The sequence below is a fragment of the Litoreibacter sp. genome, assembly GCF_058136045.1.
The window spans coordinates 56137-111172 of record NZ_JBYVDD010000008.1; the positions used below are offsets into that span (position 1 = coordinate 56137).

Sequence of the window (55036 nt, forward strand, 5' to 3'; positions counted from 1 at the left end):
CGGTTGATTGCTCGGTTGTGATCGAAAATGCCGGGCATATGATCCCGCTGACCCACGGCAAGCTACTGGGGCAGCACCTTGCCGCGTTCACATCTTAGCCGCGTAGCAGCGCGACTAGCTGGTCGATCTCGGCCTCGGATTTGGACCAATCACAGACCATGCGACAGCGGATCAACTCCTCGTCAGGACCGTCGAGCGAGGCGTTGAAGGGGAATAGGTAATACTGCGCGCCGGCGTTTATGGCGCGTTTATGCGCGGCGCGGGGCAGGTTGGCGAAGACCATGTTGGCCTGTGGGCGGTCGGGGATATCGGCCCCCTCGATACTGTCCAATCCTGCGACCAGACGGGCGCAATTGGCGTTGGCTTTGGCCCCGAGCTCTAGCCATAGACCCCCCCCCAGATAGGCCTCCATCTGAGCGGATAAGTAGCGGTGCTTGGAGAAAAGATGCGCGCCACGTTTGCGGCGCAACTCGAACTCCCACGCCTTTTCAGGGTCGAAAAAGATGACTGCCTCGACGCCTGCACAGCCGTTTTTGGTGCCGCCAAAGGACACCACGTCGATGCCTGCTTTCCATGACATCTGCGCCGCCGTGCAGCCAAGCGCGGCGCAGGCATTGGCAAACCGTGCGCCGTCCAGATGGGTTTTCAGGTCGAATTCTTTTGCAATCGCAGTAAGTTGCGCAATCTCGTCTAACGTGTAAAGCGTGCCGACTTCGGTGGCTTGTGTGATTGTCACGGGGCCGCGTTGCACACCATGCACACCTTTGTCGCCAGTGTGAATGATCGCATGGCGTAACGCGTCAGGGTCCATTTTCGCGCCATGCCCCTCGACCAAAGTTGTCTTGGCCCCGTTGGCGTAGAATTCCGGCGCGCCGCATTCGTCTTCTTCAACGTGAGAGACGCGGTGCGCGAACATGGTGTCCCAACTCTGGGTGTAGGTGGATAGGGCCAGCGCGTTGGCAGCGGTGCCTGTGGCAACTAAGTAAACTGCCGCCTCGGGGGCCTCAAATGTGGTGCGAATGGCGTCGCGGACGCGGGGCATGATGGTGTCGTAGCCATAGGGCATCTCGTAGCCGGTGTTGGCTTTGACGATGGCGTCCAGCACTGATGGGTGCATTGGGCCCGCGTTATCAGAGGCGAAATTCATGGCGCTAATCCTCGATTATGTAGTTTTCCCACTCGTCCTCGGATACCTCAAATTCTGGCACTGTCCATCCCTGTACCGACACCCCTGCGTCGTGAACGGTCTGCGCTGTGCCAGAAATGAGCGGGTGCCAATCGTATAAGGCTTTGCCTTCATTGAGTAATCTGTAGGCGCAGGTGGGCGGCATCCAATAGCCGATGTCGTCGATGTTTTTTGGGGTTAGCTGCACGCAATCGGGGACGAATTGCTTGCGGATATCATATTGGGCGCAGCGGCAGGTGTCGCCATCCAGCAGGCGGCAGGCGACGCGGGTGAAGGCGATCTCGAAGGTGTCTTCGTCTTCCAGTTTATTCAAACAGCAGCGCCCACAGCCGTCGCACAGGGCCTCCCACTCTTTGGGGGCCATGTTTTTGAGCGGTACATTTTCCCAGAATTTTTCGCGTAAGCCATCGCGTTGGATCGGGTCGCTCATGGGGGCGTTCACAGGGCGGCCAGAATGGTGCGCGCGCGGTCGCAATCGGCGTTCATCTGGGTGATCAGGGCGTCGAGGCTGTCGAATTTTTCCTCGCCGCGCAGGTATTCAATGAGGGCAACAGACAGGGTCTCGCCGTATAAATCCCCTTTGAAATCAAACAGAAAGCTTTCGCAGTTGGGCGTGTTCACGCCAAACATCGGGCGCACCCCGATAGAGGCGGCGCCGTGGTATTCGCCTTTATGCGGGCCGGTCAAGACATCAACCAGAATGGCATAGACGCCAAATTTTGGCGGGTGCAGCCCGTCGATGGACATGTTGGCCGTGGGGAAGCCCAATTCGCGGCCGCGTTGGTCACCTTGGATGACGGCCCCCTCGATGCGGTGCCAGTGTTTGAGCATTTCTGCGGCGTCGCGTGGGCGGCCATCGGTTAAAGCCGCGCGGATGCTGGTGGAGGACACTTGGGCGGTGTCTTGGGTTACGAGGTCGGCGATTGTGACGCCGAAACCGTAGTGTGCGCCGAATTCTTTAAGCATGTCGGCGTTGCCCGCGCGGCCTTTGCCAAAGCAGAAATCAGCGCCAACGACCACATGGGTCAGACCAAGGCCTTTGGCGATCACGTCACGGGCGAACTCTTCGGCAGAAAGGCCGGAGAGGGTTGGATTGAAATTCAACTGATACAGACGCTCCACGCCCAGCTTTTCAAGGCGGTTGGCCTTGGCTTCGGCGTTCATCAAACGGAATGCGGGGGCGCCTTTGGCGAAGAATTCGCGCGGGTGCGGCTCAAAGGTGACGATGCCAAGTGGTGCGTCGGGGGCGGCCTTGCGGGCCAACTCGATCACCGCGCGATGGCCTACATGCACGCCATCAAAGTTGCCGATGGCGGCGGTGGCACCTCGGTCTTGCGGACGGGTGAATTGATAGTCTCGAATGATCCTCATGAGCGTTTGGGTAAACGGCCTATGAGGTGGGTGCAAGTGGTCGCTCTCGGTAAGTTTCTTTGAAACTGACCTGCCGCGCTGCGCGGGGATTTTGGATAGGTACTGCGCTAGTCGAATTTACGTGACGGCGCTAGGACGATGGCCTCGCCTTTTAGCACGTTTTTGCCGTCCACTTCGCAACGGGTGTGCATGGTGACGCGGCGCTTGGCGTAGTCGATTTCCATAACCTCTACCTCGGCCATGACCATATCGCCGGGGCGCACAGGGGCGAGGAATTTCAAGGTTTGTCCAAGGTAAACAGTACCATGGCCGGGAAGTTGTTCACCAATAACCGCAGAGATCAGGCCAGCAGTGAGCATGCCATGGGCGATGCGGCCCTCGAATATTGTGTCTTGGGCGTAATCGTCATCGAGGTGCACCGGATTATGGTCAGTGGAGATTTCGGCGAACATTTCAATGTCTTTATCGGTGACCTGCTTGCGCAAATGCCGCTTCATGCCAATCTCGATATCCTCGATGCAAATGGTGCCGCGGGGAAGGTTGTCTGTGCGATGGGCTGTCATCATGGTAAGTAACTTTCAAACAAGTAATGCGCCGTGTTTGAAATATAATTACTTTGCACTTGCAGCAAAGTCCAGTGCTTTCTGCGCTAGCGAAGGAAGCCAATTGTATAGGTCGGATTTGACATTTCTTTTTCTAAATAGGCGTTTAGAAGGTTTTCATCCGGCTGGTGCGTCGTTTTTGTCTCGGCGGCGGCAAGGCCCCCGGAGATGAACAGAGAATCAATATCCTCGCCCATCGCACCTTTGATATCGGTCAGAATGCCATCGCCGATGCATAAGATCCGGTCGTCAGAGATCGAGGTGCCAAGGGCTGCGAGCCTGCGGCGGGCGAGGTCATAGATTGGCGGATGGGGCTTGCCAAAATACAGGCTCTCGCCGCCCATTTCGGTATAGAGCTTGGCTAAGGCCCCGGCGCACCATTCGCGCTTTTCGCCGCGGTCGACATTGATGTCAGGGTTGGCGCACAGCAGCTTCAGGCCCTTTTGTTTGGCATAGAGAAAATCAGCGCGGTTCACCTCTGGGTCGGCAAAAGGATCGAGGGGGCCGCAGCAAATGATGCCTTCGGCTTCGCTTAAAGGGACTGTCTTAATGGGGGCGGGATTTTCAACGATATCAAGGGGATCGAAGAAGGTTGTGTCGTGAGGTTGGCCAATGAAATAGACCTTTGAGCCAACGGCCCCGTTAAACATGGCAAAGCGCGCGGAATCGCCGGAGGTGGCAATGACGTCCCAGCTATCATCCGCAACGCCGATTTTTTCAAGCTGTAGTGCGACCGAGGCGCGGTGGCGCGGGGCGTTGGTGACAAAAATCACTTTGCCGCCTTTGGCGCGGTATTCCTGCATGGCCGCGACGGCCTCGGAAAAGGGGGTCAGGCCGTTGTGGATGCAGCCCCAGAGATCGACAAAAAGCGCGTCATAGCGGTCGGAAATTTCAGAGAGTTGGGTGATGATTTGGGTCATGGGGGCCTCTGAAATATCAAGAAAAACACATGCGGGAGCATCGCTACCCCCGCATGTAGTGGTGTCGTTTTAAACTTTGAGAACGGGGATGATCTGCTTTTTGCGGCTCATCACGCCGGGTAGGACAACGGTGTCGCCGGAAACGTTCGCGCCGAAGCTGGCCTCGGCCACGCGCTTGGATAGGTCGTTGGGGATCATCATGGTGGCTTCCTCGTTGAGGATGTCCACGACGAACAGCAGAACTTCGTTCACTTTGTCTTCGCCTGCGACGGCGGGCATGGCGGCCATGATCTCGTCCTTGCGGTCCAGCACGGAGGCGGGCGAGGTGGTTTCCAGCACCGAGACGCGGAACTTCATGCCGCCGACCTCATATTCTTTGCTGTCCATGCGCAGCAACTCTGCGGCGGAGAAGGCAGAGACATCGGATTTCGCGGCGAACATCTCGGCGGCGTAATCGGCAATATTGATGCCTAGCTCACCCGCCAGTTTTTCGGCCAGGGCGCGGTCGGTGTCCGTCGTGGTCGGCGAGCGGAATTCCAGCGTATCGGACAAGATGCACGACAGCATCGCGCCTTTGATATTCTCCGGCATGTGGTCGACGTGCGCGCCCATCAGATCGTGCATGATGGTGGCGGTGCAAGCCAGCGGGCGGATAGTGATGTCGATGGGGCCAGCCGTTTCCAGCCCGCCGACCAGCTTGTGGTGGTCGATGATGGCTTGCACGTCTGCGCCGTTTATATTGGCGGGCAACTCGGCCGGGTTGTTGGTGTCGACGATAACGCAAGGCTGGCCGTCGGCTACATTGTCGATGATTTCTGGCTTGGTGAGGTTCCAGCGTTCCAGCACGAAGGCGGCTTCGGTGTTCGGCTCGCCCAGCAGTTTGGCGGCGGCGTCCGCGCCAGTGTGGTTCATGAACCATTCCCAGATCAGCGGCGAGCCGGTGCTGTCGGTGTCGGGGGATTTGTGGCCAAAGATAAATGTGGTCATAGCTATGCGTCCTTGAGGATGGGTGTGGTCTTTGCGCGCCTTATAAGAGCCGTTGTGCGTGATGTCACGCGGCGCTGGATGCGGCAGGATAGCGCTGGCGTTTTAGGTCTGGTGTGAAGGGGATGTGGCTAAGTTCAGGCGCGAGATGCGCCAGCAACGCGTCATTGTAGATGTTGGCTTGGCGCTCGGCCACGGGCAAGCACATGCAGGCGCGTATAAGTGCGCGATCGCAAAACGGATTCACGAGGAAATTGCGGGTGTAGCCGTAGAATTTAGGCTGCCAGCCGGGGAGCAGGTTCTCGATAAAGGCAAAGTCATACGAGAGCTTTTGGGCGGCTTCGGGCAGGCTTCCCTTCCATGCGAGGTAGTCGGGTTTGAACGTGTTGACGGTTTGGGCACCACCAGCGGGCAGAATGGCGAGGCGGTCGGTCGCGTAATCCGCGTCATGGCCGTCGGGGGTGGCCGCGTCATGGGTTAGGCCGCGTTTCCAGTGATTGGCCTTGAGGATTTCCATAACATTGCCGCGCAACACAACCCCGTGCGGTAGCTTGCGGCTTAGCCCGTCGAGCACGTCGTTGTTGGCGTCACCGACAAAGCCCCCCGCCAGCCGGAATGCCATCTTTTGGCGCATACGGGCGGGGCGGCTGAGGGTGTCCCGGTCGCGGGCCGTGTTGGTGTAGGAGGCGTAGATCGTGTGCTCCAAACCCAAGGCGGCGGCCACGTCTGTGCTGATCTCGGCGTCAAGTTGGCCTTGCCAGTTCATCACATAGGTAAAGCTGTGGTCGATATGGTCCAGATGCGGTTTGGCGGCGGCGGCAAGGTTTCGGCTGTCGCGCCCCCCTGTGAGGGGCAATAGCGTTGGGTGGCTTTGCGCGATGGCCCCGATCGTGGCGCTTAGGCGTTTGGCCATGGCGGCGATGGTTCTGTCCGGCGTGTCGGTTGGGAATTGCGCATCAACCGCGGGCCAGAAGCGCGCGAGTTGGAAGCTGGTAAGGTCAAGCCGGTGGTTGGGCATCACCCCACGCACATGCACATCGCGAGTAAAGCCAAGCGCGTAAGCCCCCCGACCGGCCTGAATTTCCTGTGGATCAAAGCGGGGCGTATCAATAAGCGGGCGGTTAATGCACATGAGTGGGGTTGAGGCCACGGTTCGGGTGCTGGCATCATAAACCACCCCCATGGAGCCCGTCGGATCAGCGTAAACCGCAGTGGGCGATAGGGCGACATAGCGACCGGCGGCATCGGTGACAAATTGCTCGAAACTTTGGTGTTCTGGCAGGGCGTAGCCGTCACTGACCAACTTGCCAGCGCCGTCGACGGCAAGCCCAAGCAGCAGCCCCACGGCCTCGCCGCGGTGGTCATATAGGCGCGATACTGGGAGGGCGCGGCAGTGATGTAGGTGCCAACCTTGGCCAAGCTCGGTCGTTCGGTAGTCTTCAACGTCTAGCGAGGTGGATTGGCTGAGGGTGAACTGGCCGCGAAAGGTGCGCACGAAGTTAAGGCCTGCGTCAGCGCAAGCGGTCTGGGCCGCGAGGGGGGCGGTTAGCATTGGGGCGGCTCCTTACTGTGGGGCTCTGACTGTCTGCTCTTGTTACTGCGATGATACACCATTGCGCGCATAGGCCAAAGCCAAAATGCGCGCGCTTGTCGGCAGGGTGTCACGGGCGTTAGCGTGGTGGCTATGGTGAAAGAGACAGAGCTATATGCGCCCGTTAAAGGCTTCCTTGAAGGGCAGGGATATGAGGTGAAGGGCGAGATCGGGGCCTGTGATGTGGTTGGCGCGCGCGCGGGCGATGATCCGGTAATTATAGAGCTGAAGACCGCGTTTTCGCTGAGCCTGTTTCATCAAGGTGTGGCGCGGCAATCTATCTGTGACGACGTTTATGTGGCGGTGCCGCGCAAGCCGGGGAAGCTGTTTCTTAAGGCGTTGAAAGAGAACGCCGCGCTGTGCCGTCGGTTGGGGTTGGGACTAATTACAGTACGGCTGTCGGATGGGCTGATTGAGGTCCACACTGACCCAGCGCCCTACGCACCACGCAAATCCAAGACCCGCAAGGGCCGCCTGTTGCGCGAGTTTGCGCGGCGGGTGGGTGACCCGAATACCGGCGGGCAAACCCGTGTGGGCCTGATTACGGCGTATCGCCAAGATGCGCTGAAATGTGCGCGCCACTTGGCGGTAGCGGGGGCTTGCAAAGGCTCGGTCGTGGCCGCAGCGGCGGAGGTGCCGACAGCAACGCGCATCATGGCGGCGGATCATTATGGCTGGTTCGAGCGGGTTGCCGTAGGCCATTACGCGCTGACGCCCAAGGGAATTACGGCGCTTGAGGCGTTTTCAGGGGCGCTGGACGGCTAAGGTTTCATAAACATTTAACAGGGCATCTGGTTGACTCATTGATGGAGGCTCCTTAGCTACGCTTTGTTGGCACTCGCATTAGGTGAGTGCTAACGGTCCCGAAGATTGAGGGGCCATGGGAGTAATTTGGAGCTGAGGAGCACCATCAGATGGCATTAAAACCGCTACACGACCGCGTTCTGGTTGAACGCGTTGAAGGCGACGAAAAAACCGCAGGCGGTTTGATCATCCCTGAAAGCGCAAAAGAAAAACCAGCAGAAGGCATGATTATTGCCGCTGGCGAAGGCGCACGCAAAGAGTCGGGTGATTTGATCCCGATGGCTGTCAAAGAAGGCGACAAAATCTTGTTCGGCAAATGGTCCGGCACAGAAGTCACCGTTGACGGCAAAGAGCTGCTGATCATGAAAGAGAGCGACATTTTGGGCATCATTTCCTAAGGGAAATGCCGGGGCTTTATGCTCCACCTAAATATTCGCAACATATAAAGATACTCAAAGGAGCACATGAAAATGGCTGCTAAAGACGTCAAATTCGGCACAGACGCCCGGAACAAGATGCTGAACGGCATCAACATTCTGGCTGACGCTGTGAAAGTTACCCTCGGTCCTAAAGGCCGTAACGTTGTCTTGGACAAATCTTTCGGCGCACCACGCATCACCAAAGACGGTGTGACTGTTGCCAAAGATATCGAACTTGAAGACAAGTTCGAGAACATGGGCGCACAAATGGTTAAGGAAGTTGCTTCCCGGACCAATGATGAGGCCGGTGACGGCACCACGACTGCAACAGTTCTGGCTCAAGCCATCGTAAAAGAAGGCCTGAAATCGGTTGCCGCTGGCATGAACCCGATGGACCTGAAACGCGGCATCGACATGGCAACTATCAAAGTTGTTGAAGCGATCAAAGCTGCAGCACGCCCTGTCAATGACAGCGACGAAGTTGCACAAGTCGGCACCATCTCCGCCAATGGCGAAGCTGAAATCGGTCAGCAAATTGCTGGTGCGATGCAAAAAGTCGGCAATGAGGGTGTTATCACCGTCGAAGAAAACAAAGGCCTGGAAACAGAGACCGATGTTGTTGAAGGCATGCAGTTTGACCGCGGCTACCTGTCACCTTACTTCGTGACTAACCCTGAAAAAATGACTGCTGAGCTGGAAGATTGCCTGATCTTGCTGCACGAGAAAAAACTCTCGTCGTTGCAGCCAATGGTTCCTTTGTTGGAAACTGTTATCCAGTCCGGCAAACCGCTGATGATCATTGCAGAAGATGTTGAGGGCGAAGCCCTTGCAACGCTTGTTGTGAACAAACTGCGTGGCGGCCTGAAAATCTCGGCTGTTAAGGCTCCTGGTTTTGGCGATCGTCGTAAAGCAATGTTGCAAGACATCGCGATTTTGACTGGTGGTCAAGTGATCTCGGAAGATTTGGGCATGAAGCTTGAGTCGGTGACTATCGACATGCTTGGCACTGCCAAGAAAGTTCAGATCACCAAAGACGAGACCACTATCGTTGACGGCGCTGGCGAGAAAGCTGAGATCGAGGCACGTGTTGCTCAGATCCGTCAGCAGATCGAAGAAACCACGTCTGATTACGACCGTGAGAAGCTGCAAGAACGTGTTGCCAAATTGGCAGGCGGCGTTGCTGTTATCCGTGTTGGCGGCATGACTGAAGTTGAAGTTAAAGAGCGCAAAGACCGCGTTGACGATGCTTTGAACGCGACCCGTGCGGCCGTGCAAGAAGGTATTGTTGTAGGCGGCGGTGTTGCTTTGGTTCAAGCTGCGAAGACCCTTGAAGGTCTTAAAGGCGCGAATGGCGACCAAGATGTCGGCATCAAAATCGTGCGCAAAGCCATCGAAGCGCCACTGCGTCAGATTGCTGAAAATGCTGGTGTTGACGGCGCTGTTGTGGCTGGCAAAATCCGCGAGTCCGACGACGTAACTTTCGGCTTCAACGCTCAGACCGAAGAATATGGCGACATGTTCAAATTCGGCGTGATCGACCCTGCCAAAGTAGTTCGCACTGCATTGCAAGACGCAGCTTCGGTGGCATCCTTGCTGATCACCACAGAAGCTATGGTCGGCGATAAGCCATCGAAAGATGGCGGCGGCGGCATGCCTGACATGGGCGGAATGGGCGGCATGGGCGGCATGATGTAGCACGCATTTGCCGCAAGGCGAATACGTGTGATCATGGCGAAGTATTACGCTGTAATACCCAAACGCTTACTGTACTAAATTTAGGGTCGCCCTTCGGGGCGGCCCTTTTTGTTGACCGGATTGTGAGTGTAGAAACACGCGCAATTTACAACTTCGCAATGTTCATTGCTGAAAAATGGTCGTAAGCCACGCTCCATGCGTTTGATATTTTTGACCTTTATTACCATGGTGGCGTTTGCCGCGAATTCCGTTCTTAACAAAATCGGGATAACCGATGGTGGGATGGATCCATTGGGGTTCGCCACGGTTCGGCTGTGGTCTGGTGCAACAGTTCTGGCGGTGCTTGTGGCCTTGCGCGGAGCCCCAAAGGAAGAGGTGGGCAGCGTTATCGGAACGGTGTCTTTGCTCGTTTATATGCTGGGGTTCTCTGTCGCCTATGTCACGCTAGATGCGGGCGTTGGGGCGCTGATTTTGTTCGGGGTCGTGCAGATTACGATGTTTGGCGTCGCGGTTTGGGCTGGGGAGGCCGTGCCCGCGGGGCGCTATGCGGGCTGCGCGGTTGCCTTTGGCGGATTGGTCGCGCTGCTTTGGCCGTCGGGGTCGGTTGCACCGGATTTGGGCGGCGCGGTGTTGATGTCCGTGGCGGGTGTCGGCTGGGCCAGCTACACGCTGGTCGGGCGCTCGGCGAAATTCCCGCTTGCAAGGACGAGCCGGAATTTCATTTATGCCGCGTTGATTATGTTGGCGGCTACCGTCGTCGTTGGGGTGCCTGCCGCAAACTTCACGGGAGTGTTGTGTTCCATTTTTGCGGGGGCGGTGACTTCGGCGCTGGGCTATACCTTATGGTACAAAATATTACCGCAGCTCCCGACCTCGATTGCTGCGACCGTGCAACTTAGCGTTCCGGTGATTGCCTTGGCTGGCGGCATGGTGTTTTTGGGCGAAGAGTTGACAGTAAGGTTCGCGGTTGCTTGCGTCTTGGTGTTGAGCGGGATTGCACTGGCGTTACGCAAAGCGGCTTAGTTCAAGCGGGTGAGCATTCCGCCGGGCTGGCGCGCGATCCGGCCTTCAAGCTCTAGAATGGTGAGTTGGGGTGCAAGTGCCCCGGCTTCGACATTGAGGTCCCTGAGCAGTTGATCCTCTGCCACTGGCGAGGGGCCAAGCAGCCCCAGAATTTGCGCATGGGCGGGTCCGTGCGGATGCACGGGGCCTTTGGCTGGCGGTTCGAATGCCAGTTCTGCTTGGGCTTGGGGCTGTGTTTTGAGAGTGCCGACGTTTGCCAAAATGTCCTGCGCAGAGCGCACCAAGGCAGCGCCATCGCGGATCAACATGTTACAGCCAGCGGCGCGCGCATCAAGCGGGTGACCAGGAACCGCCATAACGTCACGGCCTTGGTCTAATGCGTTGCGTGCAGTTATCAGACTGCCGGATTTTGCGGCGGCCTCGACGATCACAACGGCCTGCGACAGGCCAGATATGATGCGATTCCTGCGGGGAAAATCGCGCGCTTGGGGTTGCAGGCCAAGGGGGCGCTCAGACAAGATCAAGCCTTGCTTGGCGATGTCGTCGTGCAATTTGGTGTTCTCGCGCGGATAGATCACATCCAACCCGCCTGCGACGACGGCGATGGTGCCGTGCGGCAGGGCGGCGATATGGGCGGCGGTATCGACCCCGCGTGCCAAGCCAGAGGCGATGGCATACCCCGCGTTGCCCAAATCATTGGCGAGACCATTGGCCATGCGGGTTCCAAGCGAGGAGGCATTGCGCGCGCCGACCATGGCGATGGAGGCGCGATTGGCGAGGGATATGTCCCCCAAAGCCCAAAGCAACGGCGGGGCATCGGGAATATCCATGAGAGCTTGGGGGTAGTCTGGCGTGCCATGTCGCAGAAGGCGGGCGCCAAGACGAGCACCGCGTTCCAATTCTTGATGAACGCTGGCCATAGAGCAAGGGGTGTAGCGTGCAACACCTGCCGCGGAGGCGATACCGGGCAAAGCCTCCAGCGCGGCGGAGGCTGATCCGTGCTCATTTAGAAGCCGGAAAAATGTGGAAACACCAACACGGTAAGACCTGATTAGACGGAGCCAAGAGGCATTATCGCCCTGTAGTCTTGGGGGTGCGAGGGGGGGTGGGGTAGACAGCAGGTCGCTGGCCATTCTTCGCTCCATCTAATCAGTGACCCTACTTTGGAGCGAGGGAGTTAAGGGAAGGTGAATGTTTAGAATGGAATGGATTTTTTCTTGCAAGGCATTGAAATTATTTAATTTAAGTTTGAATATTTTTTGATTCTGTTTTGGCAAGGTGGCGGCAACCTACGTTGAAATAGCGAGGTTTGCGCCGCCAACTGCATTTTTAGATGCACCCTGAGTCGCGAGGATTAAGTCGCGGAACCGCCAACGGTTAGCCCGCCAATTCTTAGCGTCGGCTGACCGACACCCACCGGCACCCATTGTCCAGCCTTGCCGCAGTTCCCCATGCCGGGGTCCAGCGCCATATCGTTGCCGATGGCTTGTATTTGCTTCAACGCGGTGGCCCCGTCGCCAATCAGCGTGGCTCCACTTACGGGCGTGCCGATTTTGCCGTTCTTTACGCGGTAGGCTTCGGTGCAGGAAAACACGAATTTGCCGTTGGTGATATCCACCTGACCGCCACCAAATCCCACGGCGTAAAGCCCGTCTTTCAGATCGGATACGATAGCCTCGGGTTTTGCGTCGCCCCCCAACATATAGGTGTTGGTCATGCGCGGCATCGGGGCGTGCTCATAGCTTTCGCGGCGCCCGTTGCCAGTGGGCTCCACCCCCATAAGGCGGGCGTTTTGGCGGTCTTGCATGTAGCCGACCAACACACCGTCCTCGATCAGGGTGTTCTTGCCCGATGGCGTGCCCTCGTCGTCCACGGTGATAGAGCCACGGCGATCTGGGATTGTGCCGTCGTCCAGCACGGTGACGCCTTTGGCGGCGATTTGCTGCCCCATAAGCCCGGCAAAGGCAGAGGTTTTCTTGCGGTTGAAGTCGCCCTCTAGCCCGTGGCCGATGGCCTCGTGCAGCAAAATGCCGGGCCAGCCGGGGCCAAGAACGACATCCATGACGCCCGCAGGGGCAGGTTCCGCGTCAAGGTTAACCAAGGCGATGCGCAAGGCTTCGCGGATCAAGCCTTGCCAGTGAGATGGCTCCAGCAGCCCATCGAGCATATAGCGCCCGCCGCCGCCAGCGGTGCCATTTTCGCGGCGGCCGTCTTTTTGCGCAATAACCGAGACGTTGATGCGGGTCATTGGGCGAATGTCGGTGACCAAGGTGCCATCGGGGCGCAGAATCACCACCTCTTGGTGCGAGGCAGCGAGACTGGCGGAGACCTGCACCACGCGCGGGTCCAGCGCGCGGGCGAAATCGTCGATTTGGCGCAGGGTATCGACCTTGGTGGTGAAGGCGATGCCCTCCATCGGGTCCATATCGGAGTAGAGTTTGCGGTTGGTGTGTTGCGGGGCAGGGGCAAGCGTGCCGCCGCCTGCGCCCACGGCAAGGCGGGCGGTCTCACTGGCGCGGATCAGGGCGTGCTCGGATATCTCGGTGGCATGGGCATAGCCTGTGGTCTCTCCACGCACGGCGCGCAGGCCGAAGCCTTCCGAGGCATCATAGCTGGCAGTCTTGAGGCGACCATCATCGAAGGAGAAAACCTCGCCGCGTTTGCGTTCAAGATACAGCTCCCCGTCGCACGCTCCATCGGTGGCTGCGCGTAGAATCTCTAGGGCGCGGGTTTGGTCCAGCATGGTCTCAAACGGGCGGAAGGGGGCGACATTAGCGGAGGTCATTGGTGATTCCCTTGATTTAGCGCAAAATAGTGTGCGGCATGGTGGCGCTTTCTTGGCGTCTATGCTTGCTCCTTGCAATGTAATATGGTTTCTCACAAGCCAGACGCAAGCAGGGGCTCGCGTGCCAAAGAGCACGGCCCTGATAAAGACGGGAACAACAGATGAGAATTGCTACACTCCTTGCCGGTATCGGCGCCCTTGTGGCCGCCACTGGCGCGCATGCGCAAGCCACGCCGGACAATCTTGAAATTATCGGCAAGCCGACCGATGGTGGTCTTGGTTTTCAGGCTGCGGCCACAGAATTGGCTCGCGATATGCAATGGCTGGACGGGTTCGTGTTGATTATCATCACGATCATCTGCATTTGCGTTACCGCCTTGATGATGTGGTGTGCCTACCGCTTCAACGCCAAGCGCAACCCGAAGCCTGCAACATTTACCCACCATTCCACTCTTGAGGTGGCTTGGACCCTGCTGCCCGTGATCATTTTGGTCGTGATCGGTGCGTTCTCGGTTCCTGTGCTGTTCAAGCAGCAACGTATTCCCGAGGGCGACATCGTTATCAAGGCAACCGGCTACCAATGGTACTGGGGCTACGAGTACGTGGATCATGATTTTGGCTTTGACAGCTTTATGATCGGGGCCGGTGAAGATCGCATGACGCCTGATGTAGAAGCCGAATTGGTCGAGGCTGGTTACACCAAGAGTGAGTTCCTGCTGGCCACTGACACTGCTGTGGTTGTGCCGGTTAACAAAACCATTGTTATTCAGGTGACGGGTGCTGACGTGATCCACTCTTGGACCATTCCGGCCTTCGGGGTGAAGCAAGATGCGGTTCCGGGTCGTTTGGCAGCTTTGTGGTTCAAAGCCGAGAAAGAGGGCGTTTACTTTGGTCAATGCTCCGAGCTGTGCGGTAAGTCTCACTCCTACATGCCGATCACCGTCAAAGTGGTCAGCCAAGAGGCCTATGAGGCTTGGCTGGAAGGCGCGATTGAAGAATATGCGGGCACTCCGCTGCGCGTTCAAGTCGCTGCTGCTGACTAAATCGGTAGGGCGGGGTTAACCCCGCCTTACATCCCTTTAGAGATGTTCTTTTGGAGATCGAGTGTAACGCCATGAGCGACGCGACACAAAACATTGGCACGGTGACTGGCGAGGGTCAGTTCGGTGACTATTGGGCGCTGCTAAAGCCGCGCGTGATGTCTTTGGTGGTGTTTACTGCGGCCGTTGGTGTGTTTGTGGCTCCGGTTTCTGTGCATCCGTTTGTTGCCATGGTGTCGATTTTGTTTATCGCATTGGGCGGCGGGGCCTCCGGCGCGCTGAACATGTGGTATGATCACGACATCGACACCGTGATGAAGCGTACCGCCAACCGCCCTGTTCCCGCAGGTAGGGTTGCACCGGGCGAGGCTTTGACGCTGGGCTTATGGTTGTCGTTTCTGTCGGTCACTATGCTGGGGCTGGCCTCCAACTGGGTCGCTGCGGGTATCTTGGCCTTCACCATCTTTTTCTACGTTGCTGTTTACACTATGTGGCTAAAGCGCTGGACGCCCCAAAATATCGTCATTGGTGGCGCGGCTGGGGCCTTCCCGCCGATGATAGGCTGGGCCGTGGCTACTGGTAGCATATCGGTCGAGAGCGTGTTGTTGTTCAGCCTCGTGTTCATGTGGACCCCGCCGCACTTCTGGGCGCTGGCGCTGTTTATGAACGATGACTACACCAACGCGGGTGTGCCGATGCTGACTGTGACCCACGGCAAGCGCGAGACCCGTAAGCAAATCCTGATTTATGCCGTGTTGCTGGCCCCGCTGGCGATTGGTGCAGCGTTTACCTCTATCGGGGGGTGGATATACCTGACCGCAGCCCTGTACCTGAACGCCAAATTCGTCTTTGGCGCATGGAAGTTATGGCAACGCGATGATGCGGATGCCGACGCCGATATTTACACGGCCGAGAAGAAATACTTCCGGTTCTCACTCGTATATCTATTTTCCAGCTTCTGCGCACTGTTGGCGCAGGCGATCTGGGTTAAAGCCGGAATGGGAGCTTGGTGATGACGTTCAAAGTTGAACATGAGCTGCACAAACGCCGTTTCGGCCGCAACTTGGGCGTAGGTCTGTTGTTGCTGGGTTTTGTGGCTATCGTCTTCGGGCTGACAGTTGTGAAGGTGAAGCGCACCAATTTTGTCGAGGGCTATGGCCAAACCGCGCCCGTGTCTGCGGGTGATGGGGATGGTAGCTGATGTTTAAGGGGCTTGACCCTCAGCGCCGGACCGTAGCCATTTTGGTGAGTGTCGTCTTCACGATGGGCGCCTTGGCGTTCGCGTCGGTGCCGCTTTATGATCTGTTTTGCCGCGTTACCGGATATGGTGGAACGACCCTTGAGGCCGATGCTGGCTCCGACGTTATCTTGGAGCGTACGATCAACATTCGCTTTGATGGTTCACTGTCGTCGAATATGGATTGGGAGTTCAAGCCGGAGCAACGCCAGATGACCTTGCGCATCGGCGAGACCGGGCTGGCCTTCTATGAGGCCTACAACCCCACCAATCGCCCGATTGCCGGGGCTGCCAGCTATAATGTGTTTCCGTTTACCGCCGGTGGCTTTTTCACCAAAATAGACTGTTTTTGCTTTACCGAGCAGGTTTTGCAGCCGGGAGAACGCCTGATGATGCCGGTGACATTCTTTGTCGATCCGGAAATTGTGAATGACCCTGACGCAAAGTTTGTCGAAGAGATCACATTAAGCTACACTTTTTACGAGATCGACCTGCCAGAGGTGGACGCGCAAGCGGCCTTAACCTCGGAGCAACCCGCCCAGACTACTGAGTATAATTAAAAACAACTATAAGCCCACACGAGGGAGTCCAACCACCATGGCACATGCCAAGAACCACGATTACCACATTCTGCCACCGTCAATTAACCCGTTGCTGGGGGCGTTGTCGGCATTTATAATGCTCGCAGGGGCCGTTGCTTGGATGGCTGGCCCAATCCCTATGCTGCGTGGCTCGTTTGAGCTGGGTGGCCCTTGGCTGTTTGCCATTGGGTTTGCCGCCGTACTCTACACGATGTTCAGTTGGTGGGCCGAAGTTGTGGAAGAAGCCCAGCAAGGCGACCACACCCCTGTGGTGCGCATCGGCTTGCGGTATGGCTTTATCTTCTTCATCACCTCTGAGGTTATGTTCTTTGTCGCATGGTTTTGGTCTTTCTTTAAGCACGCCATGTATCCGATGGGGCCCCTTAGCCCTGCCGTTGACGGCCAATGGCCGCCTGCTGGTATCGAGACCTTTGACCCTTGGCACTTGCCGCTGATCAATACGTTGATCTTGCTATGCTCGGGGGCGGCGGCCACTTGGGCGCACCACGCGTTGGCCCATGAGAATAACCGCAAAGATCTCAAAACGGGCCTGATTGTTGCCATCTTGTTGGGGGCCGTGTTCACTGTGTTCCAAGCCTATGAGTATAGCCATGCAGCGTTTGGTTTTTCCGGCAATATTTACGGCGCGAATTTCTTTATGGCGACAGGGTTCCACGGCTTTCACGTTTTGGTCGGGACCATCTTCCTACTGGTTTGCCTGATCCGTGCGTATAAAGGTCACTTCACTCCAGAGCGTCATGTCGGGTTTGAAGCAGCTGCTTGGTACTGGCACTTTGTGGATGTGGTTTGGCTGTTCTTATTTGCAGCGGTCTACGTTTGGGGCGGCTAATTTCCTGTCCCAGGAAATTTCAAAAAGTTTGAGGCAAACTTTTGGCGCGAGGGGAAATCCTCGCGCTTCTTGCGTGAGGTGACATGACCAAGCGAATGATTTTACCCTTGCTGTTTGGTCTCATTGGATGTGCTATTCTGATGAGCCTTGGGGCATGGCAGGTAAAGCGACTTAGTTGGAAAGAAGCGATGCTATCGCAAATTGATGCTCGCATTGCGGCAGCACCTGTTGTTTTACCTCTCACGTCTGATCCTATTACGGATCGATTTATGCCAGTTCAGGCACAGGGCACATTTGGTGAAGATCGCATTCGAATTTTAGTCAGCCAAAAGCGTATTGGTGCTGGTTACCGTATCATTAGCCCATTCACGACGGGCGGGCGTACAATCATGGTTGACCGCGGCGTGCTGCCAATTGCCGATAAGCTACCCGAGAGTCTGGCGGGCGAGGTTACCCTGACTGGTAATTTGCATTGGCCAGAAGAAATTGACAGCTACACTCCTGAACCTGATGAGGCACGCGGCATTTGGTTTGCCCGCGATGTTGAGCGCATGGCGATCAAGCTTGGTGCCGAGCCAGTGCTCTTGGTTTTGCGTGAAGCCACCCCTCCCACTCGCCAGATCACCCCGTTGCCCGTTAGCCGCACTGGCATCCCTAATGACCACCTTTCTTACGCCATTACATGGTTTTTGCTCGCGATCATCTGGTTTGGGATGACAGCATTTTTGCTTTGGCGTATCAGGCAGCGGAAGATTTAAAGGAATACCCCATGCGCTACATCTCTACTCGCGGTAAAGCACCTGAGCTAACATTCGAGCAAGCCATGCTTACGGGCCTTGCGCGTGACGGCGGGTTGTACCTGCCCGAGACCATTCCGACGCTGGATGCGGATGCTATTCGCGCATTGCGCGGTGCGTCTTATGAAGAGGTAGCGTTCACTGTGATGCGCCCGTTCTTAGGCGATACATTCACCGATACGCAATTCCGTGAGATTATAGCCAAAGCCTATGCGGGGTTTGGCCATGATGCGCGCGCGCCATTGGTGCAGCTGGGCACGAACCATTACTTGCTAGAGCTGTTTCACGGGCCGACATTGGCATTCAAAGATTTCGCCATGCAGCTTATTGGGCAGTTGTTCCAAGCGGCACTGAAGCGCTCGGGCGAGCGGGTGACGATAGTTGGTGCAACGTCGGGTGATACTGGCTCTGCCGCGATCGAGGCCTTTCGGGGGTTAGATGCGGTGGATGTGTTTATTTTATTCCCGCAGGGGCGCGTATCTGATGTGCAGCGCCGCCAGATGACGACGCCGTCTGAGGATAATGTGCATGCGCTGGCGATTGAGGGTGATTTCGACACCTGCCAAGCGGCCGTCAAAGAGATGTTTAATGATTTCGATTTCCGTGATGGCGTGCGCCTTGCGGGGGTAAATTCGATCAACTGGGCGCGGGTTTTGGCGCAGGTGGTATATTATTTCAGCTCTGCTGTGTCGCTGGGCGCGCCGGACCGCGAGATTAGTTTCACTGTGCCAACGGGCAATTTTGGCGATATCTTTGCGGGCTATATTGCCAAGCAAATGGGGCTGCCGATTGGCGAGTTGGTGATTGCCACTAACCAAAACGATATCTTGCACCGGACGTTGCAAACAGGGGCATACACGACCGAGGGCGTGAAGCCCTCGATTAGCCCGTCGATGGATATTCAGGTCTCGTCCAATTTTGAGCGCGCCTTGTTTTATGCCTATGGTCAAGACGGTGCGGCGGTGCGCCAGCAGATGGATGCATTGAAAGGCAGTGGTGAATTTAAGGTCAGCCAAGGGGCCTATGAGGCGCTGAAAGAGACCTATGTGTCGGGCCGTGTATCGGAAGAAGAAACATCGGCGATGATTGCGCAAGCGCAAGCGACGATGGGCGAGTTATTGTGCCCGCATTCCGCAGTGGCGGTAAAAGTTGCGGGCGATCATTTGGGGGCTACTCCGATGGTGACGCTGGCCACGGCGCATCCGGCGAAATTCCCTGCGGCGGTTAAGGCGGCATCGGGTCACCACCCCGATTTGCCGGACCGAATGGGGGATTTGTTCGAGCGCCCAGAGCGCATGACCGAGTTGCCAAATGATATCGAAGCCATCAAAGCGCTTATACGCGATCGGATCAAAACATGAGCGAGCAATTGCACACCCTGTCCAACGGGTTTCGGATCGTGACTGAGAATATGCCGGGTCTGGAAAGTGCCTCGATCGGGATATGGGTTAATGCTGGCGGGCGTCATGAGCGTGTTGAGCAAAACGGCATCGCGCATTTCCTAGAGCATATGGCATTTAAGGGCACGAAACGGCGCAGTGCGTTGCAAATTGCCGAGGCGATTGAAGATGTGGGCGGCTATATCAACGCCTATACCTCGCGCGAAGTGACGGCCTATTACGCGCGTGTGCTGAAGGGCGATGTGGCGCTGGCGATGGATGTAATCGGGGATATTTTGCGCAATCCGGTGTTTGATCCAAGCGAGATCGAGACCGAGCGTGGTGTGATTTTGCAAGAGATCGGCATGTCGCTGGATACGCCTGATGATGTGGTGTTTGATTGGCTGCAAGAAGCGGCCTACCCGAACCAGCCAATTGGGCGGACGATCTTGGGACCAGCAGAGCGTGTGCGTGCGTTTTCGCGCGAGGATTTATCTGGGTTTGTGGCGCAGCATTACGGCCCGCAAAACCTGATTTTATCAGCGGCAGGGGCGGTGGATCACGACATGATCGTGCGCATGGCTGAGGATATGTTTGGCGATATGGCGGCGCGCCCAGTGGGCGATGCGCAGGTGGCGAAGTTCCTATCCGGGGAGCGGCGCGAAGTGAAAACGCTAGAGCAGGCGCATTTCACATTGGCGCTGGAAGCACCGGGATATCGTGACGATGATTTCTACACTGCGCAGGTTTTTGCCTCGGCATTTGGGGGCGGGATGTCGTCGAGATTGTTCCAAGAAGTGCGCGAGAAACGTGGGCTATGCTATTCTATTTTCAGCTCGATCGGGTCGCATTCCGACACGGGAATGATGACGATTTATGCAGGCACATCGGGTGATGATATCGCTGAATTGGCCGATATCACAGTGGACGAGTTGAAGCGCGCGGCGGGGGATTTATCGCAAGCGGAAGTAACGCGGGCACGCACGCAAATGAAGGCCGGATTGTTGATGGGATTAGAGAGCCCCTCATCGCGCGCCGAGCGGTTGGCGCGGGTGGTTGGAATTTGGGGTCGAGTGCCGCCTTTGTCGGAGACCGTGACTAAGATTGATGCGGTGGGTGTCGCGCAAGTGCGTGGTTTTGCTGAGAAATTATCAGGCGAACAGGCGGCTATGGCGCTATATGGGCCGGTTGAGAAAGCGCGTAATTTGGATGAAATTACACGCAGATTGGCCGCCTAAATGTTGAGACGTAAGCACAAGGTCAACATCCAAACGGAACGTATGATTTTGCGCTTGCCTATGCATGGTGATTACCGCGAATGGGCGTCGTTGCGCAGTGCCTCGAGTGATTTTTTAACCCCGTGGGAGCCTAATTGGGCCGACGATCATTTGACGCGGAAAAGCTTTACCAGCCGGGTCTATTGGGCACAAAGATCAGTTAATAATGGCAATGCGGTTCCGGTGTTCATGCAGCGGCGCGAAGATGGGGCGCTGCTGGGGGCTATAACGTTGGATAATATTCGCCGTGGTCCGGCCCAATCGGGGACGTTTGGGTATTGGATCGGTCAAAATTATGCGCGGCATGGCTATATGCGCGAGGCGATTTTGGCGCTGGTACATTACGCGTTTACCACGCTTGATCTTAGTCGCATTGAGGCGGCTTGCTTGCCTGAAAACGCGGCCTCGCGTGGGGTGTTGGAAAAATCCGGTTTCAAATATGAAGGTGTAGCGCAAAGCTATCTGCAAATTGATGGGCGTTGGCGCAACCATGTTTTGTTTTCCAACCTGCGCGGGGATCGACGCGGAAAAACGGATGTTGGTTGATTTAGGGGGCTGAGGCTCTTTGAGTATTTTTGGCAAAAAGAAACTGGTTTGAATGCGTTATCAGGCTGTGTTGCGATGAGGATTGAAATGCTGAATCCAGTGACGGATATTTTGCGTGATGAATTGCGTGCGGTGCTGCCTGAGGCGGCATTTCGCGAGCTGAGTGACGCCTATTTGCGCGAGCCGCGTGGGCGTTATGTTGGGCAAGGCGGGTTGCTGGTGGCCCCTGATTGCGTTGAGGATGTTGCCGCCGTTGTGCGTGTGTGTGCGCAAGCTGGGGTGGGGATTGTTCCCTATGGCGGCGGCACTGGATTGGTTGGCGGACAGGTTATGGAGCGTGGCCCGGAGCCGGTGATTTTATCGCTGGAGCGGATGGTTGCGATCCGTGATGTTTGGCCCAGTGAGAATGTGTTGGTGGCGGAAGCGGGTGCCATTTTGGCCTCGGTGCAGGCCGCGGCGGAGGGCGTGGGGCGGGTGTTTCCGTTATCGCTGGCGTCAGAGGGATCGGCGCGCATTGGGGGCAATCTGTCGACCAATGCGGGGGGCGTGAATGTGCTGCGCTATGGTAATGCGCGCGATTTGTGTCTGGGGCTGGAGGCGGTATTGCCGGATGGCTCGGTCTGGCACGGGTTATCGCGCTTGAAGAAGGACAATACCGGCTATGATTTGCGCCATCTGCTGATTGGGGCGGAGGGGACGTTGGGCATTATCACGGCGGCCTCGTTGAAGTTATTCCCTAAACCTGTGGGCGAGGGGACGGCGTTGTTAGTGGTGCGAGATCCGCGCGCGGCGTTGGATTTACTGGCGTTAGCGGGTGAGATGTTGGGCGAACAGGTGTCTGCGTTTGAGTTGATAAACCGCATGGGGTTGGATTTCTTGGCGGAAGTCGGGCCAAATATTCGCGTGCCATTTGCGGAGGTGCCGGAGTGGATGGTGCTGGTTGATGTGGGGTGTGTTGCGGGAGTGGAGCCTTGTGGTGCGCTGGAGCAGTTGTTTGTGGCGGCGCATGAGCGTGGGTTGGTTTTTGATGGGGTGATTGCGCAATCTGGCGCACAGCGAGAGGCGTTTTGGGCCATTCGTGAGAATATCCCCGAGGCGAATAAGCGGATTGGGTCGATCTCGTCGCATGACATATCGGTGCCGGTGGGGCGAATTGCTGAGTTTATTCAACGCGGCGGCGTGGCGCTTGCAAAGCTTGGTGAGTTTCGGATCAACTGTTTTGGTCATATGGGCGATGGCAATTTGCATTATAACGTGTTCCCGCTTAAGGGGGGCGCGCGTGCGGATTATGACGACCAGCGCAGTGACGTTCGCACGGTTGTGCATGATTTGGTGGCTGAGATGGATGGATCGTTCTCAGCTGAGCATGGGGTTGGGCGCATGAAGGTGGGCGATCTTGAGCGCTATGGCGATCCGGCAAAATTGGCAGCGATGCGTGCGATTAAAGCGGCGTTGGACCCTAAGGGGATTATGAACCCCGGTGCGGTGATTTCTAGCTGAAAAGATGGGGGCGGCGGCCCCTATGCCCGTTTTAGTTGAAAGAATGGGGGCGCTGCCCCCACGCCCCCGGGATATTTATGGAACAATGATGGGCAGGGAGCGATTGGTGGGGAGGCGTTTAGTCGCCCTCGAATTGGCAAAGGGCGTGCACTGACTGGCCCATGGCTTCTAGTTTGGCGCGCCCGCCTAGGTCGGGCAGGTCGATGATGAAGCCGCAGCCGATGACTTCTGCGCCAAGTTTTTCGATGAGTTTTATGCCTGCCTCGGCCGTGCCGCCTGTGGCTAAAAGATCGTCAATGAGCAGTATTTTTTCGCCTGCTTGAAGGCTGTCCTCATGTAGCTCCATCGTGGCCTCGCCATATTCAAGCTGATAACTTTGCTCGATGGTTTTGCCGGGCAGTTTGCCCTTTTTGCGGATGGGCACGAAGCCAACCGAGAGTTGGTGCGCAATGGCGCCGCCAAGGATGAAGCCGCGTGCCTCTAGGCCTGCAACTTTGTCGAAACGCTGGCCAGCATAGGGGTGCAAGAGTTGGTCGATGGCCATGCGAAAGCCGCGTGGGTCGAGAAAAAGCGTTGTGACATCGCGGAACATGATGCCGGGTTTTGGGAAGTCGGGGATGGTGCGGATGTAGTCTTTGACCTGACGGGTGTTGGGCATGGAAAGCTCCGAGGTATTTTGTTGCGAAGGGAAGATGCGGGCTAAAGGACGCGACCAGCTATGGCGTCTAACTTGGCGGTGATGTCTTTACCGCGGGCATCAGGAGCGGTGAGGATTGCGTATTCCAGCGCGCGGTCGCAGCCATGCGGGCAGGGCGCGCGGGTTTGGCTCAGTAGTGCGGGCAGCTTGGCCACCATGTCGCGCGCTTTGCCTGCGTTGCCTGTTAATGTGGCGATGATTTGGGTTATGTCGACTTCGCCATGATCAGGGTGCCAGCTGTCATAATCGGTGATCATTGCAACCGAGGCGTAGCAAATCTCTGCCTCTCGGGCGAGCTTTGCCTCGGGCATATTGGTCATGCCGATGACGTCCGCCCCCCAAGCCTCGCGGTACATCTTGGATTCGGCCACGGTAGAGAATTGCGGGCCTTCCATTGCCAGATATGTGCCGCCGTTATGGGTCTTGATGCCTGAGGCATTGGCGGCCTTTAAACACGCGGCGCTAAGGCGCGGGCAGGTCGGGTGTGCGACCGAGACATGGGCGACGCAGCCTGCCCCAAAGAAGGATTTCTCGCGTGCAAAAGTGCGGTCAATGAACTGATCTACAATGACAAAATCACCCGGAGCCATGTTTTCCCGGAACGACCCACAGGCGGATACGGAGATCACGTCCGTGACACCGATACGTTTCAATGCGTCGATATTGGCGCGGTAGGGCACAGTGGAGGGGGAGTGCACATGCCCGCGGCCGTGGCGGGGCAGAAAGGCCATTTTGACGCCGTTGAGCGTGCCGGTCAGAATTGCATCAGACGGTGTGCCCCATGGCGATGCTACGTCTTGCCATGTGGCGCCTTCTAGCCCGTCTATCTCATATAAGCCGGAGCCGCCGATCACACCGATCATCGTGTCTGCCATGGTCATTCCTTTGTCGTAGTTTTGTCTGTTTGGGGCATATTGGCGCAAGCTTAACCGGATGGAAATGCACCGTGCGCTAGTTGTGTCGCGTAAAGTAGTAAGTATTTCGTGCAATCTCAGACTGTGTGCGCTAACAGGCCGCAACTCAATGACATATATGACCTGAACAAGAGGCAGCAGCGTGAGCAACTCCCTGATGGCGGCCCTCGCCAAAAATCCGATCTTAAATGAGCTGAGCCTTGCGCCCAGTGGCCCAATGGGAGCTGCGCGCTGGCGCATTGAAATACTGTCGGGCTTGACCGTGGCTTTGGCTTTGGTACCGGAAGCCATCGCGTTTGCTTTTGTGGCAGGGGTGCACCCGCTGGTCGGGCTTTATGCGGCCTTTATCGTTGGTTTGATTACGGCGTGTATTGGTGGGCGACCGGGGATGATTTCGGGCGCCACGGGTGCATTGGCGGTGGTGATGGTGGCCTTGGTAGCCGATCACGGTGTTGAGTACCTGTTTGCCACGGTTATTTTGATGGGTGTGTTACAAATTGGTGCTGGGGTTTTCAAACTTGGTAAGTTTATCCGGCTTGTTCCGCATCCGGTTATGCTGGGCTTTGTAAATGGGCTGGCAATCGTTATTTTCTTGGCGCAGTTGAGCCAATTTCAGGTGCCGGGTACTGCCGAGAGTGCGGGCCATGGTATGGCTAATGGCAGTTGGATGACCGGAACGCCGCTGGCCATTATGCTGGGCCTGACAGTGCTAACCATGGCAATTATTTGGGTTACGCCAAAGGTAACTTCACTGGTTCCTGCCCCTTTGGCGGGTATTGGGATCGTGGCGGCGATTGTTGTGGGCTTTGGTATTGATGTGCCGCGCGTTGGCGATTTGGCACCCATTTCGGGGAGCCTGCCGCCGTTTCATATTCCGTTCAGTTTTGGCGGCGACGGCGAAGGGCTTTACGGTGGGCTACTGGCCCCAATGAACCTGGAGACGCTTTGGATTATTGCGCCTTATGCTTTGATCCTGGCAGCGATTGGCCTGATCGAGAGTCTTTTGACGCTGAACCTGGTGGGCGAAATCGTGCATAAGCGCGGTGGTGCATCGCAAGAATGTGTGGCGCAAGGCATTGCCAATGTGGTCACGGGCTTCTTTGGCGGCATGGGCGGCTGTGCGATGATCGGGCAATCCATGATTAACGTAAAATCAGGTGGTCGCACCCGTGTGGCGGGTATTGCGGCGGCGCTGTTTTTGCTGGCCTTTATCTTGGTGGCCTCGCCGCTGATCGAGCAGATCCCGCTGGCAGCACTTGTGGGTGTGATGTTCATGGTGGTGATTGGGACGTTCGCGTGGAACTCGCTCAATATCATGCGCCGGGTGCCGCGTCTGGATGCGTTTGTGATCGTGCTCGTGACGATCACGACAGTGATGTATGACTTGGCGATTGCGGTTGTGGTTGGCGTGATTGTATCGGCGTTGGCCTATGCGTGGCAAAACGCCAAACGCATCCATGCCGAGACACATATGACACCAGAAGGCGTTAAGGTTTATGAGGTTGAAGGCCCGTTGTTCTTTGGTTCGGCTGAGGGGTTCTCGGAGTTGTTTACCCCTAAAGATGACCCATCCGTGGTTGTCATCGATTTTGCGCGTAGTCGTGTGGCAGATCAGTCTGCGTTGCAAGCGATTGAGGCCGTCGCAGGCAAGTATGAGGATGAAGGCAAGACCGTGCAACTGCGCCACCTGAGCCGTGATTGCCACGAATTGTTGACCAATGCAGGCCAATTGATGGTCGATAGCGACGATGATCCTGAATATGAGATTGTCACAAATTACTCGGTAAAAACCGGCGTGATGGCGGGCGGGCACTAAGTATTTAGCCGTGGCTTGACCTCATGGAGCGCGCTACGCGCGCGCTTCATTTTTTATTGTGTGTGGCCAGCCGTGACTGATTAATCACCTGGCCGCGTCAGGCTGAGGACGTCTTTGACATAGGTGTAATCCTTGTATCCTAGCCGCGCCAAAGGCTGGAATGTGGTCACGTCAAAAATGCCATCAACTATGCAGTCGTCGCGCAGGTGGATACCGGTGACCTCGCCGAAAACTGCGAAGTTGGCCTCTCCGGGGAGTTGTACAATCTGGGTCAGTTTGCATTCCAGATTGGCCGGTGCGTTACGCACGCGGGAGCAAGCTATGGTGTCGCATTTCACGCGCTCGATACTGGCTTGGTCGAACTCATCAACCCTTTTGTCGTAAGGCCCAGAGGTCGCGTTCATTGCATCACGCGCGGCGTATTCCACTACATTGACACAAAACACCCCGGTTTCGCGGATGTTGGAGACGCTATCTTTGGTCCCGTCGCGGTCCGGTTTGGCGGAGGTGGATGCGAACATCACCTGCGGCGGGACATAGGCCACTGCGTTGAAAAACGAGTAGGGGGCTAGGTTCTCGGAGCCGTCCGTGCCGCGCGTGGAGATCCAGCCGATAGGGCGGGGTGAAATGATGGCGTTAAACGGGTTGTGCGGCAGGCCGTGGCCATCTTCGGGGCGGTAAAACATCTGGCGTCTCCTTCTTGGTTGCCCAAGAGGTAGCGACATGTAGAGTGCTCGGAAAGCGAAAAGTCGGGCGTAGAATTTTGGAACTGAGGGTTGAGACAGCACAAGATTGGTGGGCGGTAGAGGCGCTCTATGATCTGTCCTTTGCACCGGGGCGGACGGCATTATCGTCCTATCGGCTACGCGATGGCGTGGACCCTGTGGCGGAGTTGTCATTGGTTGCCAGTGACGAGACGGGCATAATTGGCGGTGCGATCCGGTACTGGCCGGTGTCTGTTGGGGATGAGAGAGCGTTGTTGTTAGGTCCTGTGGCAGTGCACCCGACACGGCAAGGCGAGGGGCTGGGCGGGGCATTGATCCGGGACAGTCTGGCACGGGCAAAAGCGCTTGGCTGGGTGCGGGTATTGTTAATTGGTGACGCACCATATTATGGAAAGTTTGGGTTTCAAAAACTGGACGGGGTGAGAATGCCACCGCCAACGAACCCTGATCGTGTGCTGGGATATGGGGATTGGATTGGGGTGCGTGGCGAAGTCACGGCCTTGAAAATGCAACGTGAGTGAGCATTTAGTTTACTATGAAGCAATCAATTTTACCCGCTGTTACGCCTGCTGAGCCATCACTAGCGGTGCAGATCAAAGACCTTGCTGCGCGGTATCGCGGGGCGCGTGGGGTCGGGATGAAGGTTCTGGGTGTGCTTGGCGCTCAGGCCGACGGGCTGTTTGACAAATTGCCGACTTCGGCCCGCGATGGGCTGGATGCCGCGACGCTCAAGGCGTTGGAATTGAGCTTTGAGGCGGCGGTAAAAAGCCGGGAAAGAGTGCCTGATACGGGCCAGTGGTTGACCCGCGCGGTGACCATGGGAACAGGGGCTGCAGGCGGGTTTGGCGGGCTGCCTTCGGCCTTGGCGGAACTGCCAGTGACCACCACAGTTATATTGCGCGCCATTCAAGGCATCGCGGTCGAGCATGGGTTCGACCCGTCTGACCCCGACACGCGGGCGGAGTGTTTACAGGTGTTTTCTTCTGCCGGGCCATTGGCCGAGGATGACAGCACCGACCTGAGTTTCTTGACGCTGCGGGTCAGTGTCACGGGCGCATCCATGCAGGCATTGCTCAAACAGGTGGCCCCTAAATTGGCGCTGGTTCTGGGCCAGAAATTGGCAGCGCAGGCGGTGCCAGTGCTGGGGGCCGTGACAGGGGCCGCGATTAATTACAGCTTCACCAGCTACTACCAAGAGATGGCGCATGTCAGCTTTGGGCTGCGTAAGCTTGCGCAAGACACGGGCTCGGATCGCTCGGCCTTGATCGAGGCGTTTCGCAACGAAATCGAGAGTGGCTTACCTAGACGTTAACTTATTTTTAAGTATTGCGCGCTTAACTGAGGGAGCCAGAGGCAAGCAATGACTCAAGTTGTTGCTTATGGCACGAGTCAGTAACGAGTTAATCTTCTGGCGGGTCTTCCCTCCTGCCGATTTAGCCCACCTTCAGGTCATTCTGAGGGTGGGTCTAATCGTTTTCAGCCCAGGTGGACTTAACTGCGCCCAGTGAGCCAATCCATTACTGCCGGGCGCACAGATTGGTCACCGGACTTGCGGGCCGCGTCGATAACGGCTTTGGCCTCGGTCAGATTGGTGCGGCGTAACAGGCTTTTGACTGGGCCAATGGAGGCTGGGCGCATCGACAAGGCTCGCATACCGATTGCGGCAAAACACATCGCCTCAATCGGACGTCCGGCATCTTCACCGCAAAAACTCATAGGCGTTTTGGTCTCGTTGCAGCGTTGCGTAATCTGCTCAAGGAAGGTCAGAAAACTGACGTTAAGGGTGTCATAGCGCTTTCGTACCCGCTCATTTTCGCGGTCGGCGGCGAAGAAAAACTGCTTTAAGTCATTGCCGCCGATGGAAATAAAATCTGCCATCTCGAAAAATTGCGTTGGGGCAAAAGCCAGTGACGGGGTTTCCAGCATTGCGCCGATTTTTACGTCGGAGGGCAATGTATGGCCGAGTTTATCTTCGCGCTCCAACTCGTCAAGCAGGTGTTGGCGCGCGTCGCGAAATTCATCGAACTGCGCCACAAAAGGGAACATCACCGACAAAGGCCGACCATTAGCGGCGCGGATCAAGGCTTGTAGCTGCATGCGCATAACGCCGCGTTTGTCCAAGCCCACACGGATCGCGCGCCAGCCCATGGCGGGGTTCGGCTCCTCGGTTGGCTTCATGTAGGGCAGCACCTTGTCCGAGCCGATATCAAGCGTGCGAAACACCACTTGCTTGCCTTGTGCCGCATCCATGACCGAGCCATAAATCTGTGCCAATTCAGAGCGGCGCGGCACGCGGGCACGCGTTAGGAATTGCAATTCGGTGCGGAATAACCCGACCCCCTCGGCGCCAGAGCTGACCAGTGACGGTAAGTCGGCCATTAAGCCAGCATTCATATGCAAGGCAATGGTTTCGCCACTCAATGTGCTCGCCGGTTTTTCGCGGATCGAGGCATAGCGTTCTTGCGCCTGCATTTGCATGGCAATTTTGTCGCGGAAGGCGGCGGCAACGCTGTCTTCGGGGCGCAGATGCACCACGCCTTGATCGCCATCAACCAAGATGTGATCGCCATTAAGGGCTTCGGTTAGGATGCGTTTGGCGTTGATCACCAACGGAATGGCCCACGCGCGCGCAACGATTGCTGCATGTGAGCCGACCGAGCCTTCTTCCAGCACAATGCCGCGCAGCTTTTTGCCGTAATCCAGCAACTCGCCGGGGCCGATATTTTTGGCCACCAGAATAGGGCTTTCGGGGATTTCTGCGCCAGTATCGTGACCTTGCCCTGTGAGTAGGCGCAATAGGCGGTTGGACAAATCATCAAGGTCGTGCAGGCGTTCGCGCAAGTAGGCATCGGGCACCATTTCCATGCGCGCGCGGGTGGCGGATTGCTCTTTTTCCACCGCAGCCTCGGCCGATAGACCAAGGGCGATGTTTTCCTTCATGCGCCGCACCCATGATCGCGAATTGGCAAACATGCGGTAGGCCTCGATGACCTTCACCTGCTCTTTATCAGAATGTTTACCCAATGCGCCTAGCATCTCATCGACCGTTCCGCGCAATGTTGCAATTGCGTGCTCTAGGCGTTTGACCTCTTCATGGGGGTCGTCGGCGATCGGGTTGGTGACCACCACGCGTGGCTCGTGCAGGTAGACATGGCCCTCGGCCGCGCCTTCTTGTGCAGATCCACCGCGAAACAAGGCTTGTTGAGTGTGGCGCGCGCCCATCGCGGCGCCCTCATCTTGGAATGCGCCCAATTCGGTCATTTCTGCCAGCACCATGGCCACAACTTCTAGGGCGTAAACTTCGTCATCGGTATAGGTGCGCGCATCCTTGGATTGCACAACCAACACGCCCAATGTTTCGCCCAATCGCTGGATAGGTAAGCCAAAGAAGCTAGAGAATATTTCCTCGCCGGTTTCAGGCATAAACCGAAATCCACGCGCCGAGGGGGCGTCGGGTGTGTTTACTGGGGTTTTGGTAAGCGCAACGCGGCCCACTAACCCTTCGCCAATGCGCATCCGGGTCTGGTGAACGGCCTCTTTGTTCAGCCCCTCAGTGGCGCAAAGCTCTAGGGTCTCAGAGTCGCGGAACAGGTAGATCGAGCACACATCTGCACCCATTGACCCTGCAATAATGCTTGTGATGCGGTCGAGCCGCTGCTGCCCTGCACCTTCTTCGGCAAGGGTATCGCGCAGGCGGCCAAGCAGCTTGCGGCTTTCACTTTCGGAACTCTCGGGCAAGTTCTTCGCCCCCCATGCTGGTACTCCCTCACATATATGGGGTTTTGTAGCGGAAGTGGAGGGGGCATCGAAGTAAGGTCAGGCTTTCCCTACCTTGGCCTTAGCTTAGATTGGCGCGACGCTTGTGAAAATCCAGATATGCGCTAGGCTTTGATGTGATTTTTCTTACCAATAATATCAGGTGATCCCATGCGTTTAATGACTTTAGTTTCGGTTTTCGTCATGGGTATCGGAATGCCGGTATTGGCCTGTATAGTGCCCGTATTCTAGGATCGTCACTACCCGTCTTGCGTGATTTCGGGCCCTCAGGGTGGTGAAATAGTGTCGGTGCTAAGCGGGGGCAAGCGCTCGGGGTTATCTGGCTATCACCTAGGTGACCCGCGTCGCGAAACCCATGTGATAGATGTAGAGATCGCGCCAAGCGAGAGCCGTCATTACATTATGCTAGAGGCTGGCGCACAGACCATTTGGCGCTTTGATGGTGATGTCGACAGCGTATCGCGTGTCATCGTGTTGGGGGCTACAAATATGGGCCTGACGGCGCTGGGGTCATAGGAATTCCGCCCGCGCGCGTGTCGTTTACCACCCCGGATTTAACTGCCCTGCGCGATGTCCCAGCCACGTCATGCACGAGGATTTACAAGTCCTGTACGCCAAGCCAGTGGTTTTTTTGGGGGGGGGATGAGCGCGTGAGCCTGCACCCACCAGCCAAGCCGAAAAAATTAGGGCCATTTGTGCAGGTTTCTTCTGTATTCGGAGCGCATCCGCCGCAGGGTCATCCGGTCAAGGTGGTTCCAAAATCTGTTCCAAACACGGCGATATTGATTGAGCCCGGTGATGTTGTCGCGCGGGATAAGGTGCAGCCTTATCCGCAGCTCCCCGGGATATTGGGGCTGCGTGAATTGCTTGAAAGTGGTGCCATAATTGGCAGTAGAACAACGCGGTATCGTGACGTGGTTGCCAACTATGCAGAGCAGTTCAGCGCCCGTTATCGCAGCCGCTTTGATCCTGGTTTTTACTTCAGCTCGCCAGTGGATTATGTCGTAACCCGCGCCGTGACTTTGCCGCCTGATTTGCCGCGCAGCACCTTCATGGTGGCAAGCGGGGCGCCTGCGCCTGACATGAATGGCAATCGTGATTATGCGGCTTGTTTCTATTTTGAGGATGACGCGTCGAGAGCTTTTCCTGCGTTGGAGCCGAGAGGGCCAAGGTGCCGCCGCTATAATTGGGGTATGGGTAAGAAAGGGGAGCAAATACTTTATGCGGCGGTATTATTTGATGAAATGGAGTTTGTTTCAAACTGTCGCCAAGCCTCCCTTCCAAGCGGTACCCATATCGCGCTGGTGGCTTTGTCCGAGGGGATAAATCGCCGCTTTCGCAATGATCCGCCGCGTGAAATTAGGATAGACGTGACGCGCGATGGCCCCGTAATGCTATATCTCACGATGGAAGGCGGGCCGATCAATTGGACCATCACTGGCCCTGATATTGTCGATGTGTTTATGAGCCGCGGCCCTGAATTTGGGATGTATAATGTCACATTGAACGGCAAGCCGTTTGCTTTCAAACGCCTCGGCGTGGACCGAGACGGATGCCCTGGATTTGCGCCGCAGCAGCCCAACAGGTTGGGGCCGCAGATTGCACTTTTAGATAAAATGCTGGAGGTCCTGCTTGGTCAAACCATTGACCAAGTGATCGTGCATATAGCGGAGCCGCCTTTGCCAGAGGTCGAGCATTACGTTGTGCGGTAGCCCAGTAATTTAGCCCGCTTTTTCCAACTCAAACACATCATGCAGGGCTTGCACGGCTAGCTCCATGTATTTGCGCTCGATCAGGACTGATATTTTGATCTCGGATGTGGTGATAACCTTGATGTTCACGCCTTCATTTTGCAACGCATCGAACATTTTGGCGGCAACACCTGCGTGCGAGCGCATGCCGATGCCCACCACGGATACTTTGGCGACGTCCTCATCCGCGACCAGATCATGGTAGTTGATTTCGCCCGATGCTTTGGCGTCGGCCATGGCTTTCTCGGCGCGCGAAACCTCGCTTACGGGGCATGAGAACGTCATATCCGTGCGCCCCTCTTCCGAGATGTTTTGCACGATCATATCGACATTCACCCCAGCTTCGGACAGGGGCCCGAAGATGGCGGCGGCGATGCCGGGGCGGTCAGCCACCGAAATCAGGGTCATTTTGGCTTCGTCGCGCACAAAGGCCACGCCTGCGACTACGTTACTTTCCACGATATCCTCCTCGGCACACACCAATGTGCCCGCGTTATCATCCATTTCTTCAAAGCTCGACAGAACCCGCAATTTGACGCCAAAGCGCATTGCCAATTCGACCGAGCGTGTTTGCAGCACTTTCGCGCCCAAACTTGCCAGCTCCAGCATCTCCTCAAAGGCGATGCGGTCCAGCTTGCGTGCCTTGTCCGAGACGCGCGGGTCGGTGGTGTAGACCCCGTCCACGTCGGTATAAATATCGCACCGTTCCGCGTTGAACGCGGCGGCAAATGCCACGGCCGTGGTGTCCGATCCACCGCGCCCGAGCGTGGTGATGCGCCCCTCTGGGCTGATGCCTTGGAAGCCTGCAACCACGGCGACTTTCATACCCTCGCTGAATTTCGCGTCCAGATTGGCGGTCGGGATTTCCTCGATACGTGCCGCGCCATGGGCGTCGGTGGTTTTCAGCGGTACTTGCCAGCCCTGCCAACTGCGTGCAGGTACGTCCATTTGCTGCAAGGTCAGCGCCATCAGCCCAGCGGTGACTTGCTCGCCCGAGGACACAATCGCATCATATTCGCGCGCATCATACATCGGCGAGATATCATCGACCCAGCCAACTAACTCATTGGTTTTACCCGACATTGCTGACACAATGACGATAACTTCATAGCCTTTGGCCACTTCTACGCCAACGCGTTTGGCTGCGCGGCGGATGCGGTCCAGATTGGCGACTGATGTGCCGCCGAATTTCATTACCAATCTTGGCATGTGCTTTGCCCTTTGTCGTATCGCGTAGCGTCTTAGGACGGGGCGACGCGAAGGGCAAGGGCGGCGGGCCGGATAAGGTTGTTAGTACGGCATTGCCTCGCCGTTCCACATCTCAAAGCAGCCAGTGCTGTCTGGCCCAAGCGCGTCGAAGCGCGTGATCAGGCCTGCGCTGGATTGTTCCACCGTGATTGCGGCCTCGGCGCCGCCCATATCGGTCTGCACCCAGCCGGGGTGGTAGATGCCAACGGCCACGTCGGGGGCCAGATGGGCGGCCAAATTACGCCCCAAGTTCAGCGCCGCTGCCTTGGATGCGCGATAAATGAAGGCGTTGCCGCTGGCCCGCTCGCTAGAGCCCATTTGCGACGAGATAATCGCGACCTTGCCGTTTGCTGCTTTGAGGTTGGGCAGCAGCGCCTCGATGGTCAAAAACACGCCCGTCACATTCGTCGCAAAGCTATCGGCCCAGATATCCGCGCCATAGCCCGCGCCCAGAGTGTGGCCTTTATCAAGGTACACGCCCGCATTGCATACCAACAAGTCAAGCGGTTGCCCGGCCAGTTGATCCGCCATGGCGGCGATGGAGGCGGGGTCGGTGACATCAAGGTGCAACTGGGATTGGGAAGGCGTTGCGCGCGTTGTGCCGATGGCCGTGTCCCCACGCGCGCAGTAACCATCCAGCAAGGCGCGCCCGATGCCGCGATTTGAGCCTGTGATCAGAACTTTCATGCCGAAACCTCCTAATTTACTTTGCGATTTGGGCCAAAGGGCAGGGGTACCACGGGGATGCCGTCTTCGACCAAAGCCTTGGCGTCTTCGACCTTGGCTTGGCCGTAAATCGCGCGCTCCGGCACCTCGCCGTCATGCATGGCGCGCGCTTCTGTGGCGAAGTTATTGCCCACATCCTCGGAATTGGCCTCTACTTTGTCGCGCAATTCTTTCAACGCCTGCTCGGCCGGAGACGCAGGGGCAGAGAGCGGTGCCTCGGCTGTGCTTATTTGCGGGGCCATGATGGATTTGCTGACCTCGTGGCTCCCGCATACCGCGCAGGATACCATGTCAGATGTCAGCAATTTATCGAAGGCATCGGCCGACTGAAACCAACTGTCGAAGGCGTGGCCTTTGGTGCAAGTGAGGGCGTAGCGGATCATGCCGGTCGGGTCCTGTGGCAAGGTGGTATGGGGACAGGTTTAGCCATCAAAGCCCTATTGGCAAGGCTAAATGCGCGCGCTCAGGTTTTCAGCAAAGAGGCGTCGAAGCTTTTGATGATTTTGCGCAGCTCGGGTTCGCGCACTTGGGCCGCGGCTTTCTTGATGCTGAACCATTTGCGGGCGCGCTCTTTGCTTTCGGGCCAGACTTTTAGGGTCTTTTGAACCTTCAGCGGAAACACCGAGACCGCACATGGCAAGTCGTCGCTTTTGTCCATGAATTTTGTGTAGGAATAGAGGCCGAGGCAGATGTTATAGGCTTTGCCTTCCACGCCCGCCTCTTCATAGGCCTCAATGGCGGCGGCCTGCGCGGGGGATTGGTCCTCCATCGGCCAGCCTTTGGGGATGATCCAGCGCTGGGAACTGCGGGTGGTGATCAGCAAAATTTGTGTCTCATTGCCATGCACCCGAAAGCATAACGCGCCGAATTGCGCGCGCACATCGCGCTTATGTGACCCTTCCATGCGGAGGGCCGGGTGTTTCATCTTGATCAGCGACATGTCTGCTCCGTTGGTGCGGTTCTTGCGCACCTTTTCTTACAAGATACCCCTGATGTACCCCATTTTAAAGGGGAATAGGATGAAGTTTAGGTGAATATTGCTAAACTCCAGAGGCCTAAAGGATCGGTGTGCGCCCCGCCATGACCTCTGTGAACCAGGCCGTGTCGATATTGCCGCCGCACAAGATGACTGCACATTCCTTGCCTGCCATCTTTTCGCGCTCTTGCAGCAGGCCTGCCAGCGGTGCCGCACCTGCGCCTTCGGCCAAATTATGCGTGCAGGTGTAATAGGCGCGAATAGCCTCGGCCACTTCGTCGTCTGTGACGGAAATGATGCGCTCCGCGCCTTTGGAATAGATGTCATAGGCCTCTTGCACCGGCACGCGCACGGCCATGCCATCAGCGAATGTGTTGGGTGCATCCGTCTCGATCATGCGCCCGGCTTCGACCGACAGTTTTGCGGCTTGCGCTTGGTCCGAGACCACGCCCACAATCTTGGTTTTCAACCCCAAAGCATCGCGCGCCAAAATGGTGCCGCAGATGCCCGAGCCACAGCCGATCGGGACATAGATCGTGTCCAAATGCGGGGCCTTGGTGAGCAGCTCAAACGCATAGGTCGCGACCCCGCGCACCAGCTCTTTGTGGAAGGGCGGTACGACAAATAACCCGTCACGCGCTGCCACGCGCACGGCTTCCATGCGGGCCGCGTCGAAATCAGCGCCGAATTCCACCAACTCGGCGCCAAAGGCCTTCATCGCGGCGTTCTTCTCGACCGAGTTGCCGTGCGGCACATAGATCAGCGCCCGCAGACCCGCGGCAGTTGCCATGCGGGCTTGGCCCTGGCCATGGTTGCCTTTTGTGGCGGTGCAAATGCCTGTTGCGTCTGGGTGCGCGCGCACGAGCCAGTCGATAAAGGTGATCGCCCCGCGCATCTTGAACGCGCCAGTGGGGCTGTGGTTTTCGTGCTTCACCCAAGTGGTCGTGCCGATGCGTGCGTTGAGTAGCGGCCAGATATATTCAGGGGTGCGGTTCATATGAGCGTGGACGAGGGCGCAGGCCGCTTCCAGCTCGGATTTGGAAAATTTTATCATGTTACGCAGCCTAATCTGTCCTCATCTGCGCGCAAGTTGCATTTGTCCTTGCGCCCGTGCGAGCGATGTCCAAAATTGCCCGCTATGATCGTTCGCGCCCTCATATCCTTGGTGTTTTGCTGCCTTGCCGCTCCGGTTTGGGCGGGTGAGGTGGTGATTTTCGCGGCTTCTAGCCTGAAAACAGCGCTTGATGAGGTCACGGAGGGCCTGCCAGCGCGTATTTCCTATGGCGGCAGCGGCTTGTTGGCGCGCCAGATTTTGCAAGGCGCACCAGCGGATATTTTCTTCTCGGCCAATACGGTCTGGATGGACGCGGTAGAGCAGGGCGGCGGTCTTGCCCGCGACACACGCAGGGATCTGCTGGCGAACTCTTTAGTGATTGTTAGCCGCGATCCGGTGTCATTAGACCAGATGCTTGGCGATACGGGACGCGTGGCGATTGGCCTGACAAATTCCGTGCCTGCGGGGATTTATGCCAAGGCGTATTTGCAGGCAGAGGGCCATTGGGACGCGGTGGCCTCGCGCCTTGTCGAGACCGATAGCGTGCGCGCGGCGCTGGCTTTGGTGGCGCGCGGCGAGGTGCCTTATGGCGTCGTTTATACCAGTGATGTCGCTGCTGACCCGTCTGTGCAGGTGGTCCATGCCCTGCCAGATTTGGCGGAGCTTCCGATCCGCTATCCCGTGGCATTGACTGCGCGCGCCGGGCCGGAAGCGGCGGCAGTTTTAGCGCATCTGCAAAGTGATGCGGCGCGGGTGATTTTTGCCGCCCACGGGTTTGGTGCGCCATGATATTTGGGCTAGGGCCACAGGAATGGGCGGCGGTTGCACTGTCTTTACGGGTGTCGCTGGTGGCTATGGGTATTGCGCTGCCGCTGGCCATTTGGCTGGCCTATATTTTGGCGCGACGGGAGTTTGCGGGCAAGGGGTTGGTCAATGCTTTGGTGCTATTGCCGCTTGTCCTACCCCCCGTGGTGACAGGGTATTTGCTGCTGCTGAGTTTTGGCACTCAAGGGGCCATCGGCGGGGTGTTAGAGAGCCTCGGGATTGTGTTGGCCTTCCGGTGGACAGGCGCGGCCTTGGCGGCAGCTATTATGGCGTTTCCTTTGATGGTGCGCGCCATTCGCCTTGGTTTTGAGGCGGTGGACCCTAAGCAGGAGGAGGCCGCGACGACCCTTGGTGCCTCGCCGTGGCGGGTATTTTATACAATCAGTTTGCCAGCCGCCTTGCCCTCGGTCATCGCAGGGGCGGTGTTGGGGTTTGCCAAGGCGATGGGGGAATTCGGGGCCACAATTACCTTTGTCGCGGCCATTCCGGGGCAGACGCAAACCGTGCCCTCGGCCATCTATGCCTTCTTGCAGGTGCCGGGCGGGGAGGGACAGGCGGGCCGCTTGGTGCTGGTGTCTTTGGTGATCGCTCTTGGGGCAGTCATCGTCTCTGAATGGGTGGCGCGCCGCGTGGCGCGGGGTGCCCGATGAGCGTCTCAGTGCAAATCAAGCAACGGCTCGGCGATTTCACGCTGGATGTGGCGTTTGAAGGCGGCGGCGGGGTCAGCGCGCTGTTTGGCCCGTCTGGGTGCGGCAAAACTTCGGTGATTAACTCCATCGCAGGGCTGAGCCGTCCGGATGAGGGCCACATCCGCATTGGCGACCGCGTGTTGTTTGACAGTGCCGCGGGCATTTTTGTGCCGCCGCACAAGCGCCAGATTGGCTATGTTTTCCAAGAACCACGGCTATTTCCACACATGAGTGTGCGCCAGAATGTGGCGTATGGCTGCCCTGTGGTGCCGCAGCCGGAAAGGCTTGATGCGGGGCTGCAAGCGCTGGGGATTGAGCACCTGATGGAGCGCAATCCGCGCGATTTGTCGGGCGGCGAGGCGCAGCGGGTCTCGATCGCGCGTGCGTTGATGAGCCAGCCGGAGGTGTTGTTGATGGACGAGCCGCTGGCCGCATTAGACGAGGCGCGCAAGGCTGAGGTGCTGCCCTATCTACAAGCCTTGGTGGCGCAAACGAGCCTTCCGGTTTTCTATGTCAGCCACGCGATGTCCGAGGTGGCGCAACTGGCGGATTACCTCGTGGTGATGCGCGAGGGGCGCGCTGTGCGCTCGGGCGCGTTGGCGGATGTGCTGTCTGATCCGGCGGCGGTGTCTGATATCGGAGTGCGCGAGGCAGGGGCCATATTGAACGTGAGCGTCGCGCGCCAAGATGCGGGCGATGGCCTTAGTGAGTTGGCCACCAGCGTGGGAAAGCTGTTCCTGCCCCGGGTGTCGGCTGGTGATGGTGCGAAGATGCGCGTGCGCATTCGGGCCAGCGATGTGATGCTGTCTAAAGACAAGCCCGACGGTCTGTCGGCGCTTAATATTTTGCCTTGCACGCTCACTGCTTTGCACGAAGGACAAGGGCCGGGGGTCGCGGTGGCGTTGCGCTCTGGCGAGGACGTGTTGATGGCGCGGATTACCCGCCGTTCGGCGCGCGCACTGGGACTGCATGTGGGCTTGAGCATCTATGCGGTGATTAAATCAGTTTCAGTCGCACCTGCGGATATGGGGGGGCATGGGCAGAGCTAAGGCTTTGTTTGTGTTGCGCAGATACTTGTTTTCAGGCGGCATTATTTGGCAAGGCTTGTGCCAAATGGGGTCGGTGCCGATAAGGGGCAATGTATTGTCCCAACATTTGAGCCCCTCATGACCTACCTGCGCACCCTGATCATAACGGCGTTGATAACCTGTATGCCAGTGGCGGCATCGGCCGATGGGGCGCAGTCTTTGGGCTGGGGGTCGATGTTCAACAATGACGCGCTTGGCGATGGCAAGGACCGGTGGCGCAGCGCCTCGTTTACCCTGTCACATTTGCGCGGTGATACATGGAACGGCCAGCGCCCAGAGCGCATCGGGGCCTTGATCGAATACCGGTTTCGGGCTGAAATCATTGCCCCTGTGAGCGTTGCCGCGCCAACGGCTGCGGATAGGCTTTATGTGGGCGCGCTGTCTTTCGGGGCGCATACCCATTTCCAAAAAGGCGCGACGCAGATGAGCCTTGGGCTTGATCTGGTCTTTGTCGGTGAGCAGACCAAAGTGGATGAGTTTCAAGACGGGTTGCATGGCATCTTTGCCTCAGGGGATGTGAATGTGGGCGGTGCGCAGGTGGCGAATGCGATCTACCCGACGCTGACGTTTGAAGCGGGCCGTGACTTTGCAGTGGGTGCGAGCGGTCGCTTGCATCCATTTGTGGAGCTTCAGGCCGGCGCCGAGACTTTGGCGCGGGTCGGGGCCGACTTGACGCTTGGCCAGTTTGGCAAAGGCGGCTTGCAGCTGCGCGACAGCGTGACGGGGCAAATTTATAACGGGATCAAGGGCGACCTTGCGACGGGAACGTCTGTGATGGTTGGCGGTGATGTCGCCTATGTGGCTGATAGCCAGTATTTGGACAGCCCGGGTATTGTGGCGGAAGACATGCGCTTTCGACTGCGCGCGGGGCTGCATCAGCAGTGGAAGCGCGGCTCTTTGTTCTACGGTGCAACTTACCTGAGCGAAGAATACAAAAGCCAGCCCGAGGGGCAAGTTGTCGGCTCGCTCAATATGAACTTCCAGTTTTAGCGCAATCACTGACGTAGCGGCACAGAGTCTTCCCCGCAACAGGTGAACTACGTGCGTTAATGATCTGTTAACACAAGGCTATCCATAGGGTGGTTTTCATGGTACGGCTGAAAAAAAGACGACCATAAAAATAAAAAATTGAGCAGGTAACGGACATGAAAACGGGCTTTCAAGGCACGTATGTCCTCACGTCAGATCAGATACAGCTGGATGGGTCTCCTTGTGAGCCCGCACAGCTGCCGCAGACCGGACAGGTCTGGTCATGGCATGGGGATGCAGTGCGTCTAGATGGGGCGCATGCACCTTTAATCCTTTCTAATGAGATAGGGCGCTCTGACCTGCGTCGCCGTGTGGCGCGTGTGGTGCAGCGCAAATTTGACCTTCCCGAGTTGGGCGATGTCCGCGTCGGTGATGATGCGCAATCCGGCCCTGACGGGTTTGTGCTGTCAGACGGCGAGATGCAGTTTACCATGGTGCCGATCAAATCCATGCGGCTGACCTCGATCTTATGGTGGTGCGCCGAGGGTGTGCCCTTGGCCGGGCGCGACTACCGCGTTATCTCGACCCCCGGTGAGACCACGGTTCAGCGTCGGTCTTCGGATTTCGGTGGTGATGTGATTTGTTTCACCACGGGCACCCGTATTCGCACGCCAGAGGGCGAGACCCATGTCGAGCGCCTCGCTGTTGGCGATATGGTGCAAACCAAAGATGACGGCGCGCAGGAGATCCTTTGGATTGGCCAGCGCCGCATGTCTGGCGCGCGCCTTTATGCCATGCCGGAACTGCGCCCTGTGCGTTTGCGTGCCGCGGCTTTGGATCAAGACGTGCCTGACGAGGATTTACTGGTATCGCCGCATCACCGCATTTTGTTTTCGGGACCGAATGCTCAGGCGTTGTTCAATCAGTCCGAGGTGCTGGTCTCTGCGTCTGACCTGATTAATGACAATACAGTCTTCGTAGATCACACGGTGAAAGAGGTCACTTACGTGCATCTTTTGCTGTCGCGCCATCAGGTGGTGTGGGCCAATGGGGTGGCAACGGAAAGCTATCATCCTGCAAATACCACGTTGAAAACCGTGGATGCGGCGCAGCGCGCCGGGTTGTTGGAGCTGTTCCCCGATCTAAAGCGCGATCTGCACAGCTACGGCCCCTTTACGCGCCGCAATCTGGACCGCTCGGAAGCGGCGATTTTGATGCACGATATGGTTTGACCGAGTGGCCTTGGTAAAGGGCCATTGGCAGCTACTGGCACTGGTCGCGGTGATCTTCGCGCTCTGGTCCACGCCTGTGATGGTGCCGCTCAAAATACTGGTGGTAGTCCTGCACGAACTGTCACACGGGTTGGCGGCGCTTCTTACGGGCGGCTCTATCGTTGAGATCACCGTCTCTCCTGGGCAAGGTGGCTTGGCCCTGACGCGCGGCGGCTCTCGGTTCCTTATCTTATCTGCGGGCTATTTCGGCTCGTTGCTATTGGGTATGGGGTTGCTGTTCGCGGCCCTGCGCAGCACGGCAGACCGCGCTATTGTCGCGGGGCTGGCGGGTGTGTTGATACTGGTTTCGCTGCTATACTTACGCGATATGTTTGCGCTGTTCTTTTGCCTTGGCTTGGCGGCAATTCTGCTGGCCATGGCGCGCTGGCTGGATCACCGCGCCAATGATCTGGTGCTACGGGTGATTGGCCTCACGTCGATGATCTATGTGCCCTATGACATCTTCTCTGACACGATCTTGCGCGCGCATTTACGCTCTGATGCGCGGCTGTTGGCCGAAGAGGTCGGGGGGGCCACTTTGATGTGGGGCGCGCTGTGGCTGGGGCTAAGTTTGGCTGCGATTGCGGTCAGTTTGCGCTACGGTTTGGGTGCTAAAAGCAATTTAGATTTCAGCACTCACGGGGCAGGGTAATTACGAGCGATCCCGTTGATTGCGAATAATACTGTCGGCAACAGACGTGGCCGCGGCGACAAATAATCCAAGCCCGAAAAACACATATCCGATAGTGAAAATCTTGCCCAAAGCCGTGTGCGGCACGAAATCCCCGTACCCGATTGTCGCGATCGTCACGACCGAGAAGTAAGTGGCGTCTAGAAAGCTCCAGCCCTCCACATACCAATAAAACACCGACGCCGTTGCCACCAATGCAAAGGTTAATGCCATCAGGCCACGTACCCGATCATCGGCAAATGCAGCTTGTATTCCCAAGAACAGATTTCGTAGATTTTTGCCCATAGCGGTCTCTTTTCTTAGTGGGGTTTACTGGCGTGAAAGTGCTCCCACACTATTGCTGGAATGGGAGCTTTTCTTAACTTTCGGCGCGCGCTTCGGATTTGCGGGTCAATGAAAGTGTGATCAGCGAGATGCCGTTCGATATTAAATCAATCGCCAGATACAGCCCCAGAACCAATACCGCAGATTGTGGGAAATTTGACAAAATCATCGCCCCCATAACAATCGACAACCCACCTGATAAAAGCATAGTCCAGCGTAATTGTGCGATTTTGGCGCCAAAGCCTATCAGCACCCGAATGGCGCCAGAAATTAGCATCAAGATAGCGGCTAAATAGGTTAGCGAGATGACGCCGCGCAGCGGGTGTGCAACCAGATTGAAGCCCAGCAGCAAGATAATTGCCCCTAAGAAAATGGCCAAAATTCGCGCGCCCCAGCTTTTGTCGCCAAAGGCCGATAAAAGCACCGTGACGCCAACTAAAATAAAGCACCACCCGGCCAGCTTTTCCGCCGTTAAAGTTGCGGCCAATGGGTTTGCCAGCGCCATAAGGCCACCGATCAGTGATATTACTCCGGCGATAAGCCAAAAAAACCAGTTTTTCATTCTGAAAGTCCTTCGTTACATATTTTCATGGTTACTAATGTGAGCGGATTTAAAGCATCCACTCGACTGGCAGCAGTCCAATTACCACGATGGCAATCTGTTGGAACCACGTTGCGCCAGGCTCTTCTTGGTAGGTGGTGATTTCCCCCTCTCCGAGCGTTTCCTTCCATATCATTTTGTCGTTTGGTGTCAGGTCGGGCCGGTAGGTCATCGTGTCCAACGGGCCATCGAAAATGGTGCTGACCCGGCCTGCCAGCGTCGGGCTGTCAATTAAAAACCCCATCTCGCAGTTCAGCTTGGCTGACCTTGGGTCGAAATTGAACGAGCCGATGAAAATTCGCTCGCCATCTATGGCAAAGGTCTTGGCGTGCAGGCTGGCCCCTAACAGGCCAAATGGCATGAGCTGTTGGTCGGCTTCCGAGGATAGATCGCCGCGCAGTTTCAACTCGTACAAGCTGACATCGGCCTCCAGCAATTTGCGTCGGTATTTGGTATATCCGGCATGCACCATTAACACGTCGGTGGTGTTCAGCGCATTGGTCAGGATGCGCACATCCTTGCCAGCCAGTGACAGGCCCGCGAAGAAGTCTGCGCCCCCTTGGCCCGGCACAAAATAGGCCGATACCAGATCAAGGCGGTGCTTGATTGTGCCCAAGATCTGCCCAAGACGGGTGATCATTAATTGGTCGCGCGTAGCGATGCCCAAGCCCTTGACCGGATCGTCCGCGACCAGTTGCACCTTGGTCCATTCCATCGCTGCGGCACCTTGCATGTAATGCTGCGCGCTGCTGGCAAAATCGCCGCGTAGCTCGGTGGCTTGCGGGCTGGTATCGACCTCGGCCACGCGCGCCGTGAAGGCCGCTAAATCACCTTGCCCTGCGATAATGGTCTCGGCCTCGAACACCGAGGCGCTGTTCCAATAGTCATCGAACACGGTGGCGGTTTCGGGCACGATACTGCCCGTCGCCAGCACATCCATATCCATGTAGAAATCATCCTCGCCGACTTGGAAATACTCATCGCCCACATTGCGCCCGCCGATGATTGTGACCGCGCCATCCACGGTGAAGGACTTGTTATGCATCCGCCGGTTCATACGGAAAAAGTCGAACGTATAGCCCAGCATTTTAGGGCTGCGGATAGTGGATGGGTTGAACAGGCGGATCTCGAAATTATCCTGCGTATTCAGCGCCGCCATGATGCTATCAAGCCCCGGTACGCCATTGTCGTCGAGCAATAGGCGCACTTTCACCCCGCGCTGGGCGGCTTTATGCAGCGCATCCAGCAACATGATGCCCGAGGTATCATCGTGCCAAATGTAGTATTGCGTATCAATGGACTGTTGGGCGGTTGCGGCAAGCGTTAACCGGCTGACAAGCGCGTCATGCCCGTCTTGCAGCGGTATCACGCCGGTCGTCCCGGAATGCTGCGCAGCCTCTGAGGTCATCAGCTTCCCCAAAGTAGTGTCGGGATTGGCAGGGATGGCCACAGCAGCGCTACGTTGTGATATATCGGGCAATGGAAATGCAAGTCTGGCAGCGAATATCGCAAGCCCTGCGCAAATGACAAACATTGCGAGGAGTTTGAAAAACCGTTTCATAATTAACCTTAAAAAATATGTACTCGTCAGGAACTGGCACCGCTTTACAGTGCTGATTTGATACTAAATTTGTTTGCCATTCGAGTCGAATAGCTCACGGTTTCATTTATAAGAAGTTGGCTTCTGAGGTCACGCAATTTCTTGCCAGCCCAAGCCGTGTTGACTCTGCCCCAAACCCCTCTATAAGCGCGGCTTCATTGGTGTTGGTGGACCTCGCAAGGGGAACCCTGTCACTCCGGCAAAATCCGGAGGAAGGACAACGCCCTTCGCTGCGCGCCTCATCCCGAAAAGTGGGACCCGGTTTTCGGACTAGATGAGGCGGCTTAATATATTGAAGGAGATCAGCAAGTGACTAAACGTACTGCTGCCAAATACAAAATTGACCGCCGGATGGGCGAAAACATCTGGGGCCGTCCAAAATCCCCAGTAAACCGTCGTGAATATGGCCCCGGCCAGCACGGTCAGCGCCGTAAGGGTAAATTGTCGGATTTCGGTCTGCAATTGCGCGCCAAGCAGAAGCTGAAAGGCTACTACGGCGACCTGACCGAGAAACAGTTCAAGCGTACTTACGTGGAAGCTGCTCGTGTTAAGGGCGATACAGGCGAAAACCTGATCGGTCTGCTGGAGCGCCGTTTGGACGCAGTTGTCTACCGCGCCAAATTCGTGCCAACCGTGTTTGCTGCGCGTCAGTTCGTGAACCACGGCCACGTCACAGTGAACGGCAAGAAGGTTAACATCCCTTCCTACCGTGTGAAGGAAGGCGACGTGATCGAAGTGCGCGAGAAGTCTCGCCAGATGGCTTTGGTTATCGAGGCATCTCAACTGCCAGAGCGCGACGTTCCTGATTACATGGAAGTCGACCACTCCAAAATGAAAGCGACATTCGTGCGCACACCGGGTCTTGGCGATGTGCCATACCCAGTGATGATGGAACCGAACCTCGTGATCGAATATTACGCTCAGAACTAAGGTTCCGAGCACTTCGAATTGGAAAGGCCGCGCCGGGGCAACCGGGCGCGGCCTTTCTCGTATTTGGGGTGGAAGAATCGTATGTTGCGGATTTCTCAGGCGAGAGCGGAACTTACGATGCCCTGCGCCAACCTGCCGCGCGACTATGGTCTATAGGTGCGCTGCTTGAAGGGATGCTGTCTGTGCTCCGGCTTGCTTTGGGAGAGATGCTGCGGCGCGGCAAGAGATTGCGGGTTGGGGAAATTTACAAAATTTACACCACCTTTACTCAAGACGATGCTGATTGAAAAATAAATTTACAAAATTATCTTTCAATCAGCGCTACTTGGCGGCAATTATCAAACCTGCGTGCTATAAGCAGCGCAAGGGAGCACTATCTATTCGGATTGACCGTCGGGCAAACTGCCCCAGCGTCATGCTCTCTGTATAGAATTTGCGGAGGAACATATGACGACCCCATCCAATCCAGACACCACTTACGCCCCGGACCCGGATTTTGCGAAAGCTGCCCATGTGGACGCCGCAGGCTACGCCAAAATGTACGCCGCCTCGATGGCGGACCCTGATGCCTTTTGGGCAGAGCAAGGCAAGCGGCTGGATTGGATCAAACCGTTCACCAAAGTCTCCGACGTTGATTTCACGCTGGGCAATGTTCACATTAAATGGTTCGAGGATGGCACGCTAAACGTCGCTGCCAACTGTATCGACCGCCATCTTGCAGCGCGCGGTGATCAAACCGCGATCATCTGGGAGCCGGACGATCCTAAAGATGGTGCCAAACACATCACCTATAAAGAACTGCACCGCAATGTGTGCAAAATGGCCAATGTTCTAGAGGGCCTTGGTGTTCGCAAGGGTGACCGCGTTGTTCTCTATCTGCCAATGATCCCAGAAGCCGCCTACGCCATGCTGGCCTGTGCGCGCATCGGGGCAATCCACTCTATCGTGTTCGCGGGTTTCTCGCCTGATGCACTGGGCTCGCGGATCAATGGCTGCGACGCTAAGGTTGTGATCACTGCGGATGAGGCCCCGCGTGGAGGTCGCAAAACTGCGCTGAAATCCAACACCGACAAGGCGCTGTTGCACTGCAAAGACAGCGTTAAATGTTTGGTGGTAAAGCGCACTGGCGGCCAGACAACTTGGACTGATCGAGACTACGACTACAACGAGTTGGCGATGGAGGCTTCCGACGTTTGCGCCCCCGCCGAGATGAACGCAGAAGACCCGCTGTTTATCCTCTACACCTCTGGCTCGACCGGGCAGCCCAAAGGTGTGGTGCACACATCGGCTGGCTATTTGGCCTATGCCGCGATGACGCATGAATATGTGTTCGACTACCACGAGGGTGATGTATTTTGGTGCACCGCCGATGTGGGCTGGGTCACGGGTCACAGCTATATCGTCTATGGCCCGCTGGCTAATGGCGCGACCACAATCATGTTCGAGGGCGTGCCAACATTCCCCGATGCTGGTCGTTTCTGGGCAGTTTGCGAAAAGCATAAAGTCAATCAATTCTACACGGCCCCCACCGCCATTCGTGCGTTGATGGCCGCAGGCAACGAGCCGGTAGAGCGCTACGACCTAAGCGATCTCAAAGTGCTTGGCACCGTGGGCGAGCCGATCAATCCCGAGGCGTGGAACTGGTACAATGAGATCGTCGGTAAGGGCAAATGCCCGATCGTTGATACATGGTGGCAGACGGAAACGGGTGGTCACTTGATGACGCCACTGCCCGGTGCAACCAACCTTAAACCCGGCTCGGCGCAGCAGCCGTTCTTTGGCATTGATCCAAAAGTTCTAGACCCGCAAACCGCCGAAGTCATCAATGGCAACGGTGTTGAGGGCGTCTTGGTTATCGCCAATAGCTGGCCTGGCCAAATGCGCACCATCTGGGGCGATCATGAGCGCTTTGAGAAGACCTATTTCTCGGACTATCCCGGCTACTATTTCACTGGCGATGGCTGCAAACGCGATGCAGATGGCGACTACTGGATCACGGGCCGTGTTGATGACGTAATCAACGTATCGGGGCACCGCATGGGCACCGCAGAAGTCGAATCCGCGCTAGTGGCCCACGCCCAAGTGGCCGAAGCCGCCGTGGTCGGCTACCCGCATGAGATCAAGGGCCAAGGTATCTACGCCTATGTGACCTTGATGAACGGCGAGGAGCCCACTGAGGAGTTGCGCAAGGAGCTAGAGAAGTGGGTCCGCACGGAAATTGGCCCGATTGCCAAACCTGACCTGATCCAATGGGCACCGGGCTTGCCGAAAACCCGTTCTGGTAAAATCATGCGCCGTATTTTGCGCAAGATTGCCGAGAATGATTTTGATGCTTTGGGCGATACATCGACGTTAGCCGACCCAAGTGTGGTGGACGATCTGATCGCCAACCGCATGAACCGGAGTGACGCGTAATGGATGGGCCTGCCACCCCAGCTACCGCGCCTGTGCTAATTTTGCTGGGGCCTCCGGGCGCTGGCAAGGGCACACAAGCACGCAAGCTGGAAGAGGCTTTTGGCCTTGTGCAATTGTCCACGGGTGATTTGCTGCGCGCAGCAGTTGCTTCGGGCTCAGACGCAGGCAAACAGGCCAAATCGGTCATGGAAGCTGGCGGGCTGGTTAGCGATGAAATCGTGCTGGCGATCCTCAAGGACCGCCTGACCGAGGCCGATTGCGCCAAGGGCGTGATCCTCGATGGCTTCCCGCGTACCACTGTGCAGGCTGAGGCTCTGGACGTCTTGCTCGAGGCGTCCGGTCAACGCATAAATGCCGCTATTTCTTTGGAAGTAGATGACGCGCAGATGGTCAATCGCATCGCTGGCCGCTTCACCTGCAAGGGCTGTGGTGAAGGCTATCACGACACGTTCAAAGCCCCGAAGGTCTCTGAGGTCTGTGATAAATGCGGCTCCACCGAGATGGTGCGTCGCGCCGATGACAACGCAGAAACGGTCGCGTCACGGCTGATCGCTTATCATGCGCAGACCGCGCCCCTAATTAGCTATTACGAGGATCAAAACGCCTTGGAGCAAGTTGATGCCATGGGGGATATTGACACGATTTCAGTCGCGTTGAGCGAGTTGGTCAAACAGATATCGTCTTAAATTTTCCTCCCCCTGAGTTCCATCTGTTGGGGTTTGGGGGAGCGGAAGGACGCTCGCTATAGCTCAAAGACACATTTCGAGATATACATAGCCCTGTCCAAATTAAAATAGACGGAGCTTTGGTATGAGAACCTATCTGAAACTAGCAATTGTGGGTCTGGCTTTGCCAATTTCTGTGGCGAGTTTTTCTGGTGCCGCTCGGGCCGAAATGCTGCAAGATGGGCAATCAGTCATTGCGACCTTTAACAGTGGCCGGTTAAAAGGTCAGACTTTTACGCTTCGGTATAGTGAGAAGTCGAGCAAGCTGGGTGATCGGCCAGTGACGCATCATACCAAAAAGGTTTTGGCGATTAAAACGCCTGGCGGGTGGTGTAAATTCTCATCCAACGGCCGCGCGACTTGTCATAATGGCAAGGGCGTTTGGAAAGCCAAATAGTGGCTTTGCGTGGCTGCGGCTCAATTAATATCGAAGTTTCCGAGCTGCGTTGCAGTGAAAGTCATGAGCTGATGAAGCTGAGAGCTGCGTTACCCGTCAACCGAGGTCATATTCCACGCGGCGAGCAATTTAGGTAGCGCCTCGTCCCAGTCCATGACACCGGATTTTTCGGCCCAATCTAAATACTGCTTGGCCATCTCGGCCTCTTGCTTGGCATTCTTGCCCGCAAGATTGTGCAACTCGGTGCGGTCAGCTTCCATGTCGTACATCTCCCAATCTTGGCCGTGTAGGCGTACCAATTTGAACTGCCCTAACCGGATAGCCGAATTGCCTTCATGTTCCCAAAAGATAGGCTGCTCACGCGCCCAGTCTTTGCCGCGAAACAGCCCCATCAGGGATTCGCCCTGCATTGGCTGAATTTCATGCCCGCCAACTTCACGCTGATAAGCGCCACCCGTTGCCTCCAATATTGTTGGCAAAATATCAACGACATGACAGGCCGCATGCGCATTTGCGCGTGGCTTAAATCCATCTGGCCAATGCACCACCAGCGGCGTCGATATCCCACCTTCATGGACGTAATGCTTGAACAGCCGGAACGGCGCATTCGAGACATTGGCCCAAGGTTTGTCATAACTTTGAAAGGTCTGCGCATCGCCGGGGCGCAGGTCTGGCACGTTGCCCATGGTGATCTTTTTGCCGTCATGCGTGTGATCTGGATAGAATTGCGCCCAGCCATCCTCGGCCATAAATTCGGCGCAGCCGCCATTGTCGGACAGAAACATAATCAAGGTATTCTCAAACTGGCCCAACCGCTTTAACGCCGCAATCAACGTGCCAATGGATTGATCCATGCGGTCCACCATGGCGGCATAGGTGGCCATCTTGCTGGCTTCCCAATCCTTGTTTTGCTCATCTGACCAGTGGTGCACACCCGCATCGCGTGCCGAGATATCCCACTCTTGCTGAAACACGCCTTGGCCATTCATTTGCTCATGGCGCGCGGTTCGGGTGTGATCCCACCCCTTTGCATAAACGCCGTCATACTTGGCGATATCTTCGGCATGCGCATGCAGTGGCCAATGCGGGGCGGTGTGCGCCAGATATAGAAAAAACGGTGCCTCGTCCTCAACCGCGTCCTCGATCATGCCAATTGCTTTGTCGGTAATCGCGTCGGTGAAATAGAAATCATCTGGCACGACTTCAACGCGGCTATCATCCTCCAACATATAATGTGGCGAGAAGAAATGCGTGGCCCCGTCCATGATCCCGTAAAAGTGGTCAAAGCCACGTTGTCTGGGTGTTGGGTGCTCCACATCGCCAACCCGCCAGCTGTCGATATTGCGCGCCTCGAAATCCCCCGCGACATGCCATTTGCCCGACATCAAAGTCCGGTAGCCATCGGCGCGTAGATGCTCGGCAATTGTGGCGCTGTCATTGCGCAGAAAACCTTGATAGGCGGCGGTGCCCAAGTTCGCGCCCATATGTCCGACGCCTGCATTATGCGGATACAGCCCCGTCAATAATGACGCGCGTGTTGGACAGCATCTGGCGCAATTATACATGGCCGATAGCATCACCCCATCGCGCGCCATTGCATCTATGTTCGGTGTGCAAATTTCGGAGCCTGTAATCCCGAGATCGGCAAACCCCATATCATCAGCCAATATCAATATGACGTTAGGCTTTTGGGTCTTTTGCATTGATACTCCCTAGAGACCTGTCGACGAGGATAAACAAAGGGTGCCAGCTGTCAGACATGATTGCGACACCCAATGTCATGTTGCGCGGTGTAGTTGTCAGGAGAGGCGTAAATCTGACGCTATTTTTACTCGCCATTCCCGCATGGCAAGCGTAAGTCTTGGCGCATGATTGGTGACAATATCAGACGCATGAACCTTGACGCGGCCAAGAAGCTGCCTTTCATCCGTCAGCCCATATTTCTATTGCTTCTTATGGCGTGCGCCATGCCAATTGCTTTCGCCACATGGTCCGCGCTGCTCAACAATTTCGTTATTGAGGCTGCGGGTTTTACGGGCGTTGAAATTGGCTGGCTTCACACCATCCGAGAGATCCCGGGCTTTCTTGCCATTGGCGTGATTTTCATCATTATTTTCGTTCGAGAACAGATGTTTGGCCTAATTTCTTTAATCATACTTGGGCTTGCTTCAGCGATGACTGCGTTCTTTCCGCAGTTTTCCGGCATCATGATATTGACGTTGTTATCCTCTATTGGCTTTCATTATTACGAGACGGTTAACCAGTCGCTTCAGTTGCAGTGGATAGACAAAGACAAGGCTCCGCAAGCCTTGGGTTGGTTGACCGCTGCCGGCTCTTTCGCATCATTGATTGCTTATGGTTTACTTGTACTTACGTGGAAAGCCTTCGATCTCAGCTATGCATTTGTCTACCTGACATCGGGCGGAATTACGGTCTTGATTGCCGTGTTCTGCCTGTTTTACTTTCCTCAATTCGAGACCCCAACCCCGCAGAATAAAACTATGGTTTTGCGCCGCCGTTACTGGCTTTATTACGCGTTGCAATTTGTCTCTGGCGCGCGACGTCAGATTTTTGTGGTCTTCGCGGCCTTCATGATGGTTGAGAGGTTCGGCTTTGAAGTGCATGAAATTACATCGCTTTTCTTGATTAACTATGTTGCCAATATGGTGTTCGCCCCGATGATTGGCCGCGCTATCAGCCGTTTCGGCGAGCGTAGAATGTTGATTTTCGAATATATCGGGCTGACACTGGTTTTTGCGGCTTATGGTGGCATTTATTACTTCGGTTGGGGCGTTGTTCTGGCGGCCGGGTTGTATGTGGTGAACCATTTGTTTTTCTCGATGGCCTTTGCGTTGAAGACCTACTTCCAGAAGATCGCGGATCCTGCCGACATTGCCCCCACGGCTGCTGTTGCGTTTACAATCAACCACATAGCCGCCGTTTTTCTACCGGTTTTGCTGGGCTATATGTGGGTTCGCTCGCCTGCCACGGTGTTTGTTGCTGCGGCTCTAATGGCGATTGTTTCGCTGCTTTTATCTTTGCTGATCCCGCGCCACCCCGAGCCGGGGCGTGAGACGGTTTTTACCCGCGCAAGGCCCGTCTCGACACTGTAGCCGCCCCGCAGGGGTTGCGCTGGCACAGGCAGGGGCCTAACGAACGGCAACCACATAAGGAGCCTGCCAATGCCAACTTATACCGCTTTGACAACCTTGACCGGAGAGCCCGCCGCACAGGCTTTGGGCCTTGCGTTGGAGGCCCTCGAGCCTGCCCCCACAGGTGTTGGTGTATTTGAGGTCGAGGATGGGTCGGGCCTGTGGGAAGTGGGCGGCTACTTCATGGATGCGCCTGATGATATTGAACTGGCGTTGCTGACTGCGGCTCATGGGGCAAAGCCATTTGTCGTTTCCGAGGTGCCAGATAAGGATTGGGTCGCCCATGTGCGCCGCGAGCTGGCGCCGGTCGAGGCTGGCCGGTTCTTTGTCTATGGCGGCCATGACGCAGATAAGGTGCCGGGCGATAAGATTGCTTTGTTAATTGAGGCTGCAATGGCTTTTGGCACGGGGCACCACGGTACGACGCTTGGGTGTCTGTTGTCGCTGGAAGATTTCATTGGCGAGGGGGGCGAAGCGCATAATGTGATTGATATCGGCTGCGGCACGGCTGTGTTGGCGATGGCGGCTGCGTCAGTTTGGGACCGCGCTGTGATTGCATCAGATATTGACCCTGTGGCTGTTGACGTTGCGCAGGTAAATGCTGTGGCAAACGGATTGGCGGATAAAACTATTTGCCTCGAGGCCATTGGTTTTGAGCATGAAGACATTGCGGCAAAGGCCCCGTTTGATTTGATATTTGCGAATATATTGAAAGGTCCGCTGATTGATTTGGCTCCTGATATGGCTTTGAATTGCGCGCCGGGCGGTACAATTATTCTGTCGGGACTGCTGATTGATCAGGCCAATGAGGTCCAAGTGGTTTATGAGGCGTCTGGCTTCAAAGTGTCGCAAAGACGTGACATTGGTGAGTGGACTGCCCTGCGAATGTTTAAAAACTAGGATTTATATAGGCGTTTTGCACCACTACTGTTAACCAATGTCGTATAAGTGCAATTTAATAGCACGAGGTGTGGGTTTGGCAGACGTTAACAAAGACCGCTTTATTGAGCGGCTTAACGCAATTCAGACAAAGACTGACCCGAAGAAGCGGGTCGTTCATAAGGTCACTAGTGATGGCCTTGTGGTCGAGGTTGTGAAACCTCGCCGCAAAAAGCTGATCCCTGTCAAAAGTATCGTTACTGCTGCTCTTATCTTCGTCATTCTGAAGGGGTTTGTTTTCGCCCAGCTGGGGGAAAGTGAATATGTTGACCGGATCGCAACCCTTAAAAAGGGCCACAGCGTTCAGCTTTTTGCAGCCTTTTTGTTAGATGCGGACCCGGCGACCCGTGCCATGGCGCGTGGCTTGGATCGTGTGTTTAGGGGAGGCTAAGCCCTAAACAGAAAAAGCCGCCTCATAATGAGACGGCTTTTAAAATCGAAAAATATTAGGTTTAGATATCGGAGATATCACCGCGGCTCAGGCCGATATCGTCCAGCTCGCGTGCGGACAAAGAGGACAGAGCTTTGCGTGTTGCGCGACGGTCATTCCATGCAGCAACAGTGCCGATCAGTGAGGAGATCATACCTTGAGCATCGGCGCGGACGCCTTCGTTCAGCGAGCGGGTGGTTTCATATACAGCCATGCGAGTCGTCCTTTTTAAATGCGCCCAATGTTTGAGCATTTGTTTGTTCTAAGCCGCATTTAGGTCTCGTTTGATCATCTAACAAGCGCGATTATTGCATGGCTCATATGTGCAAAATGCATATGTCTTAATGTGTGGTAAACGCCTTAAAAATAAGGCAATTTTGCGACATGCCGAGTGTCGCATTTGTTATATTTAGTGGCAGATTACCCCCGCAAATTGTCGTTTTTGAACCTTGTGTACTTACCAGTTGGTTAATTCTTTATTTTTCACCATATTGGCAAATGTTCTTGTTTCGTGCTACCTGTGGTGAAAGAACAACAAAAGAAGAGCAGACCATGCGCGTCATAGGGATTGATCCGGGGTTACGAAACCTTGGATGGGGAGTGATCGACACCGATGGGGGGCACGTTTCGCATGTGGCGAATGGCACCTGTCATTCAACCGGCACCGATTTGGCCGTGCGACTTTTAAGCCTGCACACACAGCTCACAGAAATTATCGCCCGATACGCGCCCGACACTGCCGGCGTTGAGAAAACCTTCGTCAATAAAGACGGGGCGGGGACGTTGAAACTGGGCCAAGCGCGCGGCATCGCGATGCTGGTGCCGGCGCAGGCGGGGCTGAGCATTGGCGAATATGCCCCGAACTCAGTCAAGAAAACGGTCGTGGGGGTGGGGCACGCGGATAAAACGCAAGTGGCGCATATGGTGAAGATGCAACTTCCCGGTGTCGATATTACAGGACCTGATGCGGCGGATGCTTTGGCGATTGCGCTGTGCCACGCGTTCCATACCCGCTCCAACGGGCGATTAGAGGCAGCTTTAGCGAGGGCAAGCGCATGATTGGGAAGCTGACTGGACGGCTAGATTACCGCGCCGTGGACCATGTGCTGATCGACGTGGGGGGCGTGGGCTACATGGTTTATTGCTCGGAGCGGACCTTGGCCGCCTTACCCGGCCCGGGCGAGGCAGTATCGGTGTTCACCGAGTTGTTGGTGCGCGAAGACGTGTTGCAGCTTTTCGGCTTCACCTCGCTGATCGAGAAAGAGTGGCACCGTTTGTTGATCTCGGTGCAGGGGATCGGGGCGAAGGCCTCTATGGCGATCCTTGGCGCGCTTGGGCCGGATGCTTTGGGGCGCGCGATTGCCTTGGGGGATTGGAACGCGATCAAAGTGGCCAAAGGCGTCGGCCCCAAGACCGCGCAGCGTGTGGTGATCGAGTTGAAGGATAAGGCGCCCGGCGTGATGGCGATGGGCGGCACTCTGGCCTTGGCGCAAGGCTCTGCTGCTGCCAAGGCGGGCAATGATGATGTGATCGAGCCGATAGCCGCGCCCGCAGCCACTACCGCGTCTGCGCAGGCCGAGGCCTTGTCGGCTTTGGTGAACCTTGGTTATGGGCATGGTGATGCGGCGGGGGCGGTGGCCCAAGCGGCGGGCGAGGGCGAGCAGAGCACCACCGCGTTGATCCGCGCAGCGCTGAAACTGCTCGCGCCGAAAGAATAAT

58 protein-coding genes (1 of these 58 cut by a window edge) are annotated in these 55036 nt (G+C 56.4%); 35 read left to right on the forward strand and 23 right to left on the reverse strand.

Features of this window, described 5'->3' with window-relative positions; translation table 11 throughout:
* A protein-coding gene (locus tag AC3Y7R_RS12295; RefSeq protein ID WP_490042343.1) for an alpha/beta fold hydrolase crosses the window boundary here: on the forward strand, positions 1-98 show its final stretch. The gene continues 643 nt to the left of window position 1, outside the view; only the last 98 of its 741 coding nucleotides appear in the window; its start codon lies off the left edge, out of view; it ends in the stop codon at positions 96-98.
* On the opposite strand, the gene AC3Y7R_RS12300 is transcribed toward AC3Y7R_RS12295, so the two are convergent.
* From AC3Y7R_RS12300 to AC3Y7R_RS12330, 7 genes are all read right to left on the reverse strand, one after another.
* Positions 95-1147 (reverse strand): threonine aldolase family protein, encoded by a 1053-nt coding sequence (locus AC3Y7R_RS12300; protein WP_490042344.1) that lies wholly within the window; start codon positions 1145-1147, stop codon positions 95-97. The two genes, AC3Y7R_RS12295 and AC3Y7R_RS12300, sit on opposite strands and share 4 nt — an antisense overlap.
* A gap of 4 nt (positions 1148-1151) precedes the next feature.
* Positions 1152-1616 (reverse strand): YcgN family cysteine cluster protein, encoded by a 465-nt coding sequence (locus tag AC3Y7R_RS12305; protein ID WP_490042345.1) that lies wholly within the window; start codon positions 1614-1616, stop codon positions 1152-1154.
* Positions 1617-1624: 8 nt separating this feature from the next.
* A complete protein-coding gene (locus AC3Y7R_RS12310) occupies positions 1625-2557 on the reverse strand; it encodes a bifunctional riboflavin kinase/FAD synthetase (RefSeq protein WP_490042346.1) in 933 nt (310 codons plus the stop codon).
* Between the two features lie 107 nt (positions 2558-2664).
* A complete protein-coding gene (locus AC3Y7R_RS12315; protein ID WP_490042807.1) occupies positions 2665-3120 on the reverse strand; it encodes a MaoC family dehydratase in 456 nt (151 codons plus the stop codon).
* 86 nt (positions 3121-3206) lie between these two features.
* Entirely contained in the window at positions 3207-4079 is an 873-nt protein-coding gene (locus AC3Y7R_RS12320) for a TIGR01459 family HAD-type hydrolase (RefSeq protein ID WP_490042347.1), read from the reverse strand.
* Positions 4080-4148: 69 nt separating this feature from the next.
* Complete coding sequence (locus tag AC3Y7R_RS12325) at positions 4149-5066, reverse strand: manganese-dependent inorganic pyrophosphatase (protein WP_490042348.1); 918 nt, start codon at positions 5064-5066, stop codon at positions 4149-4151.
* 64 nt (positions 5067-5130) lie between these two features.
* Positions 5131-6615, reverse strand: coding sequence for a hypothetical protein (locus AC3Y7R_RS12330; RefSeq protein WP_490042349.1), 1485 nt, complete (start codon positions 6613-6615; stop codon positions 5131-5133).
* 132 nt (positions 6616-6747) lie between these two features.
* On the opposite strand from AC3Y7R_RS12330, the gene AC3Y7R_RS12335 reads away from it, so the two are divergent.
* The 4 genes from AC3Y7R_RS12335 to AC3Y7R_RS12350 all read left to right on the forward strand — a co-directional run bounded on the left by AC3Y7R_RS12335 (position 6748) and on the right by AC3Y7R_RS12350 (position 10595).
* Positions 6748-7419, forward strand: coding sequence for a DUF2161 domain-containing phosphodiesterase (locus tag AC3Y7R_RS12335; protein WP_490042808.1), 672 nt, complete (start codon positions 6748-6750; stop codon positions 7417-7419).
* A gap of 149 nt (positions 7420-7568) precedes the next feature.
* A complete protein-coding gene (locus AC3Y7R_RS12340; RefSeq protein WP_490042350.1) occupies positions 7569-7856 on the forward strand; it encodes a co-chaperone GroES in 288 nt (95 codons plus the stop codon).
* Positions 7857-7928: 72 nt separating this feature from the next.
* Complete coding sequence (gene groL, locus AC3Y7R_RS12345; RefSeq protein ID WP_490042351.1) at positions 7929-9572, forward strand: chaperonin GroEL; 1644 nt, start codon at positions 7929-7931, stop codon at positions 9570-9572.
* A gap of 195 nt (positions 9573-9767) precedes the next feature.
* Positions 9768-10595, forward strand: coding sequence for a DMT family transporter (locus AC3Y7R_RS12350; protein WP_490042352.1), 828 nt, complete (start codon positions 9768-9770; stop codon positions 10593-10595).
* Here AC3Y7R_RS12350 and dprA read toward each other — a convergent pair.
* Both dprA and tldD read right to left on the reverse strand, forming a co-directional pair.
* On the reverse strand, positions 10592-11728 hold the full coding sequence (gene dprA / locus AC3Y7R_RS12355) for a DNA-processing protein DprA (RefSeq protein WP_490042353.1): 1137 nt from the start codon (positions 11726-11728) through the stop codon (positions 10592-10594). The two genes, AC3Y7R_RS12350 and dprA, sit on opposite strands and share 4 nt — an antisense overlap.
* A 221-nt stretch (positions 11729-11949) precedes the next feature.
* Positions 11950-13380, reverse strand: a complete 1431-nt coding sequence (tldD, locus tag AC3Y7R_RS12360; RefSeq protein ID WP_490042354.1) for a metalloprotease TldD — start codon at positions 13378-13380, stop codon at positions 11950-11952.
* Positions 13381-13541: 161 nt separating this feature from the next.
* On the opposite strand from tldD, the gene coxB reads away from it, so the two are divergent.
* The 10 genes from coxB to AC3Y7R_RS12410 all read left to right on the forward strand — a co-directional run bounded on the left by coxB (position 13542) and on the right by AC3Y7R_RS12410 (position 22587).
* Complete coding sequence (coxB, locus tag AC3Y7R_RS12365) at positions 13542-14423, forward strand: cytochrome c oxidase subunit II (RefSeq protein ID WP_490042355.1); 882 nt, start codon at positions 13542-13544, stop codon at positions 14421-14423.
* A 71-nt stretch (positions 14424-14494) separates the two neighbouring features.
* A complete protein-coding gene (gene cyoE / locus AC3Y7R_RS12370; RefSeq protein WP_490042356.1) occupies positions 14495-15433 on the forward strand; it encodes a heme o synthase in 939 nt (312 codons plus the stop codon).
* Positions 15433-15621 (forward strand): hypothetical protein, encoded by a 189-nt coding sequence (locus AC3Y7R_RS12375; RefSeq protein ID WP_490042357.1) that lies wholly within the window; start codon positions 15433-15435, stop codon positions 15619-15621. Before cyoE ends, AC3Y7R_RS12375 begins: the two co-directional genes overlap by 1 nt.
* Positions 15621-16217 carry a cytochrome c oxidase assembly protein gene (locus tag AC3Y7R_RS12380; RefSeq protein ID WP_490042358.1) on the forward strand — a complete coding sequence of 199 codons (597 nt, stop codon included), beginning with the start codon at positions 15621-15623 and terminating at the stop codon, positions 16215-16217. The genes AC3Y7R_RS12375 and AC3Y7R_RS12380 overlap by 1 nt, the downstream gene beginning before the upstream one ends.
* 37 nt (positions 16218-16254) lie before the next feature.
* The gene (locus tag AC3Y7R_RS12385) at positions 16255-17088 is read left to right on the forward strand and encodes a cytochrome c oxidase subunit 3 (protein ID WP_490042359.1); all 834 of its coding nucleotides are present in this window, start codon (positions 16255-16257) and stop codon (positions 17086-17088) included.
* An 83-nt stretch (positions 17089-17171) separates the two neighbouring features.
* On the forward strand, positions 17172-17846 hold the full coding sequence (locus tag AC3Y7R_RS12390; RefSeq protein WP_490042360.1) for an SURF1 family protein: 675 nt from the start codon (positions 17172-17174) through the stop codon (positions 17844-17846).
* 11 nt (positions 17847-17857) lie between these two features.
* Positions 17858-19246, forward strand: coding sequence for a threonine synthase (gene thrC, locus AC3Y7R_RS12395; protein WP_490042809.1), 1389 nt, complete (start codon positions 17858-17860; stop codon positions 19244-19246).
* Positions 19243-20502: a M16 family metallopeptidase gene (locus tag AC3Y7R_RS12400; RefSeq protein WP_490042361.1), complete on the forward strand. Its 1260-nt coding sequence runs from the start codon at positions 19243-19245 to the stop codon at positions 20500-20502. Before thrC ends, AC3Y7R_RS12400 begins: the two co-directional genes overlap by 4 nt.
* Positions 20503-21087 carry a GNAT family N-acetyltransferase gene (locus AC3Y7R_RS12405; RefSeq protein ID WP_490042362.1) on the forward strand — a complete coding sequence of 195 codons (585 nt, stop codon included), beginning with the start codon at positions 20503-20505 and terminating at the stop codon, positions 21085-21087.
* A 75-nt stretch (positions 21088-21162) separates the two neighbouring features.
* Positions 21163-22587 carry an FAD-binding oxidoreductase gene (locus tag AC3Y7R_RS12410; protein WP_490042363.1) on the forward strand — a complete coding sequence of 475 codons (1425 nt, stop codon included), beginning with the start codon at positions 21163-21165 and terminating at the stop codon, positions 22585-22587.
* Positions 22588-22705: 118 nt separating this feature from the next.
* Here the strand turns inward: AC3Y7R_RS12410 and AC3Y7R_RS12415 are convergent, their stop codons facing one another.
* Complete coding sequence (locus AC3Y7R_RS12415) at positions 22706-23245, reverse strand: adenine phosphoribosyltransferase (RefSeq protein ID WP_490042364.1); 540 nt, start codon at positions 23243-23245, stop codon at positions 22706-22708.
* A 41-nt stretch (positions 23246-23286) separates the two neighbouring features.
* Complete coding sequence (locus AC3Y7R_RS12420) at positions 23287-24159, reverse strand: S-methyl-5'-thioadenosine phosphorylase (protein ID WP_490042365.1); 873 nt, start codon at positions 24157-24159, stop codon at positions 23287-23289.
* Positions 24160-24415: 256 nt separating this feature from the next.
* Between AC3Y7R_RS12420 and AC3Y7R_RS12425 the strand changes: the two genes are divergently transcribed.
* Positions 24416-26014, forward strand: coding sequence for a SulP family inorganic anion transporter (locus AC3Y7R_RS12425; protein ID WP_490042810.1), 1599 nt, complete (start codon positions 24416-24418; stop codon positions 26012-26014).
* Positions 26015-26094: 80 nt separating this feature from the next.
* On the opposite strand, the gene AC3Y7R_RS12430 is transcribed toward AC3Y7R_RS12425, so the two are convergent.
* Positions 26095-26700, reverse strand: a complete 606-nt coding sequence (locus AC3Y7R_RS12430) for a flavin reductase family protein (RefSeq protein ID WP_490042366.1) — start codon at positions 26698-26700, stop codon at positions 26095-26097.
* A gap of 74 nt (positions 26701-26774) precedes the next feature.
* Here AC3Y7R_RS12430 and AC3Y7R_RS12435 point away from each other — a divergent pair, with 74 nt between their 5' ends.
* Together AC3Y7R_RS12435 and AC3Y7R_RS12440 are read left to right on the forward strand one after the other, a co-directional pair.
* On the forward strand, positions 26775-27260 hold the full coding sequence (locus AC3Y7R_RS12435) for a GNAT family N-acetyltransferase (RefSeq protein ID WP_490042811.1): 486 nt from the start codon (positions 26775-26777) through the stop codon (positions 27258-27260).
* Positions 27261-27274: 14 nt separating this feature from the next.
* Positions 27275-28051 (forward strand): EcsC family protein, encoded by a 777-nt coding sequence (locus AC3Y7R_RS12440; protein ID WP_490042367.1) that lies wholly within the window; start codon positions 27275-27277, stop codon positions 28049-28051.
* A gap of 179 nt (positions 28052-28230) precedes the next feature.
* Here AC3Y7R_RS12440 and ptsP read toward each other — a convergent pair whose 3' ends face one another.
* Positions 28231-30477 (reverse strand): phosphoenolpyruvate--protein phosphotransferase, encoded by a 2247-nt coding sequence (ptsP, locus tag AC3Y7R_RS12445; protein WP_490042368.1) that lies wholly within the window; start codon positions 30475-30477, stop codon positions 28231-28233.
* Between the two features lie 321 nt (positions 30478-30798).
* Between ptsP and AC3Y7R_RS12450 the strand changes: the two genes are divergently transcribed.
* Together AC3Y7R_RS12450 and AC3Y7R_RS12455 are read left to right on the forward strand one after the other, a co-directional pair.
* Positions 30799-31032 carry a hypothetical protein gene (locus AC3Y7R_RS12450; protein WP_490042369.1) on the forward strand — a complete coding sequence of 78 codons (234 nt, stop codon included), beginning with the start codon at positions 30799-30801 and terminating at the stop codon, positions 31030-31032.
* A 134-nt stretch (positions 31033-31166) separates the two neighbouring features.
* Positions 31167-32228, forward strand: coding sequence for a hypothetical protein (locus tag AC3Y7R_RS12455; protein WP_490042370.1), 1062 nt, complete (start codon positions 31167-31169; stop codon positions 32226-32228).
* Between the two features lie 9 nt (positions 32229-32237).
* Here AC3Y7R_RS12455 and AC3Y7R_RS12460 read toward each other — a convergent pair whose 3' ends face one another.
* The 5 genes from AC3Y7R_RS12460 to AC3Y7R_RS12480 all read right to left on the reverse strand — a co-directional run bounded on the left by AC3Y7R_RS12460 (position 32238) and on the right by AC3Y7R_RS12480 (position 36271).
* Positions 32238-33476 carry an aspartate kinase gene (locus tag AC3Y7R_RS12460; protein WP_490042371.1) on the reverse strand — a complete coding sequence of 413 codons (1239 nt, stop codon included), beginning with the start codon at positions 33474-33476 and terminating at the stop codon, positions 32238-32240.
* A gap of 81 nt (positions 33477-33557) precedes the next feature.
* The gene (locus AC3Y7R_RS12465) at positions 33558-34202 is read right to left on the reverse strand and encodes an SDR family NAD(P)-dependent oxidoreductase (RefSeq protein ID WP_490042372.1); all 645 of its coding nucleotides are present in this window, start codon (positions 34200-34202) and stop codon (positions 33558-33560) included.
* Between the two features lie 11 nt (positions 34203-34213).
* A complete protein-coding gene (locus AC3Y7R_RS12470; RefSeq protein WP_490042373.1) occupies positions 34214-34624 on the reverse strand; it encodes a DUF1178 family protein in 411 nt (136 codons plus the stop codon).
* A gap of 80 nt (positions 34625-34704) precedes the next feature.
* Positions 34705-35181 carry an NUDIX hydrolase gene (locus tag AC3Y7R_RS12475; RefSeq protein WP_490042374.1) on the reverse strand — a complete coding sequence of 159 codons (477 nt, stop codon included), beginning with the start codon at positions 35179-35181 and terminating at the stop codon, positions 34705-34707.
* Positions 35182-35296: 115 nt separating this feature from the next.
* The gene (locus AC3Y7R_RS12480; RefSeq protein WP_490042375.1) at positions 35297-36271 is read right to left on the reverse strand and encodes a threonine dehydratase; all 975 of its coding nucleotides are present in this window, start codon (positions 36269-36271) and stop codon (positions 35297-35299) included.
* Positions 36272-36355: 84 nt separating this feature from the next.
* Here AC3Y7R_RS12480 and modA point away from each other — a divergent pair, with 84 nt between their 5' ends.
* From modA to AC3Y7R_RS12510, 6 genes are all read left to right on the forward strand, one after another.
* The gene (gene modA / locus AC3Y7R_RS12485) at positions 36356-37060 is read left to right on the forward strand and encodes a molybdate ABC transporter substrate-binding protein (protein WP_490042376.1); all 705 of its coding nucleotides are present in this window, start codon (positions 36356-36358) and stop codon (positions 37058-37060) included.
* Positions 37057-37746 (forward strand): molybdate ABC transporter permease subunit, encoded by a 690-nt coding sequence (gene modB / locus AC3Y7R_RS12490; RefSeq protein ID WP_490042377.1) that lies wholly within the window; start codon positions 37057-37059, stop codon positions 37744-37746. The genes modA and modB overlap by 4 nt, the downstream gene beginning before the upstream one ends.
* Positions 37743-38834 (forward strand): molybdenum ABC transporter ATP-binding protein, encoded by a 1092-nt coding sequence (gene modC, locus AC3Y7R_RS12495; RefSeq protein ID WP_490042378.1) that lies wholly within the window; start codon positions 37743-37745, stop codon positions 38832-38834. Before modB ends, modC begins: the two co-directional genes overlap by 4 nt.
* Positions 38835-38951: 117 nt before the next feature.
* Positions 38952-39863: a lipid A-modifier LpxR family protein gene (locus AC3Y7R_RS12500; protein ID WP_490042379.1), complete on the forward strand. Its 912-nt coding sequence runs from the start codon at positions 38952-38954 to the stop codon at positions 39861-39863.
* Positions 39864-40018: 155 nt separating this feature from the next.
* Entirely contained in the window at positions 40019-41074 is a 1056-nt protein-coding gene (locus tag AC3Y7R_RS12505) for a Hint domain-containing protein (protein WP_490042380.1), read from the forward strand.
* 4 nt (positions 41075-41078) lie between these two features.
* Complete coding sequence (locus AC3Y7R_RS12510; RefSeq protein WP_490042381.1) at positions 41079-41765, forward strand: M50 family metallopeptidase; 687 nt, start codon at positions 41079-41081, stop codon at positions 41763-41765.
* On the opposite strand, the gene AC3Y7R_RS12515 is transcribed toward AC3Y7R_RS12510, so the two are convergent.
* From AC3Y7R_RS12515 to AC3Y7R_RS12525, 3 genes are all read right to left on the reverse strand, one after another.
* Positions 41766-42089 (reverse strand): potassium channel family protein, encoded by a 324-nt coding sequence (locus AC3Y7R_RS12515; protein WP_490042382.1) that lies wholly within the window; start codon positions 42087-42089, stop codon positions 41766-41768. It abuts the gene before it with no gap.
* A 73-nt stretch (positions 42090-42162) separates the two neighbouring features.
* A complete protein-coding gene (locus tag AC3Y7R_RS12520) occupies positions 42163-42690 on the reverse strand; it encodes an HdeD family acid-resistance protein (RefSeq protein WP_490042383.1) in 528 nt (175 codons plus the stop codon).
* A 49-nt stretch (positions 42691-42739) separates the two neighbouring features.
* The gene (locus AC3Y7R_RS12525) at positions 42740-44290 is read right to left on the reverse strand and encodes a phospholipase D family protein (protein WP_490042384.1); all 1551 of its coding nucleotides are present in this window, start codon (positions 44288-44290) and stop codon (positions 42740-42742) included.
* 348 nt (positions 44291-44638) lie between these two features.
* Between AC3Y7R_RS12525 and rpsD the strand changes: the two genes are divergently transcribed.
* From rpsD to AC3Y7R_RS12545, 4 genes are all read left to right on the forward strand, one after another.
* Positions 44639-45259 carry a 30S ribosomal protein S4 gene (gene rpsD, locus AC3Y7R_RS12530; RefSeq protein WP_490042385.1) on the forward strand — a complete coding sequence of 207 codons (621 nt, stop codon included), beginning with the start codon at positions 44639-44641 and terminating at the stop codon, positions 45257-45259.
* A 447-nt stretch (positions 45260-45706) separates the two neighbouring features.
* Positions 45707-47674: an acetate--CoA ligase gene (gene acs / locus AC3Y7R_RS12535; RefSeq protein WP_490042386.1), complete on the forward strand. Its 1968-nt coding sequence runs from the start codon at positions 45707-45709 to the stop codon at positions 47672-47674.
* Entirely contained in the window at positions 47674-48360 is a 687-nt protein-coding gene (locus tag AC3Y7R_RS12540) for an adenylate kinase (RefSeq protein WP_490042387.1), read from the forward strand. The genes acs and AC3Y7R_RS12540 overlap by 1 nt, the downstream gene beginning before the upstream one ends.
* A 124-nt stretch (positions 48361-48484) precedes the next feature.
* Complete coding sequence (locus AC3Y7R_RS12545) at positions 48485-48796, forward strand: hypothetical protein (RefSeq protein ID WP_490042388.1); 312 nt, start codon at positions 48485-48487, stop codon at positions 48794-48796.
* A gap of 89 nt (positions 48797-48885) precedes the next feature.
* On the opposite strand, the gene AC3Y7R_RS12550 is transcribed toward AC3Y7R_RS12545, so the two are convergent.
* A complete protein-coding gene (locus AC3Y7R_RS12550; protein WP_490042389.1) occupies positions 48886-50499 on the reverse strand; it encodes an arylsulfatase in 1614 nt (537 codons plus the stop codon).
* 165 nt (positions 50500-50664) lie between these two features.
* Between AC3Y7R_RS12550 and AC3Y7R_RS12555 the strand changes: the two genes are divergently transcribed.
* The 3 genes from AC3Y7R_RS12555 (at position 50665) to AC3Y7R_RS12565 (ending at position 53278) form a co-directional block, all read left to right on the forward strand.
* Complete coding sequence (locus AC3Y7R_RS12555; protein WP_490042390.1) at positions 50665-51909, forward strand: MFS transporter; 1245 nt, start codon at positions 50665-50667, stop codon at positions 51907-51909.
* Between the two features lie 69 nt (positions 51910-51978).
* Positions 51979-52848, forward strand: coding sequence for a 50S ribosomal protein L11 methyltransferase (locus tag AC3Y7R_RS12560; RefSeq protein WP_490042391.1), 870 nt, complete (start codon positions 51979-51981; stop codon positions 52846-52848).
* A 76-nt stretch (positions 52849-52924) separates the two neighbouring features.
* Complete coding sequence (locus AC3Y7R_RS12565) at positions 52925-53278, forward strand: hypothetical protein (protein ID WP_490042392.1); 354 nt, start codon at positions 52925-52927, stop codon at positions 53276-53278.
* Between the two features lie 61 nt (positions 53279-53339).
* Here AC3Y7R_RS12565 and AC3Y7R_RS12570 read toward each other — a convergent pair whose 3' ends face one another.
* Positions 53340-53531 carry a DUF1127 domain-containing protein gene (locus AC3Y7R_RS12570; RefSeq protein ID WP_490042393.1) on the reverse strand — a complete coding sequence of 64 codons (192 nt, stop codon included), beginning with the start codon at positions 53529-53531 and terminating at the stop codon, positions 53340-53342.
* 338 nt (positions 53532-53869) lie between these two features.
* On the opposite strand from AC3Y7R_RS12570, the gene ruvC reads away from it, so the two are divergent.
* The gene (gene ruvC, locus AC3Y7R_RS12575) at positions 53870-54376 is read left to right on the forward strand and encodes a crossover junction endodeoxyribonuclease RuvC (RefSeq protein WP_490042394.1); all 507 of its coding nucleotides are present in this window, start codon (positions 53870-53872) and stop codon (positions 54374-54376) included.
* The gene (gene ruvA, locus AC3Y7R_RS12580; protein WP_490042395.1) at positions 54373-55035 is read left to right on the forward strand and encodes a Holliday junction branch migration protein RuvA; all 663 of its coding nucleotides are present in this window, start codon (positions 54373-54375) and stop codon (positions 55033-55035) included. The genes ruvC and ruvA overlap by 4 nt, the downstream gene beginning before the upstream one ends.
* The last annotated feature ends 1 nt before the right edge of the window (position 55036 follow it).

What these genes read in the sequence shown, in the direction of transcription:
- AC3Y7R_RS12300 (WP_490042344.1), bottom strand. Translation starts at nt 1,147, where the DNA reads ATGAATTTCGCCTCTGATAACGCGGGCCCAATGCACCCATCAGTGCTG.
- AC3Y7R_RS12415 (WP_490042364.1), bottom strand. Translation starts at nt 23,245, where the DNA reads ATGCCCAACACCCGTCAGGTCAAAGACTACATCCGCACCATCCCCGAC.
- AC3Y7R_RS12500 (WP_490042379.1), top strand. Translation starts at nt 38,952, where the DNA reads ATGACCTACCTGCGCACCCTGATCATAACGGCGTTGATAACCTGTATG.
- AC3Y7R_RS12560 (WP_490042391.1), top strand. Translation starts at nt 51,979, where the DNA reads ATGCCAACTTATACCGCTTTGACAACCTTGACCGGAGAGCCCGCCGCA.
- AC3Y7R_RS12430 (WP_490042366.1), bottom strand. Translation starts at nt 26,700, where the DNA reads ATGTTTTACCGCCCCGAAGATGGCCACGGCCTGCCGCACAACCCGTTT.
- AC3Y7R_RS12505 (WP_490042380.1), top strand. Translation starts at nt 40,019, where the DNA reads ATGAAAACGGGCTTTCAAGGCACGTATGTCCTCACGTCAGATCAGATA.
- AC3Y7R_RS12515 (WP_490042382.1), bottom strand. Translation starts at nt 42,089, where the DNA reads ATGGGCAAAAATCTACGAAATCTGTTCTTGGGAATACAAGCTGCATTT.
- AC3Y7R_RS12390 (WP_490042360.1), top strand. Translation starts at nt 17,172, where the DNA reads ATGACCAAGCGAATGATTTTACCCTTGCTGTTTGGTCTCATTGGATGT.
- AC3Y7R_RS12420 (WP_490042365.1), bottom strand. Translation starts at nt 24,159, where the DNA reads ATGGCAGACACGATGATCGGTGTGATCGGCGGCTCCGGCTTATATGAG.
- AC3Y7R_RS12385 (WP_490042359.1), top strand. Translation starts at nt 16,255, where the DNA reads ATGGCACATGCCAAGAACCACGATTACCACATTCTGCCACCGTCAATT.
- AC3Y7R_RS12405 (WP_490042362.1), top strand. Translation starts at nt 20,503, where the DNA reads ATGTTGAGACGTAAGCACAAGGTCAACATCCAAACGGAACGTATGATT.
- AC3Y7R_RS12545 (WP_490042388.1), top strand. Translation starts at nt 48,485, where the DNA reads ATGAGAACCTATCTGAAACTAGCAATTGTGGGTCTGGCTTTGCCAATT.
- AC3Y7R_RS12540 (WP_490042387.1), top strand. Translation starts at nt 47,674, where the DNA reads ATGGATGGGCCTGCCACCCCAGCTACCGCGCCTGTGCTAATTTTGCTG.
- dprA (WP_490042353.1), bottom strand. Translation starts at nt 11,728, where the DNA reads ATGGCCAGCGACCTGCTGTCTACCCCACCCCCCCTCGCACCCCCAAGA.
- AC3Y7R_RS12340 (WP_490042350.1), top strand. Translation starts at nt 7,569, where the DNA reads ATGGCATTAAAACCGCTACACGACCGCGTTCTGGTTGAACGCGTTGAA.
- groL (WP_490042351.1), top strand. Translation starts at nt 7,929, where the DNA reads ATGGCTGCTAAAGACGTCAAATTCGGCACAGACGCCCGGAACAAGATG.
- AC3Y7R_RS12325 (WP_490042348.1), bottom strand. Translation starts at nt 5,066, where the DNA reads ATGACCACATTTATCTTTGGCCACAAATCCCCCGACACCGACAGCACC.
- ruvA (WP_490042395.1), top strand. Translation starts at nt 54,373, where the DNA reads ATGATTGGGAAGCTGACTGGACGGCTAGATTACCGCGCCGTGGACCAT.
- AC3Y7R_RS12330 (WP_490042349.1), bottom strand. Translation starts at nt 6,615, where the DNA reads ATGCTAACCGCCCCCCTCGCGGCCCAGACCGCTTGCGCTGACGCAGGC.
- AC3Y7R_RS12480 (WP_490042375.1), bottom strand. Translation starts at nt 36,271, where the DNA reads ATGATAAAATTTTCCAAATCCGAGCTGGAAGCGGCCTGCGCCCTCGTC.
- thrC (WP_490042809.1), top strand. Translation starts at nt 17,858, where the DNA reads ATGCGCTACATCTCTACTCGCGGTAAAGCACCTGAGCTAACATTCGAG.
- AC3Y7R_RS12310 (WP_490042346.1), bottom strand. Translation starts at nt 2,557, where the DNA reads ATGAGGATCATTCGAGACTATCAATTCACCCGTCCGCAAGACCGAGGT.
- AC3Y7R_RS12555 (WP_490042390.1), top strand. Translation starts at nt 50,665, where the DNA reads ATGATTGGTGACAATATCAGACGCATGAACCTTGACGCGGCCAAGAAG.
- modC (WP_490042378.1), top strand. Translation starts at nt 37,743, where the DNA reads ATGAGCGTCTCAGTGCAAATCAAGCAACGGCTCGGCGATTTCACGCTG.
- acs (WP_490042386.1), top strand. Translation starts at nt 45,707, where the DNA reads ATGACGACCCCATCCAATCCAGACACCACTTACGCCCCGGACCCGGAT.
- AC3Y7R_RS12400 (WP_490042361.1), top strand. Translation starts at nt 19,243, where the DNA reads ATGAGCGAGCAATTGCACACCCTGTCCAACGGGTTTCGGATCGTGACT.
- AC3Y7R_RS12525 (WP_490042384.1), bottom strand. Translation starts at nt 44,290, where the DNA reads ATGAAACGGTTTTTCAAACTCCTCGCAATGTTTGTCATTTGCGCAGGG.
- AC3Y7R_RS12470 (WP_490042373.1), bottom strand. Translation starts at nt 34,624, where the DNA reads ATGATCCGCTACGCCCTCACTTGCACCAAAGGCCACGCCTTCGACAGT.
- AC3Y7R_RS12380 (WP_490042358.1), top strand. Translation starts at nt 15,621, where the DNA reads ATGTTTAAGGGGCTTGACCCTCAGCGCCGGACCGTAGCCATTTTGGTG.
- AC3Y7R_RS12315 (WP_490042807.1), bottom strand. Translation starts at nt 3,120, where the DNA reads ATGACAGCCCATCGCACAGACAACCTTCCCCGCGGCACCATTTGCATC.
- coxB (WP_490042355.1), top strand. Translation starts at nt 13,542, where the DNA reads ATGAGAATTGCTACACTCCTTGCCGGTATCGGCGCCCTTGTGGCCGCC.
- modA (WP_490042376.1), top strand. Translation starts at nt 36,356, where the DNA reads ATGATCGTTCGCGCCCTCATATCCTTGGTGTTTTGCTGCCTTGCCGCT.
- AC3Y7R_RS12570 (WP_490042393.1), bottom strand. Translation starts at nt 53,531, where the DNA reads ATGGCTGTATATGAAACCACCCGCTCGCTGAACGAAGGCGTCCGCGCC.
- AC3Y7R_RS12350 (WP_490042352.1), top strand. Translation starts at nt 9,768, where the DNA reads ATGCGTTTGATATTTTTGACCTTTATTACCATGGTGGCGTTTGCCGCG.
- cyoE (WP_490042356.1), top strand. Translation starts at nt 14,495, where the DNA reads ATGAGCGACGCGACACAAAACATTGGCACGGTGACTGGCGAGGGTCAG.
- AC3Y7R_RS12520 (WP_490042383.1), bottom strand. Translation starts at nt 42,690, where the DNA reads ATGAAAAACTGGTTTTTTTGGCTTATCGCCGGAGTAATATCACTGATC.
- AC3Y7R_RS12550 (WP_490042389.1), bottom strand. Translation starts at nt 50,499, where the DNA reads ATGCAAAAGACCCAAAAGCCTAACGTCATATTGATATTGGCTGATGAT.
- tldD (WP_490042354.1), bottom strand. Translation starts at nt 13,380, where the DNA reads ATGACCTCCGCTAATGTCGCCCCCTTCCGCCCGTTTGAGACCATGCTG.
- AC3Y7R_RS12375 (WP_490042357.1), top strand. Translation starts at nt 15,433, where the DNA reads ATGACGTTCAAAGTTGAACATGAGCTGCACAAACGCCGTTTCGGCCGC.
- modB (WP_490042377.1), top strand. Translation starts at nt 37,057, where the DNA reads ATGATATTTGGGCTAGGGCCACAGGAATGGGCGGCGGTTGCACTGTCT.
- ruvC (WP_490042394.1), top strand. Translation starts at nt 53,870, where the DNA reads ATGCGCGTCATAGGGATTGATCCGGGGTTACGAAACCTTGGATGGGGA.
- AC3Y7R_RS12320 (WP_490042347.1), bottom strand. Translation starts at nt 4,079, where the DNA reads ATGACCCAAATCATCACCCAACTCTCTGAAATTTCCGACCGCTATGAC.
- AC3Y7R_RS12460 (WP_490042371.1), bottom strand. Translation starts at nt 33,476, where the DNA reads ATGCCAAGATTGGTAATGAAATTCGGCGGCACATCAGTCGCCAATCTG.
- AC3Y7R_RS12440 (WP_490042367.1), top strand. Translation starts at nt 27,275, where the DNA reads ATGAAGCAATCAATTTTACCCGCTGTTACGCCTGCTGAGCCATCACTA.
- AC3Y7R_RS12410 (WP_490042363.1), top strand. Translation starts at nt 21,163, where the DNA reads ATGAGGATTGAAATGCTGAATCCAGTGACGGATATTTTGCGTGATGAA.
- AC3Y7R_RS12465 (WP_490042372.1), bottom strand. Translation starts at nt 34,202, where the DNA reads ATGAAAGTTCTGATCACAGGCTCAAATCGCGGCATCGGGCGCGCCTTG.
- AC3Y7R_RS12305 (WP_490042345.1), bottom strand. Translation starts at nt 1,616, where the DNA reads ATGAGCGACCCGATCCAACGCGATGGCTTACGCGAAAAATTCTGGGAA.
- AC3Y7R_RS12335 (WP_490042808.1), top strand. Translation starts at nt 6,748, where the DNA reads ATGGTGAAAGAGACAGAGCTATATGCGCCCGTTAAAGGCTTCCTTGAA.
- AC3Y7R_RS12475 (WP_490042374.1), bottom strand. Translation starts at nt 35,181, where the DNA reads ATGTCGCTGATCAAGATGAAACACCCGGCCCTCCGCATGGAAGGGTCA.
- AC3Y7R_RS12425 (WP_490042810.1), top strand. Translation starts at nt 24,416, where the DNA reads ATGGGAGCTGCGCGCTGGCGCATTGAAATACTGTCGGGCTTGACCGTG.